38 protein-coding genes and 2 tRNA genes are annotated in these 49,558 nt (G+C 45.0%); 17 read left to right on the top strand and 23 right to left on the bottom strand.

Annotated features, from left to right (window positions below; all coding sequences use genetic code 11):
* Nucleotide 1: 1 nt before the first annotated feature.
* Nucleotides 2-75: transfer RNA gene (locus L990_RS04245), tRNA-Ala, on the top strand.
* A 241-nt stretch (nt 76-316) separates the two neighbouring features.
* Here the strand turns inward: L990_RS04245 and L990_RS04240 are convergent.
* From L990_RS04240 to L990_RS04210, 8 genes are all read right to left on the bottom strand, one after another.
* Entirely contained in the window at nt 317-1,129 is an 813-nt protein-coding gene (locus L990_RS04240; RefSeq protein ID WP_047445867.1) for a DUF4249 family protein, read from the bottom strand.
* A 13-nt stretch (nt 1,130-1,142) separates the two neighbouring features.
* Complete coding sequence (locus L990_RS19850; protein ID WP_156121338.1) at nt 1,143-1,361, bottom strand: hypothetical protein; 219 nt, start codon at nt 1,359-1,361, stop codon at nt 1,143-1,145.
* Nucleotides 1,309-3,891 carry a TonB-dependent receptor gene (locus L990_RS04235; RefSeq protein ID WP_052180721.1) on the bottom strand — a complete coding sequence of 861 codons (2,583 nt, stop codon included), beginning with the start codon at nt 3,889-3,891 and terminating at the stop codon, nt 1,309-1,311. The genes L990_RS19850 and L990_RS04235 overlap by 53 nt, the downstream gene beginning before the upstream one ends.
* Nucleotides 3,892-4,362: 471 nt before the next feature.
* Entirely contained in the window at nt 4,363-5,115 is a 753-nt protein-coding gene (locus tag L990_RS04230) for a LytR/AlgR family response regulator transcription factor (RefSeq protein WP_047445865.1), read from the bottom strand.
* 1 nt (nt 5,116) lies between these two features.
* Nucleotides 5,117-6,157 carry a sensor histidine kinase gene (locus L990_RS04225; protein WP_052180720.1) on the bottom strand — a complete coding sequence of 347 codons (1,041 nt, stop codon included), beginning with the start codon at nt 6,155-6,157 and terminating at the stop codon, nt 5,117-5,119.
* A gap of 17 nt (nt 6,158-6,174) precedes the next feature.
* Nucleotides 6,175-6,852 carry a uracil-DNA glycosylase family protein gene (locus L990_RS04220; protein ID WP_047445864.1) on the bottom strand — a complete coding sequence of 226 codons (678 nt, stop codon included), beginning with the start codon at nt 6,850-6,852 and terminating at the stop codon, nt 6,175-6,177.
* Between the two features lie 153 nt (nt 6,853-7,005).
* Complete coding sequence (locus L990_RS04215; protein WP_047445862.1) at nt 7,006-9,819, bottom strand: outer membrane beta-barrel protein; 2,814 nt, start codon at nt 9,817-9,819, stop codon at nt 7,006-7,008.
* A 94-nt stretch (nt 9,820-9,913) separates the two neighbouring features.
* Entirely contained in the window at nt 9,914-10,297 is a 384-nt protein-coding gene (locus tag L990_RS04210; RefSeq protein ID WP_156121336.1) for a hypothetical protein, read from the bottom strand.
* A 526-nt stretch (nt 10,298-10,823) separates the two neighbouring features.
* On the opposite strand from L990_RS04210, the gene L990_RS04205 reads away from it, so the two are divergent.
* Together L990_RS04205 and L990_RS04200 are read left to right on the top strand one after the other, a co-directional pair.
* Complete coding sequence (locus L990_RS04205; protein ID WP_047445858.1) at nt 10,824-14,195, top strand: SusC/RagA family TonB-linked outer membrane protein; 3,372 nt, start codon at nt 10,824-10,826, stop codon at nt 14,193-14,195.
* A 24-nt stretch (nt 14,196-14,219) separates the two neighbouring features.
* Nucleotides 14,220-16,094, top strand: coding sequence for a SusD/RagB family nutrient-binding outer membrane lipoprotein (locus tag L990_RS04200; RefSeq protein WP_047445855.1), 1,875 nt, complete (start codon nt 14,220-14,222; stop codon nt 16,092-16,094).
* Nucleotides 16,095-16,306: 212 nt separating this feature from the next.
* Here L990_RS04200 and tpiA read toward each other — a convergent pair whose 3' ends face one another.
* Together tpiA and L990_RS04190 are read right to left on the bottom strand one after the other, a co-directional pair.
* Complete coding sequence (gene tpiA, locus L990_RS04195) at nt 16,307-17,059, bottom strand: triose-phosphate isomerase (protein WP_047445854.1); 753 nt, start codon at nt 17,057-17,059, stop codon at nt 16,307-16,309.
* 32 nt (nt 17,060-17,091) lie between these two features.
* On the bottom strand, nt 17,092-18,168 hold the full coding sequence (locus tag L990_RS04190) for an ABC transporter permease (protein ID WP_047445852.1): 1,077 nt from the start codon (nt 18,166-18,168) through the stop codon (nt 17,092-17,094).
* 195 nt (nt 18,169-18,363) lie between these two features.
* Here L990_RS04190 and L990_RS04185 point away from each other — a divergent pair.
* Both L990_RS04185 and L990_RS04175 read left to right on the top strand, forming a co-directional pair.
* A tRNA-Arg gene (locus tag L990_RS04185) sits at nt 18,364-18,440 on the top strand.
* Between the two features lie 339 nt (nt 18,441-18,779).
* Entirely contained in the window at nt 18,780-19,151 is a 372-nt protein-coding gene (locus tag L990_RS04175; protein WP_047445848.1) for a VOC family protein, read from the top strand.
* Between the two features lie 66 nt (nt 19,152-19,217).
* On the opposite strand, the gene L990_RS04170 is transcribed toward L990_RS04175, so the two are convergent.
* Complete coding sequence (locus tag L990_RS04170) at nt 19,218-19,799, bottom strand: outer membrane beta-barrel protein (RefSeq protein ID WP_047445846.1); 582 nt, start codon at nt 19,797-19,799, stop codon at nt 19,218-19,220.
* Nucleotides 19,800-19,924: 125 nt separating this feature from the next.
* Nucleotides 19,925-21,862: an LTA synthase family protein gene (locus L990_RS04165; RefSeq protein ID WP_047445844.1), complete on the bottom strand. Its 1,938-nt coding sequence runs from the start codon at nt 21,860-21,862 to the stop codon at nt 19,925-19,927.
* 287 nt (nt 21,863-22,149) lie between these two features.
* On the opposite strand from L990_RS04165, the gene L990_RS04155 reads away from it, so the two are divergent.
* Together L990_RS04155 and L990_RS04150 are read left to right on the top strand one after the other, a co-directional pair.
* On the top strand, nt 22,150-23,004 hold the full coding sequence (locus L990_RS04155; protein ID WP_047445840.1) for a patatin family protein: 855 nt from the start codon (nt 22,150-22,152) through the stop codon (nt 23,002-23,004).
* Nucleotides 23,005-23,095: 91 nt separating this feature from the next.
* The gene (locus tag L990_RS04150) at nt 23,096-24,271 is read left to right on the top strand and encodes a DUF418 domain-containing protein (RefSeq protein WP_047445837.1); all 1,176 of its coding nucleotides are present in this window, start codon (nt 23,096-23,098) and stop codon (nt 24,269-24,271) included.
* Nucleotides 24,272-24,297: 26 nt separating this feature from the next.
* Here L990_RS04150 and L990_RS04145 read toward each other — a convergent pair whose 3' ends face one another.
* Nucleotides 24,298-25,380, bottom strand: a complete 1,083-nt coding sequence (locus L990_RS04145) for an EFR1 family ferrodoxin (RefSeq protein WP_047445835.1) — start codon at nt 25,378-25,380, stop codon at nt 24,298-24,300.
* 882 nt (nt 25,381-26,262) lie between these two features.
* On the opposite strand from L990_RS04145, the gene L990_RS04140 reads away from it, so the two are divergent.
* Nucleotides 26,263-27,381 carry a DEAD/DEAH box helicase gene (locus L990_RS04140; protein ID WP_047445833.1) on the top strand — a complete coding sequence of 373 codons (1,119 nt, stop codon included), beginning with the start codon at nt 26,263-26,265 and terminating at the stop codon, nt 27,379-27,381.
* Between the two features lie 67 nt (nt 27,382-27,448).
* Here L990_RS04140 and L990_RS04135 read toward each other — a convergent pair whose 3' ends face one another.
* Complete coding sequence (locus L990_RS04135; protein WP_047445830.1) at nt 27,449-27,895, bottom strand: hypothetical protein; 447 nt, start codon at nt 27,893-27,895, stop codon at nt 27,449-27,451.
* Nucleotides 27,896-27,960: 65 nt separating this feature from the next.
* Nucleotides 27,961-30,216 carry a patatin-like phospholipase family protein gene (locus L990_RS04130; RefSeq protein ID WP_047445828.1) on the bottom strand — a complete coding sequence of 752 codons (2,256 nt, stop codon included), beginning with the start codon at nt 30,214-30,216 and terminating at the stop codon, nt 27,961-27,963.
* 454 nt (nt 30,217-30,670) lie between these two features.
* Here L990_RS04130 and L990_RS04125 point away from each other — a divergent pair, with 454 nt between their 5' ends.
* From L990_RS04125 to pheT, 6 genes are all read left to right on the top strand, one after another.
* Nucleotides 30,671-31,549 carry an electron transfer flavoprotein subunit beta/FixA family protein gene (locus L990_RS04125; protein WP_047445826.1) on the top strand — a complete coding sequence of 293 codons (879 nt, stop codon included), beginning with the start codon at nt 30,671-30,673 and terminating at the stop codon, nt 31,547-31,549.
* A 36-nt stretch (nt 31,550-31,585) separates the two neighbouring features.
* A complete protein-coding gene (locus L990_RS04120; RefSeq protein ID WP_047445825.1) occupies nt 31,586-32,605 on the top strand; it encodes an electron transfer flavoprotein subunit alpha/FixB family protein in 1,020 nt (339 codons plus the stop codon).
* An 81-nt stretch (nt 32,606-32,686) separates the two neighbouring features.
* A complete protein-coding gene (locus L990_RS04115) occupies nt 32,687-34,417 on the top strand; it encodes an acyl-CoA dehydrogenase family protein (protein WP_047445823.1) in 1,731 nt (576 codons plus the stop codon).
* A 349-nt stretch (nt 34,418-34,766) separates the two neighbouring features.
* Nucleotides 34,767-35,399, top strand: coding sequence for a hypothetical protein (locus tag L990_RS04110; RefSeq protein WP_156121334.1), 633 nt, complete (start codon nt 34,767-34,769; stop codon nt 35,397-35,399).
* A 428-nt stretch (nt 35,400-35,827) separates the two neighbouring features.
* Entirely contained in the window at nt 35,828-36,559 is a 732-nt protein-coding gene (locus L990_RS04105) for a hypothetical protein (protein ID WP_156121333.1), read from the top strand.
* A gap of 891 nt (nt 36,560-37,450) precedes the next feature.
* Nucleotides 37,451-39,922 carry a phenylalanine--tRNA ligase subunit beta gene (gene pheT / locus L990_RS04090; protein WP_410488759.1) on the top strand — a complete coding sequence of 824 codons (2,472 nt, stop codon included), beginning with the start codon at nt 37,451-37,453 and terminating at the stop codon, nt 39,920-39,922.
* Nucleotides 39,923-40,039: 117 nt separating this feature from the next.
* Here pheT and L990_RS04085 read toward each other — a convergent pair whose 3' ends face one another.
* Complete coding sequence (locus tag L990_RS04085) at nt 40,040-41,395, bottom strand: MATE family efflux transporter (protein WP_047445812.1); 1,356 nt, start codon at nt 41,393-41,395, stop codon at nt 40,040-40,042.
* Nucleotides 41,396-41,724: 329 nt separating this feature from the next.
* Between L990_RS04085 and L990_RS04075 the strand changes: the two genes are divergently transcribed.
* Complete coding sequence (locus tag L990_RS04075) at nt 41,725-42,084, top strand: YbaN family protein (RefSeq protein ID WP_052180719.1); 360 nt, start codon at nt 41,725-41,727, stop codon at nt 42,082-42,084.
* A 15-nt stretch (nt 42,085-42,099) separates the two neighbouring features.
* The gene (locus L990_RS19095; RefSeq protein ID WP_052180718.1) at nt 42,100-42,732 is read left to right on the top strand and encodes a helix-turn-helix domain-containing protein; all 633 of its coding nucleotides are present in this window, start codon (nt 42,100-42,102) and stop codon (nt 42,730-42,732) included.
* On the opposite strand, the gene L990_RS04065 is transcribed toward L990_RS19095, so the two are convergent.
* The 6 genes from L990_RS04065 to L990_RS04050 form a co-directional block, all read right to left on the bottom strand.
* Nucleotides 42,729-43,064 carry a zinc ribbon domain-containing protein gene (locus L990_RS04065; RefSeq protein WP_047445808.1) on the bottom strand — a complete coding sequence of 112 codons (336 nt, stop codon included), beginning with the start codon at nt 43,062-43,064 and terminating at the stop codon, nt 42,729-42,731. The genes L990_RS19095 and L990_RS04065 overlap by 4 nt on opposite strands.
* A gap of 24 nt (nt 43,065-43,088) precedes the next feature.
* The gene (locus L990_RS19845) at nt 43,089-43,265 is read right to left on the bottom strand and encodes a hypothetical protein (RefSeq protein WP_156121332.1); all 177 of its coding nucleotides are present in this window, start codon (nt 43,263-43,265) and stop codon (nt 43,089-43,091) included.
* 23 nt (nt 43,266-43,288) lie between these two features.
* Nucleotides 43,289-43,453 (bottom strand): hypothetical protein, encoded by a 165-nt coding sequence (locus L990_RS19840; RefSeq protein ID WP_156121330.1) that lies wholly within the window; start codon nt 43,451-43,453, stop codon nt 43,289-43,291.
* Nucleotides 43,454-43,570: 117 nt separating this feature from the next.
* Complete coding sequence (gene glyA, locus L990_RS04060) at nt 43,571-44,851, bottom strand: serine hydroxymethyltransferase (RefSeq protein WP_047445806.1); 1,281 nt, start codon at nt 44,849-44,851, stop codon at nt 43,571-43,573.
* A gap of 115 nt (nt 44,852-44,966) precedes the next feature.
* A complete protein-coding gene (locus L990_RS04055; RefSeq protein WP_052180717.1) occupies nt 44,967-45,398 on the bottom strand; it encodes a DUF1801 domain-containing protein in 432 nt (143 codons plus the stop codon).
* Nucleotides 45,399-45,412: 14 nt separating this feature from the next.
* A complete protein-coding gene (locus L990_RS04050) occupies nt 45,413-47,194 on the bottom strand; it encodes a chloride channel protein (protein ID WP_047445804.1) in 1,782 nt (593 codons plus the stop codon).
* A gap of 17 nt (nt 47,195-47,211) precedes the next feature.
* Between L990_RS04050 and L990_RS19835 the strand changes: the two genes are divergently transcribed.
* Nucleotides 47,212-47,364 carry a hypothetical protein gene (locus L990_RS19835; protein ID WP_156121328.1) on the top strand — a complete coding sequence of 51 codons (153 nt, stop codon included), beginning with the start codon at nt 47,212-47,214 and terminating at the stop codon, nt 47,362-47,364.
* Between the two features lie 133 nt (nt 47,365-47,497).
* On the opposite strand, the gene L990_RS04045 is transcribed toward L990_RS19835, so the two are convergent.
* Nucleotides 47,498-48,889 carry a DUF4403 family protein gene (locus L990_RS04045; protein ID WP_047445802.1) on the bottom strand — a complete coding sequence of 464 codons (1,392 nt, stop codon included), beginning with the start codon at nt 48,887-48,889 and terminating at the stop codon, nt 47,498-47,500.
* Nucleotides 48,890-49,558: the final 669 nt, after the last annotated feature.

The following is a 49,558-nucleotide window of genomic DNA, read 5'->3' as shown; positions in this document are numbered from 1 at the left end:
CGGGGGATTAGCTCAGCTGGCTAGAGCACCTGCCTTGCACGCAGGGGGTCAACGGTTCGAATCCGTTATTCTCCACAAAGCCTCATCAATTGATGAGGCTTTTTTTTTATATAGAGAGCGTTCTATTTGTCGACTTCTCTGTCTTTATAAATGATATTTATGTAGCATTCAGCGGTTTTGCTGCACCAAAATACAACTCGTGATGTTGTCTGCAAAGCGAGTTTTTTATGTATTAGAGCTTTCAATGAAAAAAGAGGCGTTTCTGTAAAGGGAAGCCTCTTTTTGTATATGTTATTTGTCTTTTTATCTCTTAGTACTAATTTGTTACCTCTAACTTCAAGGTGTCGGAGTTGATGGCTGTAAATACCCCGAAACCATTTTTTATATTACCAGGTGGATTAGTTATATTCTGCGATGTGTTTCCTGTATCCTCATATAAATCAACGTACTCTTTATTTATAGCATATAGAATAACGTTGTGATTTCCGTAGTAGTAAAACGAGCGGCCCATTAACGATATAGTGCTTCCTTGCGTGGGTGATTGTCTAAACGCAGGAAATGCCTCGTATTGGGTGGTGTCGTTTATTGGTGTTGGTTTAGCTTCTGTGTTTTCTACAACAAGCAGGAAGTAGCCGTTATTGGGATTACTCCAACTGTATTCTGCTTTGGAATGGGAGGGTGGTCCCGATTCGCTTCCAATGGGCAGAACTTTGATTAGGCTTGTCCCATAAAAGTTTTGAGGCTTGCTCGGAACGGTAGTTGTTGCCGAAATTTCTTTTCCGTTGTAGGTAAACGTTAGCGTGTAAGTTTCGCCAGCTGCTACAATTAACTTTTCGGAAGTGTAAACACCTTTTCCTTGATAAACAAGCGGAAAAATGGCTCCATGACTATCTGAAATCGTTACATCGATATTTTCGACAGGATGTGTGGTGCTATCGGTAGAGCCGTAAATGAGCTGCTTGATTATGTTAATTGAAACGGAGTGTCCCGCAAAAAGATATCCCTTAACCACTACCCGGTCGGGGTTCGATGTTTGGAGATCTAACTTTTGGCACGACGAAAATCCTACAATAAAAAGAAGCGTGGGAAGGAATATCCCCTTCTTTATAAAATTAGCTTGTCTTTTCATTTTGGGCTATTCTCTAAAATTTAATGGAAAAGTTGATGTTTGGCGTAATGCCAAGGTAGTTTACGTTCGTTTCGATGATGCTATTTTCGACAATATCAAACTGCTTATACCACACGTTCGTTCGGTTATAGGTGTTGAAAATGGATGCTCCGAAGGTGCACGGTATTCGTCCTCCTAGCTTAAAGTTTAGCGTTGCCGATAAGTCGAGACGATGGTAATCGGGTAGGCGCATTCCGTTTTTGGTAGATACGGTAACGAAGGATTTCTTTGTTCCATCGAGTAGGGTTATGGTGTACCCCCCCTTCTGGAGCGGTATATGGCTTGCCCGAAGCGTAAATCCAGGTTCCCGAGAAATCCCAGCTGCGCCAATGGTAGGTTGCCACCGCTTTAAACTCGTGGGTAACATCGTTAGAGGCATAGTAGTCGTAGTTTCCGTAACTGTTAATGTGGTTAACGACTCTTCCTAAGGTGTAGCCAATCCATCCCGTAAAATCGCCCTGCTTTTTTTGTAGTAAAAAATCAATACCCTGTACGCGCCCTTTTCCGGTAAGAAACTGATCTTGATAGGTTACGCTGCCACTATTAGGGCCGCCATTTCCGGGTTCGAAGGAGCCAACGGCAAGCGACTTGGAAAATCGAAGCGAGTACTCTGTTAGGTTGCTGACTTTCTTGTAGTATCCTTCTACATCGAAGAGGTACATGGGATTTTCCCAAGAGGCACCAAGAATCAGCTGGTCGGAGTAGGTTATAGGGAGGTTTTTCCCATCGCTTAGCGTCCAGAAGTCTTTGCTGCCGGCCATGATATCTTCGCGCACAACCCGCTTGGCAAACTGGTAATAGCGGCCTACTGATGCCTTTAACTTCCACCTCTCGTTGAGTTGATACGACGAGGTAAGCCTTGGTTCTAGGTATATTTTGCTGGTAACGACGTAAAAATTACCTCTTAGACCTGGCGTAACCCGCAGCTTGCTATCTAAAAACGACAGCTTATCCTGCAGGTAGAGCGAGGTTAGCATTCCGCTATTTTGCCGATCTAGGAGTTTTGCAGTATCGCTTTGAGCGTAGCTGTACGTTATTTTGTTGTAGGTTATGCTGCCTCCGTACTCGAGCGTATGAAGATCGTTGAGCTTCTGCTCAAAATCGGCCTTAGCGGTATAGTCATCGAGGTGGTTGTACTCCATTACGCCACGCTTTATAGACTGTGAGGTGCCCGATGAATCGAGGTAGGAGCCGCTGCTGCTTCTATCCCTATTGCTAAAGTAGTTGGAGTAGCCAACAAGGAAGTTGCCATAGAAATTTTGGCTCCACTTTCTCGACCATTTAAGCGAAACTCCGAGATTTCCCCAGTTCGACTTGTCGATGTTGGACATGCTGAAGTTGGAAAATCCACCTCCGGCACCTCCCGGAGGGCGCATCCCCTTAAAGCCCGAAGTGATGTCGTTCGAAAGATCGTCGCTGCCGGTGTAAAAGCTTAGCCATACGATGTCTTTATCGGTGGGGCGGAAGGTTAGCTTGGTGTTGAAGTCGTAAAAGTATGAGGCGATGTCATTTCCGCCAAAACGCTTGCCCGACGGTGCCGTTGGGGCGCTGCTGCTTGACGAGTTGGAGTACTTTTTGAAGATTTTGTCGTAAAGGGGGCTCTCCCAGCTGCGGCGGCCCGCTGCAATAAAGGTAAACTTCTCTCCGATGGGGAATTCGATAAATGCGTTGGCCGACATGAGGCTCACATCGGCAAAGCCACCAAACTCCTTCTTGTTTCCCTCCTTTCCTGTAATTTCCACAACGCTTGATATGCGTCCTCCATATTTGGTATCAAATCCGCCCTTGTAGAGCTGAATATCCTTTATGGCGTTGCTGTTAAACGAGCTGAAGAAGCCAAAGAGGTGCTCTACGTTATAAACCGTAAATCCATCGTACACCACCAGCGATTGATCAGGCGTGCCGCCACGAACGTACAGCCCCGACGAGTTTTCGTTGGCAGCGCTAATGCCTGGCATCAGCTGAAACGAGCGAAAAATGTCCTTTTCGCCAAGGCTAGGCAGCGTATAGAGCTTTATGGGCGACATTTTTATCATTCCCACCTTGCTGTTGGTTTGCAGCACGTCCTTTTTATCGCCATTCACCACCACCTCCTTTAAGTTTACCGCATCTACCTCCATTTTGACAATCAGATTCTCGAGTGGAGTGCTCGGAGAGAGGTGTATCAGCTTGGGCTTGTAGCCTACGGCGCTAATTAGCAGCGCCACCGTGTCGGATGGAATGCGCGGAAAGGTAAAGTAGCCGTCGGCATTGGTGTTTGCTCCCATCGAGGTGCCCCGAATGGCGATGTTGACAAAGGGAAGGGGCTCCACCGAGGCCACGTCGATAATCCTACCCGTTAGGGAAAACTTGAACCGGGTAGGCTTTCCTTTGTACTTCTCGTTTTCGTCGAGCCGCTGCTCGTTTTGCACCGTCCAGCGGTCGATAATTACAACGGTGCCCGCGTCGGAGATGTAGTACTTAAGCTTGTTGTTTTTGCATACCACCACCTCCAAAAATTCCTTTAGCGGCTGCTTTATGGGATGATGATCCAGGTAAATCTCCTTCATCCGTTCCCTGTCGAACTCGATCTTTACGTTTGCTTCGGCCGAGATCTTATCGAGCACCTTATCCAACGTGCCCAGATACCAGCTCGAGAGCTTGTAATCCAGCGGATGCTGCGCGTTGGCTACGCTAGCCAGACAGATCAGCATCAGCAGCATTTTTATACTCTTACGTACCATGCTTCTTTGAGTGATTTGATTAAAACAATATGCAAGAAAGCGATGAATGGGGACGTTATATTGCCATTTAGCGGCGAAAGGGAATAATTGGAGGGTAAAGCGGAAATATGGCGGCTATGCGCCCTTATTTTTGGGAGTTGACAGGGGATGCAGGTTCCTCGAACATAACTTATTTTTATAGGATGGACTTCTTCTCCCTCATAAACTTGTTTTCCCCCGCTAGATGGAGGCTTTCCCCTTTGGAAAATGATTTTCCCCCACAGGATAGAAACTTTCCCCCAGCAGATAATCACTTTCCCCCATTGGACAGGAGCTTTCCCCCAACGGATAGCCTTTTCTCCCTATCGGAAATACATTTCTGCCTACCGTAAATACATTTCTAACGGCTATAATTGGCGTTTTTGCTAGCGTGGGAAGCTTTGTGCCGCACGAATGGTGCTTTGCTTCGGAAAGCGGCTAAAAAAGGGGCCGCTATCGCTTGCGCGCTATCCATCCCTTAAATTCGGCCACGCGATTTTTGCTGATGATGATCCGTTCGGGCGTTTCAACCGTAAGGTTAAGGGCTAGCCGGCTGCCAATCCACACGTCGATGTCCTTAATTTGGTGTCGAGACACGATAAACTGGCGGTTGGCGCGGTAGAAGTTGGCTTCGGAGAGCTGGCCCATAATGGTATCGAGCGATTTATCGAGCGGGTAATGCCGGCCATCGGTGGTGCCCACCTGGGTACGCTCGTTGGTGGTGTAGAAAAAGGCAACATCCTCCATCGTAATGGGAATAATCTTATCCTTAAACGGAACGAGGAGCACGGAGGTTTGTTGGGTGGGCGGAAGGAGCTTGGTGTTCCGTAGCTTTTCGATAAGCTCCTGGTTGGAAAGGCGACGGAGCTTGTTAAGCGCGTGCTCCACCTCGTTGGGCTTGATTGGTTTTAGCAAATAGTCGATGCTGTTGAGCTTAAAGGCCTCTAAGGCGTACTGATCGTAGGCGGTGGTGAAGATGACGGGCGCTTTTACCTCGATGATATCGAAGATGTGAAACGCGTGACCGTCGGAAAGGTGGATGTCCATAAAAATGATGTCGGGCTGAGCGTTATGCAGCAGCCATTCTACCGTTTCGGTTACCGATTCGGTGGTTGCTACCACCTCTATTTGCGGTGCAACCTTGGCCAAAACGGAACATAGGTTGCGTTGGGCGGCCATTTCGTCTTCAACAATCAGCGCATTCATGCTAAATCAACGGAATTTTGACGATAAATGTTTTGCCATCGTTGTCGATGGTGATGTTTTTGCCGGTAAGCAGCTGGTAGCGGTGCGAGAGGTTGCTCAGCCCAATTCCAGTGCTCTTTTCGGTGGATATTTTGCTGATGATGGGGTTGCTTACCACCAGCGTCCCATCGAGGGTGTAGATAAAGATGGCCAACGGCTGCTTGGAGCTGATGGCGTTATGCTTCACGGCATTTTCGATGAGCGGCTGCAAGCTTAGGAACGGCAGCTTCCGCTGCATATCCTCTTCGGCAATCTTGATTTCGAAAAAGAGCTTGTGCTCGTAGCGTATGTCGAGCAGGTAACGGTAGGCTTCGGTAAAGAGGATCTCCTCGTGCAGCGTAACGAGCTCGTTGCTTCTTTTTTGGAGCACGTATCGGAAGATGGAGGAGAGCTCGTTTATAAAGGTAAGCGCTTTTTCCTGCTGGCTTTCGCGTATGAGGTACGCCAGCGAGTTGAGCGAGTTGAACAGGAAGTGCGGGTTAACCTGATCCATTAACACCATGTAGCGGCTTTCGATATTGTCGGTTTTTAGCTGCTCATTCTCGAGTTCCACCTGCTGCTTTTGCCAGATTAGGCGGTAAAGCTGCCCGGCCGATATGGAGACTACCACCACAAATATCACCTTCGATAAAAGAAGGAAGTACATGCGCGAGGGACGTCTGTCGGGCATAAAGGCAAGGAAAAGCAGGAAGAAAAGCAGGAAGGCCACCACGGTACTGATGGTTATAACCAGCGGCTGGTTTAGCTTTTTCTTGGCGTTATACCATATCAGCATCCCCGAGTTGAAGATCATTATTCCAAAGCTTACCACCAGCGATAGGATGATTTCGCCAGTCAGCCGGTACTGCATCTTTATTAGCCCGTCGGGCGGACGGTGATGGTGGCGAGGTGGTCGAGGAAAATCATTCATCAGAAGACCAATTAGCTGGTTGATATTTGCCAGCAGGCAAATTATAACCGCAATTAGTACGAATACCATTATCTTCTTAGTTCGGCTGTTCATGGTTGTTTTTTGATGTTCTACCTATCGTTGTTGATGGTATTTATAAAGGTTGCTATCTCCTGCTGCATGGTTTTACGCCTATACTGCATAACAAAGCGCGGGTGGTTGATGGCTTCGACTCTTTCGAAGGGTTTTCCGAGCATTTCGTTTATGCGGGTAAGATATTGGTGGTTTTTACCCGATCCGAGGCTAAAAACAGCCTTTCTGTTGGCTCCAAATCCTATTTGCTGCTCAAATTGCTCTTTCATGTAGGGCAAGGTAGCCTTTACCATGGCAGGAGAATCGTAGTAGTTGTAGTTTTTTCCGTCTTTGGTAAAGCCGATAGGCGATAGGGCCGTAAGGTAGTAGCGTGCAAAGAACTCGGAAGCGCCTCCCATGGCGTTTACCACGTTATAAATATACTCCGACGACAGTTCGGTGGTAGGTTGTATGCTGTGCTCGATGTGGCAATCCTTTTCGAGGCGAACGGTATCGGTAAAGGCAATACCGGTAACGCCAGAGCCAAATCGGCCAGGATTAATGCCGACAATAAAGGTTCGCGGATTGTTGTCGTTGTAGTATTTATGGTAGTACTTTTCTACCGCATCCATGGTAGATGGCAGCAGGTACGGATTCATGGACTCTACGCCGTTCGGTACCTCGATATCGAAGCGAAGCGAGCGGAAGTATTCTATGATATGCTCAGAAAAAGTCATGCTAAATAAGCTTAGTGATTTCTCGAATGTAGCCAACTTTTGTAAAATGGCCTAATCTTTACGGATAAAGAGAAAAACGATCTCCACCAACCTTTGAGGGGGGATTGGGGAGATCGTAAGGTATCGAGGCGATTCCTTTTCTTCTGTTATCCGTTAGATTTTAAAGTTTCGGAGGTTGTAAACAAAGGTTGCCATAAAGTAGCGTTTAAGCACGCTGTTGTAGCTATCTTCTACGTAAACGCTGTTTACCGATCGGTTAAAACTTTGGTTCTGATCGAGCAGGTCGTATACACCCAGCTTTAGCTCGCCTTGCCTATTCTTGAACATTTTAACCCCAATATTGAGATTTACGAGCACGCTCTCCTCGTTAAAACTGCTACCGTTGTACTTCTGGTAGGTGGCGTCGGGGGTAAATGTAAAGCGATTCTTGATAATCCAGTTCAGCTTTGCTTTTGCGGTTTGGCTCCAGTAGTTTTGATCTTTAGCGGTTTTGGTGCTGTTCTTAATAAAGTTGTAAGATGCGTTGTAGGAAAGCGAAAAATCGAAATTGGGGCTAAAGTTGCTGCCAATAACTACGCTTCCGTTGGGCGAAATGTTTTTAGTTTCGTACTTCTGATTGTCTAAAAGACCAGGTAAACGGCTAAAGGTGGTTCCTGCTGATATATTTACGTTGCTTTTAATAAGAGCAAATGGAAAACCGTAAGTTATCATGCTATTAACGCTCCAGTATCCATTTAAATTCACAGGTTTGGTAAGCGTTGCACCCTTTTTGAGGATTGTTCCGTTAGGAAGAGTTGTCGCTTGGTTGGCTGTTGTAATGGAGTTGGTAATATAGCTGTCGGTATTTTGCGCGCTTAAAAACACGAAGAATGTTTTTCCCTTAGTTGCCGAGGTGTAGCTATACCTAAGGTTGATGTTATTGGTAAATGACTGGTTCAAGTCGGGATTACCAACGTATAGGTTAAGCGGATCGCTATTGTCAACAACGCTTTGCAGCTGCGATATTGATGGAGCTTGGGTTCGAGAACCAAACATCAATCGAAGGCTGTTGGATGCGTCCATTTTGTAGTTGAACATCATCATTGGTAGCAAATTCGTATAGTTTTTGTCTAGCTTATAGGAAACAGGGAAAGTCTCATCTCCCAAAAGCGAGGCGCTTTGCCCCATTACGTTTACCATTCCATTAATTTTATCGCCCTTAAGCCTAATTCCAACACCTAGACGTTGAGTTAGGTAGTCGTTTTCATATACGTTTGATAGGAGCGTGTCTAGCAGCATCTCCTGCATGTTCTTTTTGTTGATGGAGTAGGTTCTCTTATCGTTATCGCTTTTGGTATAGCCTGCGTTATAGTTTACCATTAGCTGCATTTTGCTGCCTATAGGTTCGGTGTAGATGGCAGTTCCGTTAATGCCGTAACTTTTATTGTCGGTATTGTAGTATTGGTTGATGGTATCTTTTACGCTTTTTGCAAAAAGCCTACTTCCAACTTGCTCGTTTTTACCATTTTTATTGCTGTAGTTAAGCCCAAAATCGAGAGAAAACGTTCTGCCTTGCTTATCGAACTTGTGGCGGAACAGAATGCTGTTACTAAGGTTGTAACCTTCGCTCCACGAGGTGACGTTGTTGTTTGTTTTACTTAGCAACGTGCCGTTCCCCTGCTCGGTTTGTGCAGCAGAGGATGAGCTAGATCTGGTGCTCTGAAATGTTAGGTTAGGAGTGAAGATTAGCGAGTTTTTGGGGTCGATATTGTATTCGATGCGGAGGTTTACTCGGTTGTTGTAGTTGGTTGTAGAGTAGGTGTTGGTTTGCGTGTAATGCTGCGCCGTATCGGCATCCCCAAAATATTGGCGGTTGGTTGTTTGGTCGTTGGTTGTATTGCTGTAGTTAAAAAAGTAGCTTCCGGTAAAGTTTACCTTTTCGCCCCATTTGTCGCTAAAGTTTATGCCCAAAGCGGATGTTTTTGAGATTCCACTTTGTTGCCCAACGGTAAAGTTTGATGCTCCGCCTCCGAAACCACCAGGGCCTCCTCCAAATCCTCCAGAACCGCCTCCTGGGCCACCCATCATTCTCATGCCTCCACGTCCACCACCAGAGCCTAGGGCTCCTAAAATATCTTCGGATGAGAAGTTCTGCTGGTTTACGTTATTACTCATACCTAAAATGGAGGTTCTGGAGTCGCCCTTGAATAAGTTGACATTACCACCTACGTTATACTTGTTATCGGTACCATAGCCTGCAAAAACTTTTCCGAATTGACCTGCTCTTCTATTTTGCTTAGTTACAATGTTGATGGTTTTTACGGCATTGCCATCATCAAACCCTGTAAACTCTGATTGATCGCTCATTTTATCAAAAACTTGAATCTTATCAATGACTTCTGCTGGTAAACTTTTTAGAGCAGCTGTAGGATCATCGCCAAAAAAGGGTTTGCCATCAACCAGAACCTTTTTTACGGCCTCTCCTTGGGCTGTAAGCGTTCCATTACTGGAGGTTATTCCTGGCATTTTGGTGATCAGGTTCTCAGCATCAGCATCTTTTGCAACTTTGAAGGCTTCTGCATTATATGCTGTCGTGTCGCCTTTTACGCTAGCACGAACGGCAGTTTTAACGATAGTTGCGCCTGCGAGTTGTACTGTTTCTTCTGTTAGTTTAATGGTCCCTAGCGATAGGGGCGTTTTGTTGATTACAACGTTCTTCGAGTATTTCTCGAAACCAATAAATGAAACTTCAAGGCGGTAGGCCTGCATGGGAATATTGTTGAATACAAATTCCCCTTTGGCATTAGATGCCGCAAGGTGCTTCTTTGTAGAATCTTGCTGGCTTATAAGTATGACATTAGTTCCTGGTAGGGATTGCTTGCTGGTGGTGTTAACAACAACACCAGTTACCTTTGCGGTTTGTGCTATGCTAACGACAGGTAGCATGACAAGTATTGCTAGGTAAAATTGCTTTAGCATTGGTTTCATTATGCTTGTATGTTCAATTGTGTAAATATTAAACTAAAAGAGAGCTTAATGCTCTTTCCAAATAATTAGTTTGATACTATAAAGAGATAAGATGCTAATCTTGCCTTGTAGCTTGCTGCCTCTTATTATCTCTTGGACCTCTTTGTCCTTTGGCCATCGGAGACTGCTTAAATTTTTCAAACTGTTCAGGAGTTAGAACTTCTTTAAGCGATGCGTTTCTTTTTTCTATTAGTTTTTCGTCTGGCGTCCAAGGTGTGCTTTCCGGTTGGCTTTCTCTTATTTTTTGAATTTGGATGTTAAAATCTAGCACGATATCCTGCACTTTCTGTGCCTGAGCGTCTGATAACGAAAGCATTTGTGTCAGCATTTCTACTTGACGTTGTGTTCGTTGCTCGGGGGTGCTACCTCTTTGTGCCATTACAGAGATTCCTAATGCTGTCAGAACTATAAGTAAGGCGTATTTGGTTGTTTTTACCATAGTCTTTGTTTTTGGGATTGAAGGTAACTTTTCTGTAAGACTCTTTTGTGCCATCGCTTATTGCGAGTTGCTAGGTGAAAAGGAAAAAACAAGGGGCGAAGGCGAATTGCTTCTATTTTCAATCTCGTTCGGCCAATGGATTGGTCTACTGTTGATGAATATTTGCGGAAAATCGCCTTTATGTAGAACATATTTGTGTTTTGTTCGTAGTTTATTAGCGTTTTACCCTACTTTTTTAGCTAAAAAATGAAGGTGTTTTTATTGTTAACATTAAGTATTGCTTTCAATAAGCAGATTTAGTGTTAAAATGCAAATTATTGCACAATTGTTGTTAAGTTGCTTATTATTAGTAGTATAATTGTTGTTTCTGCGCAAAAGTGGATGTTCATTTTGCGTATAAGGCATCATTTAGATATGTCTTACATTTAAAAACGTTTAATTATAGAACTCATAAAAAAAATAGACCTGCTAAAGGAAGTTAAAAGGTATATTTTTGCGACGACCATTTATCAAAAAAAATTACACTATGGGAAAACTTTTAAAGCAGGCGGTAGGACTTACTGTGCTGTTTATTCTGTTAGGTTTTTCTAACGGGATATACGCGCAGAAAGCCATCACAGGAGTGGTGAAGGATGCCGCTAATGGAGGCACGCTTCCTGGCGTTAACGTTACCGTTAAGGAAAAAGCAGGAGTTGGTACAGTAACCGACATCGATGGTAAGTTTAGCCTTAAACTACCAGAAGGGGCAAAGACCCTTGTATTTTCATTTATTGGATACACATCGCAAGATGTAGCCATTGCAGGAAAAACTTCTATCGAAGTTCAACTTCAAGCAGATGCTCGAAAGTTGGATGAGGTTGTGGTAACTGCGTTGGGTATTAAGCGTCAGACCAAGGCTCTTGGATATGCCGTTACGGAATTAAAAGGGGATGATTTGAAAACAAATAATATTAATCCCGTTTCGTCTTTACAAGGGAAAGTTGCAGGTGTTGATATTGCTAGTTCAGATGGAGGGATGTTTGGATCTACCAAAATTCAGATTCGTGGAGCCTCAACGTTGAAGGGGAATAACCAGCCGATCTATGTAGTTGATGGTATTATATTGGATAATGGAGTGTCAAAATCGGGAGATGCGGACTGGGATTCTGATTCAAAAGATTTTGGTAATGAGTTGAAGAACCTAAATCCTGACGATTTTGAATCTGTATCAGTTCTTAAAGGAGCTGCTGCAACGGCTCTTTATGGCTCTAGAGGTCTTTTTGGTGCTGTTGTTATTACAACTAAAAGCGGAAAGGCAAGAAAGGGCTTAGGTATCTCTTTAACGCAGACATTTGGTATTGACCACGTGTTTGCTGCTCCAGATATGCAAAATGAATATGGTTCTGGAAATTATTTTGGTAATGTAGGATATGGATTACCTAACCCTGCAGGCGGATATTTTAAATATGATAATGCCAACCAGTTTTATCTGAATGCTAAAGGGGATGCCTCTTTGAGAGCCGTTACTACGAATCGTCATTTTGGGCCAAGTTATGATATTTATAGCAATAAGTTGGTGGAAGACTATGATGGCGTTATGCGCCGTTATGCTGCTGTAAAGGATAATTACACTGATGCATATCAGTTAGGTTACAATTCAAATACAAATTTGGCAATAACAGGAGGTAACGATAGAACTACATTCTATTCATCTTTATCGTATAAAAAGGCGACAGGTACTCTTCCTCGAAATTCGTTCGAACGATTCGCTTTTTTAACGAAAGCATCTCAAAAAATTTCCGATAAAGTTAGATTAGATGCATCTCTTTCATTTGCTAATTCTCTCCCCAAAAACCCTCAGCCAAATCTTGGTGATTATTTTTCTCAAGGTGTTTTGGGGCGTTCATATGATACCAAGCGTTATATGAACAATTACAAAGGTGTTCATGGTGGAGTTGCAAATTCGGACTATGGTGATGCGAATGGGTATAATCCAGGTGCTGATTTGTGGTTTTCTATTTATGAAAATTCAGCACAGCAAAAAGAAACAAATGTTAGACCTACTTTATCTTTGGATGTTGATCTTTTAAGTTGGGTGAAATTTAAAACAGAAGGTAGTTTTAATTATTACTATGTTAGGGGTGAAAGTAAAATATTAGGACAAGGATATGCTAATGAAGGAGGTTCTTACTCTTTATCAGAAAGTACTAAAGAGCAAACTAATCTTAATGCATCGTTCATATTCAATAAGACTTTGGGAGATTGGACTTTTGGAGGATTCTTAAGAGGTGAGTATTTTAATACGTTTACTCAGTCTATGGACGCTAGTACTAATGGAGGCCTAATTGTACCTGGTCAGTATTTCCTAAAAAACAGTAAAAATGCGATTTCTTCAACAGGAAAGATAGAAGGTACAAAGCGAATGATGTCTGTCGCATTCCAAGCTAGCGCTAGTTGGAAGAATCAAATTTTTATGGATGTAACAGGGCGTAATGACTGGTCGTCTGCATTAGTGTATGCTAATGGCTCTGGTAATTATTCTTATTTTTATCCATCTGTGAATGGGTCATGGCTTGTTAGTGAGACATTTAAGTTGCCTGATTGGATCTCTTTTGGAAAATTTAGAGCATCATGGGCTCAAGTTGGAAACGATACAGACCCTTATGTTATTAACTCTGGCTATGAAATGAACAAGTGGTCTATTGGAGATGGTTTCGTTTATGGATTGAAACTTCCTAATATGGCTTATGATCCATCAATTAAACCAGAGCGGAAGAATGCTTGGGAAGTTGGAGCCGATTGGCGCTTTTTAGGGAGTCGCATTAACTTGGATGCAACCTACTATAAGGAGAATACAAAGAATCAAATTATGCAGGTTGACGTACCTTCTGTTTCAGGGGTTGATAAAATGTTCATTAATGCTGGGAATATCCAAAACTCTGGTGTTGAAATCGCATTAAATACAATCCCTTTTAAGAGTAAAGATTGGGAGTGGAGTCTTGATTTTACATATACTCGTAATGAGAGTAAGATAATATCTCTTCATGAGAGTGTTGCTGATTTTATCACATTGGATGGTTCTACCAATTATGGTAACTATAGAGTAGGTTCTGTTGCTAAAGTTGGAGGCTCATATGGAGTGTTGATGTCAGATATTCTTCCCAAAAAAGATGCACAAGGGCGTAATGTTTTTGTATGGAGAGATGATTTTCGTGTTGCATATCCGGCAAGAAGCGGTAAAGTTGAAGAAGTAGGCAAAATTACACCAGACTTTTTAGGATCTATGTCTACAGGTCTACGTTGGAAAGACTTAAGTGTAAGAGTTTCTTTAGATGCTCGTTTTGGAGGATACATTGCATCATTTGGATCTCGTTATGCAACAGCTTATGGTATTTCTGAAAGTTCTTTGAAATGGAGAGATCCTTCTCATGGAGGAATCACTTTTAAGAGTATTTGGGATGGAAAGACTTATAGTGATGGTATGATTCCTGATGGAGTTTTTGATGCTGGTCAGGTGATTAAAATGCCTGATGGTACTTCTAAGAATATAGGTGGAATGACTTACAAGGAGGCTTATGAGAAGGGATTTGTAGATCCAGTACATGCTTCTGCATATCATTATTGGACTAATGCTTGGTCTTCTGGAACAATCAATGACAACTGGTTCAAAAAGTTAAGTTACATTGCGCTTCGAGATATCACTCTGAATTACAATATGCCAGCAAGTATCTTTTCAAAGATTGGCGCAAAAAATTTAAGCCTAGCATTTTCTGCTCGTAACCTTGGCTACTTGTATAACACAATGCCAAATAATGAGAATCCAGAATCTGTTCGTGGTACTAGATCTTCTCAGTTTAGGGTTCGTAGTTTTAGCCCATATACCGCGAACTATATGTTTACGATAAATGTAGGTTTCTAGTTTACTTTCAAAACTTAGATAGAAATGAGATTTAAATTAATAATAGCAGGTGCAGCCATAGTTGGAACTTTTTTGACAGGTTGTAAGGATGATTTTTCTGATCTTAACCAAGATCCTGCGACCATATCAAAAGGTAACATTCCTTTTTTGTTTACGAAGGGGTTGCAAAGTTTTGAGCCTTCGGGTTATCAGTATTGGTTCTATAATGGAAAGTATATGCACCAGTGGAGCCAAGCTTTTACTCCTACAGGGGGATTTGCTGATAACTTTAATATACAAGGGGAAACCGGCGATCAAGGAAGTCAAACCTATAAGTTGATGATTTATTATCGCGAGGTTGCTAACCTTATGTCTCAAATGGATGCAAAAGAAGCGCAGAAATATGAGAGCATAAAGAGTATGTTCTACCCTTTAATGGTTTACCTTGGAATGTTTGACTCTGATATGTATGGAGATATTCCTTACACGGAAGCTTGCATGGCAAAGTATACAAAACCAATGCTGCTTACGCCAAAATATGATTCGATGGAATCATTATATGAATTGTGGTTAAGCGAATTAAATAAGGCGTTAGAAGGTTTTAAGGCTAAAGACCAGGTGTCTTTGGGTAAGCAAGATTTTGTTTATCAAGGAGATTTAGCAAAATGGGCTAAGTTTACAAACTCTTTAAAACTTAAGATTGCTGTACGTTACTTAAGTATTGATAAAGCGAAGGCTTTAAAAATAGCTGAGGAGGTTGTAAATAGTAGTGCTGGCGTCCTTGATGGTTTAACTGATGACTTTATTTACAATAGAGCAACTGCACAAGATGGTGAGGATGGGGATTCTCCATATCACTTTGGCAATTCTGTGTCATCAGGCGCAGCATCAAAACCAGTTGTTGATATGCTACTTAAAAACAAGGATCCTCGAGTTAGATTTTTCTATAGTAAGAATGACTTTAACTCAAAAGTTGTCCAAGGCTTTTTTGATGCAGGGAAACCCCTTCCTTCTTACATTGAGAGCAATGTAGAGTATACTACAGATGCAAGCGGAAAGAAAACATTTGTTGCTTGGAAGGGTGCTGGAGAACCATGGGTTCGTTATTATGGTTTACCAACTGATTATAATGCTTATAATAAGCCTGAGTATGGAGACTATTTTGATGTAAATAGATGGAAAATTACCTTAAATAAGGCGGAAAAGACTTATCGTCCATACGCAACATTCCAGGAAGAGTTAGTTCGAGGTCGTGTCGTTTATACATTTCCTGATATACCTGGAGCTTCTGTTGTTCAAGATAAAGAGCCAATGCCTTGGTATGGATTATTTTTCTCGACAGCGGAAGTTAATTTATATCTAGCAGAGTTGAAGTTACAAGGAGCAAATCTTCCTGGATCAGCAGAATCTTACTATAACAAGGGTGTTGAAATGTCTATTAAAGCTTATGATAATATTGCAAAATTGAATAAAATCCCTTATTATTTTACTAAGTACGATAGTAAAGAGGAACTTATAGGTTTGAAAAGCGGCGAAGTTGAGGCTCTAATGGCAAATTCGGATTATCAGTTATCTGGTACTGTTGCAGAAAAACTTGAAAAAGTATACATACAACAGTATTTGCATTTTATGTATCAACCAGATGATCAATTTGTTGCTGTTAGACGTTCTGGTGTTCCTAGAAAAAATAGTGCAATTCTAGCATGGGCAGATATTTCTCCTAAGGGGAATGATTTTATTCCTCGTCGTTTTGATATTGTTAGTCCAAGTCCAACGGATCTAATGTATAATATTAAAAAGGAGGCTGCTAAACGACAAGGATTTAGTTTTAGTGTTAATGAGAAACCAAATCTATTGAATACTGAAAGAGTTTGGCAGGATAAAGGAGCTCCAAATTTTGGAGAAGGTCCTAAATTGTAATAGTCTTTCTGTAAAATAAGTTAGGCACGGATTTATTCCGTGCCTATTTTTTGTTTATAGGACTTCCCTGTATTAGTTTATAGGGTGAATATTGTATTGTTTTAAGGTGATGTTTCTCTGTTGGAGCATCAAAAAAAGCCTGAGTCTAATATTAGACTCAGGCTTTTTTTATTGAGCAAATGAGGTAAGTCCTCTTTGCTCTTTACTATGTCTTAAAATGATTTTGCGATAGCAATAAAGTCGTCGGCAACAAGAGATGCTCCTCCGATAAGGCCACCATCAACATCTGGCTGAGAGAACAGCTCTGGGGCGTTTCCTGGCTTTGCGCTACCTCCGTAAAGGATGGCAACTTCTTCTGCCTGCTTTCCAAACTTAACCGCTAGTACGCTACGGATGTACGCATGCATTTCTTGCGCTTGCTCGCTAGTTGCTGTTTTTCCTGTTCCAATCGCCCAAACGGGTTCGTAGGCAAGTACGACCTTGCTTAACTCTTCAGATGAAAGTTGGCAAACAACCGCCTCAATCTGTGTCTTTACAACATCAAAATGGATGTTCGATTCGCGTTCTTCCAGCTTTTCTCCGATGCAGAAGATGGGTGCAAGTCCATTTTCTAACGCAAGCTTTGTTTTTTCTAAAAGAATGGCGTCAGTTTCTCCGTAGTACTCTCTTCTTTCGGAGTGGCCAAGAATTACGTACTGAGCACCTGTTGCTGCAACCATTTTGGCTGAAATCTCACCGGTGTAAGCTCCGCTTTCTTTATTTGCACAATTTTGAGCCGAGAGGGCTATACGGCTACCTGACAGCTGCTCAGCGGCAGGTACAAGATGGGTGAAAGGGGTCGAAACGATAACTTCAACTCCTGCTGGTACATCAGCAATTTTAGAAAGAAGTTCGCCAATAAGCGCTTTTCCTTCTGCTGGTGTGGTGTTCATTTTCCAGTTTCCAGCAACAATTTTTCTTCTCATGGTATGATTATTATAGTTGTCTCTGTGATTTACTATCCGTTTAGTCGAACTCGCGGATCTAGCAAGCCGTATGTGATGTCGGTTAAAAGATTAACGACCACAAATATAATAGAAAAGGTAACGACACACCCCATAACGATGGGTAAATCGTATCCGGATAGGGCTTGAACCATTGTAAAACCCAATCCTTTCCACCCAAAAATATACTCTACAAATACAACGCCAGCCATCATTGATGCAAACCATCCCGAAATGGCCCCAACAACTGGATTCAACGAATTTTTAAGGGCATGCCTCATAACCACCTTGCGTGTAGACAATCCTTTCGCTTTTGCAGTCCTAATGTAATCCTGACTAAAAACTTCTAGGAGCGAGTTTCTAGTTAGCTGTACTACTACCGAGAGCGGACGTACGGCTAGCGTAATTACAGGCAGCACCATATTTTGGAGCATGAGGTTGATTCCATTTCCGTACGGATCCACCTCATAGAGGTTGCCGGTTAAATTAAGGCCTGTAAAATCGCCCAAAACGTACGCGAATAGCCAGCCTATAATAACGGCTGCAAAAAAGGAAGGAACAGCCATCCCTGTTGAGCATAGGGCTAAGGTTGCCTTGTCGAGCCATGTCCCTTTTTTTAATGCCACCAAAATTCCAATTCCAATTCCTAAAATGGAGGCTAAGACCATTGAAAGAAGTGCAAGTATGAACGAGTTTGGGAGTGTTTCTGAAATAATTTCGCCAACAGGCTTTTGAGTAAGGTATGATCGTCTTAGATAGGGAGCCTTAAATGCAATGATTTTACTTCCCAGCTGGGCTGATTTAAAGTTCCCATACTTTTCCTTATCTAAGTAAAAAAAGGAGGTGCTGTCGGACGAGTGTAACGAAATTGGAGATAGATCGTTTATGTAGCTTAGGTACTGAACGCCGATAGGTTTGTCTAATCCCAAATCTTTACGGATGATTTGTAGCGACTTCTCATCCGATCGTTGGCCCATCATCATACGAGCAGGATCGCCAGGAAGCGCATTAAAGAGCATGAATATTAGAGTAACCACCCCAAGAATGATCAGAAGGCTGTATCCAATTCTCTTAAGTAAGTAATTTATCAATTTGCGTTGATTTAATTCTATCGCAAAAATAGCATTATGAGGGGGATTGTTATCCTTTCATCTTGAAAAATTGCCATTTATTCTACCTCCAGCATCTATTTGTTGAACGAAAGATGGGCTAATAACGATTTTTTATAGTCGGGCTATTGCATTATGTGGAAAAACATCTACCTTTGCAGCCGTCAAATGAGGACTGGTCTGGTAGCTCAGTTGGATAGAGCAACAGCCTTCTAAGCTGTGGGTCCTTGGTTCGAATCCAAGCCAGATCACCACCTAATTAAACATTATCAGCGTTTTAGTTGATAATGTGCAAAGAATCAAAGGCTACAGTATACCTGTAGCCTTTTCTTTTTACTGTATATTTATCAAATAATTTATACATATGGAGTAGTATTGGTTCGCTTCTTGGTTCGCTAATTTCAAACTTTTTGCTTAAGCTCGCTCCAAAACCCACCTTTTTTGGACGAATATCTAAAATCATATCGTCAAAGAATAAAAGGCTGCAGTACATCTGTAGCCTTTTTGTTTTATACCTATAAAAATGTTCATAAAATAATGCTCTAAAAAATGGAAAAAAGTTAAGGTCGCTTGTTGTATAAAAAAATGGCCTTATGAAAGCAAAATTGGACAACATCATTTTAAGGGCAAAATCGCCACGAAAGCTTCGAGATTTTTATGTAGATGTTATCGGGATTCAGGAGTTAGAGTACTTATCTCATCCACCCAAAATGTACATGCTAGACTGCAAAGGTTGTACTTTGAGCATTCAAGATGCAGAAGAGTCCGTATCAAAAAATGAAAAGGAAGGCGTTGAGCTAGGTTTTGAGGTGGAGGATGTTGATGATTTATTTCTTAAAATTAAAAACAGCGAGGGGCGAGTAATTTGCGAGGAGCAGCAAATGGGTTGGGGATTTGCATTTGCTGCAGCAGATCCAGAGGGGCATTTAATAAATGTCTACAAGTACGAAAATGCCGTAAACTAAGATACGGATATAATCAACCCCCAAAAGAATTACAATGCTTTTGGGGGTTGTTTTATGAGGAAGATATTAGAACCGATAGTTAATCCCGAATTGAAATCCATTCTCCATTAGCCTTTCATGCTGAGCTCCTCTATTAAAGAGGATTATTCCGTGCTGATTAAAATATGGGCAGAAATGTATCCCAAGCCTGCTGTTTACCATGTATTGCGCTCCGACGGCCATTCCTCCTCCGATCCCAGTTTGGTTTGAAAGAGGGCTGTTTTTGCTCGTGTCAAAAGCAAGTATTGCGTTTCCTTTAACGAAGAAGTATTTCAAGAAGGTAAATTTAACCCCTATTGGGATATAAATGAGGCTGGTGTTGCTTACCTTCGATATTCTCGGATTCTGCGATAAGTCGATATTTTCTATTTTCCCAGTTAGCCAGCTTATGCCGGTGTAGATGCTAACCGTATTTGCTAAGGATCTTGTGTAGCTTACACCATACGTGTCGAAATGTCTGGCTTCGTAGCCAGTTGCACCTATTAGGTTGCCTTTTTGAAATACGGCAGTGCTTCCAAACGCGTAGGTAATATCGATACTTCGGCGGTACTCTTGTGATTGAGCGCTAATCGATATTAGCAAGAGGGCTGCAAATAAAAATATTCTCATGGCATTTATTTATCGAAATGAAAGATGAAGTTCTACTAAAAGAAAAAATCATGGGGCATTAAAGTTCATTTCGAACCGAAGAATATTAAAACAAAAAGGATGGCCTAAACCATCCTTTTAAATTTTTATTTTACAACCAGCCTGTTTTCTATCATTCTATTGTTGTACTGCTGAAGGACCGCTTTCATTTTTGCTTCCTCCTTGCTTACGTCTATTTTGCCCAGTAGGTTCTGTTTTAGGTCTGGATCTTTCTTGTAGTTGTATACGCCGATAGTCTTTTTTCCATCAAAGTAGATGGCTATATCACCCTCCATGTATTGGTAGGCATCTCCAATGTAGTTTAGAACAAACGATTTGTCTTTAGAATTGAAAAGGTTGGTTCCAAAGGTTACAAATGGTTTGTTATAATTCAGGTGGCTAAGTATTGTTGGCATTATATCGATTTGCTGGGCAAGGCGCTCGTTAACACCTTTAAGAGAGCCATCGGGGGTGTAAAATATTAGCGGAATAGCAAAGGAGCCAATGTTTGTTTTAAATTCCTTATGAACAGGAACTGTGCAGTGATCGGCAGTAATAACGAACAGCGTATTCTTAAACCAAGGTTCATTTTTTATGCTATTGAAAAACATCTTAAGCGCATGATCGGTATAGCCAATGCACTGGTGTAGTGGTAGCGGACCTTTAGGGAATACTCCTTCATACTTTTGAGGAACCTTGAATGGATGGTGAGACGATATGGAAAAGATAGCGCTGAAGAAAGGCTTTTTCATCTTTCCGACCTCTTTGCCCCAGTATTGAAAGAAGGGTTCATCCCAGATGCCCCACATCCCGTCGAACTCCTTATCGTTGTTGAATTCTGTTTTTCCAAAATACTTTTGAAATCCAGCCAGCTTACTAAACGCCAAAAATCCCATAGAGCCGTTGGGAGCGCCATGAAAGAAGGATGTTTCGTATCCTTCTTGATCTAGTATGGTTGCTAGTGAGTTAACCTTGTTGGTTGAATAGTCGGATACAACGTAGGGTAAAACTAGCGCTGGAAGCGATGCAAGTACAGATGGCATTGCATCAATAGATTTGCGGCCATTGGCATAGGCGTTTGGAAATACCAAACTTTGCTTGGCTAACGAATCTAGAAATGGGGTATATCCTTTATACTTTCCGCCATCCAAATTCTTATTAAATACACCGAAATGCTCGCGAGCAAAGCTTTCCAGTATTATCACCATTACGTTTTTCTTTTGGAATGGCGCGGTTGTTTGAATAGTCTGAATTGGGGAGAACTCTTTAGCCAGCTCGTCTTCCGACTTGTAAAAGTTCATATGGGTAAAGGACTTATTTCCAGCCGTACGTATTACGCTAAATGGGGTGTTTACCACAATGGCAACCTGCTCGGCCGATTTTACATACTCGCCAGCGTTGCTTATCGTAATTGGGCGGGTGCTATGCTTAAAGTCTCCTCTAATACCTGCAACGGAGAACGCGCTAAATAGAAGTAGCATTGCAATCCCGAAAGGGTAGGCGTAGTACCATTTTTTTATGGGCGTAGGTCTTGGCTTGAGCAGCTTTGTAAGGTATACCAACGCAAACACAAGCGCACCCCAGATAAGGTAAACATACCAGTAGTCTATAATAAACTGGAATGCTAACGAGCCCATGTTTTGTTCGTTTTTGAGGATGTCGTAAACGCCAAGCGTTGTTCGCTTAAGTATAAACGGATAGTACTTAAAGTCTATAGCATTTAGTGCTAATCCTATAGAGTTAATGATGATAAACCACCAGCGAAGAAATTTTTGGTAGCCAACCCTAAACTTCCAAGGATGAGGGAAAATGTAGAGCAGCATGTAGGCCGCGTTAAGGTAAAGCAAGCCTGCCGTATCAAATTTTACACCTCCACGCATTATGGTAAGTAGCTCGCCCGTGCTAATATTGGGGAATAGCGCTAGATTAAACCAGTAGAAAAGTAGCCTACAAATGGCATACAAAAAGAGTAGTACCACAAATTGATAAAGGAGTACGATGTATTCATTTTCTAAAACTCCCTTGTTAAGCCATCCTTTTTTCATTTGAACCTAATTTGTTTTGTATTGGACGATAGAATTCCTCTGAATGGAAATCTTTTTATACGATGCGAAAGCCAGAGGAACGTATTTGTGCATAAAATTGTTCGGTTGCGAAATTAGCATTAATCGCCTAATTCTTCTAGAATTATGGACGAGTTTGCCAAATCCACGCAATTCTAATACAAGTTTAATACTAAAAGTGAAATGCATGAATGCTGTTTTGGAGCATAAACAGCACCTAGAGGTAGGCTAATGTGCTATATTTGGATTCCAAAATAGGGCAAATACAGATGGATAATGTTGGTTTGGTACTAGAAGGTGGTGGTTTCAGAGGGATTTATACTGCTGCAATGCTCGATGTTTTTCATAGGGAAGATCTATTTTTTAACTATGCCATTGGTGTTTCTGCGGGTGCTGCATACGGTGTGTCGTATGTTGCAAGGCAGTACCAGCGTAACCTAGCGGTTAATCCTTATGTTGCCGATAAGCGCTACTGCAGCGTACAGAATTTAATTAAGAAGGGCAACTTCTTCGACTGGGATTTTGTGTACCACTACATTCCTACCCAAATTATTCCGTTTGATTACGAGAGTTTCGCTCGCTCTAAAACCCGCATGAAGGTTGTAATAACAAACTGCCATACCGGTAATGCGGAGTACGTAGACCTAAATGGCAACGACCCTAAGGTCTTTAGAGATTTGCTCGCAGCTACCTCCTCGCTGCCTTTCCTATCGAAGGTTTGTGAATTTAGAGGACAACTTTACATGGATGGGGGGATTGCCGACTCCATTCCGGTGATGCAGGCCTTCCGCGACGGGGTAGATAGAGCCGTGGTGATACTAACCCGCGAGAAAGGCTACCAAAAAAAGCCCATAAAAGGGAAGCTGCTGCTAAAAACATTCTACCGTAAGTACCCTAAGATGGTTGAGGCGATGGTAAATCGTTGGAAGGTTTACAATAGAACATTGGAGGAGCTAGAGCGGCTGGAGCAGGAGGGAAAGGTCTTCATAATCCGTCCTAGCTTGCCCATTAGCGTTTCTAGGATAGAGAATAACCCGGAGGCGTTGGAGCGTGCCTACTATGCGGCAGAGCGTGAAGCCGAAACCGTTTTGCCAGAACTGAAGAGGTGGCTTGCTTCTAAGTAAAGGGATGGGCTATGGGAATACTTGGCTGTTTTGACCTTTTTAATCAGTAGCTATACGAGAATACAAATTTCAACCTCTTATACCTAACACAATGGAAACATCATTAGCCAAACCGCGCGTAGAGGTGGTCGATGCCCTGCGCGGGCTTGTAATTATGGCAATACTGCTGCTGCACAACCTAGAGCATTTCGATCTGTACTTCTTTCCAGAGTGGCTGCCCGATTGGCTAAAAACGTTAGACGGAGCCGTGTGGAGTACGCTGTTTTTTGTTTTTGCCGGAAAGTCGTACGCCATCTTTGCGCTTCTTTTTGGGTTTACGTTTCACATCCAATCCAGCAATCAGGCCAAAAAAGGGAAAGACTTTAGAGGTCGGTTCGCCTGGCGCCTGCTGCTACTTTTAGGCTTCGGTGCAGTAAACTCCATCTTTTTTCAGGGAGATATCTTGGCAATCTATGCCGTTATTGGGCTGGTGCTAATTCCGGTAGCGCGTCTTAAAGATTCTTGGGTTTTCGTCATTGCGGTAATCTTGCTGCTTCAGCCTCAATCGTGGGGCCACTATGTTTATGCGCTGCAGCACCCTGCTTACGAGTTGGGACCTAATGCGTGCGACAAGTATTTTGGTTTGGCGGCAGAGAATTTAAGTAACGGCTCCTTCCTCGATGTTGTAAAAAGCAACTTTACCGTTGGTAAAATGGCGGTGGTTAGCTGGTCGTGGGTGGTTGGACGTGTTTACCAAACTGCCGGATTGTTTATGCTCGGAATGCTCATCGGGCGTCGTAGCCTTTTTGTTTACTCGGAGTCTAGCATAAAGTTCTGGAAGTATGCCTTGGGCATTTCCATCGCAGCTTTCTGCTTGCTGTTTTTTACCAAGCCGTTAGTAATCGACTCTTTAAGCCGACCATCGCTAAAGGGAATTCTAGAACCGATTTTAACTTCGTATAGCAACTTTCTATTTATGGTAGTGCTTGCCTCTACGTTTATTTGCGGCTACTATCTTCTTAGCGCGTTTCAGCGAATGGCTAAGGGGCTTTCTTTTATAGGAAGGATGACCTTAACTAACTACGTATTACAGTCTATTCTTGGTACATTTATATATTATGGGTATGGACTCTCGCTTTACAAGTACACCGGTGCGACCATGAGCCTGTGTATTGCAATAGCGCTAATTGCCCTTCAAATGTTATTCTGCCGCTGGTGGCTAAAGTCTCACAAGCAAGGTCCGCTTGAGGCTTTGTGGCATAAAGCGACGTGGATTAATTTCAGATAAATAGCAGAATACTTAAAGGCGGATTTTTAATCCGCCTTTCTTTTTGGTTGCTGCTGCTTTAGTCCCCGATATCGTCCCCAAAAGCGCCATTTGGTAAACGATGTATACTCTACGAGCTGCCGAAGCAGGGGAAGCCGTTTTAGGTAGTGCAGCGCACGGTATCCTAAGGCTAGCACCACAAAAACAATGGCGCTTTCGACAATGAATCCTACTAGCTGCACCCATATATTTTCTTTGTCTACGCTAACCAGCGCAGCGAGCTCGCTCCACATCCATGCTATAACCGTTGCATAGGTCACAAAAATGAGCGCAAAAAGGTAGCCATGACCTGTTTCTATGGCCTTTTTGGGGCAGCTATTCATGCAGCGCATGCAGCTCTCGCAGCGGTACGTCCAAAAAGGTTTATGGTTCACCATCTTGATTGCTTTGATGGGGCACTTCTCCACACAGATACCGCACTCGTTGCACTGCGAGTCGGCATAAAAAGTTTTGGCCAAGATAAATCGGCCCAGAATATAGTATAGCACGCTGATGGGTGAAATCAGCAGATCGGCGGGCATATCGCGTAGCGCCCTAAAATCGGTTTTGCCCGATAAAAGCCTATCTGCAAATTTTTCTACGATGGGCCTGCAGTGCTCAAATATCGACGCTACAACTTTCTCCGATAGCGCAGGATGCAGCGAGACCCAGTTAGATGGGAGATCGATGGAGCGCATCCCGACCACCTTATAGCCTTTTATCCGTAGCGTGATAGCAGCCATAAGCAGCGCAATACCACTAAGCCCTGGCATAAATAGCTTTCCCATTTTTACCCCTCCACGTGTATTGGCAACAAAGGCGGTGCTGTTGGCACCTTTGGCCCTTGGAAAGTGTAACACAAAATTCATAAGTATAGGTGGATAGTTAAATCCATGGGTGGGACCAATAAAGCCTACGAGCTCGTTCTCCAAGGGAGGAGCAGCGTCTCTTCTGTCAATCTTATCGATACTTATGGGTGTTGCTTCAATGCCGCTGCCCGTTGCTCTTTCGGCAAACCACTCCGATACCCGGCGCGCATTTCCTGTTCCCGAAAAGTAGTAAATGGTTGCTTTTTCGATGGTGCTAATCATATATTTAGGCGAATATATCAAACAAATTTAGCAATAATTTAGGCATTGAGTATTTACCGCAGCAATTATTTCTACACGTCAGATCGAAAATGGCTGCTTTTTGAGGGAGCGGGGAGTGCTGTTCTATCTGTTTATGCTTGAGGATAGATTTTAATGCTGAAATCTGCTCCGATTTTGTTGCCTTGGGGTGATTTAATATTGAAAAATGCTTTAATATTGGTGTTTTTCAAAGAGTTGTACCATAAAATTTCTTCGATATCCTAGTTTTATTATGGTATATACCCTGAATTTTCTTCGATGTCCCAGTTTTTTTACGGGATATACCATAAAATTTCTTCGATGTCGCTGTTTTTTTAGGGGATTTACCCTGAAATTTCTTCGATATCGGTGTTCCTTTAAGGGTTGTACCATAAAATTTCTTCGATATCCCAGTTTTTTTATGGTATATACCCTAAAATTTCTTCGATGTCGCAGTCCTTCTAAGGGTCGTATCCTGAAATTTATTCGATATCAGTGTTACCAAAAGGGAATTTTCTCTTTATAGGCAGCCATCAGGTGTAGGCCATTTCAGCTATTAAGATCCTAACCGCTCTCGCCAATCGCCGCTGCCCCAAATAATTTTGCAGTTAAAGGTGCGGTGTTATCTTCATCAGGCGCATACAGCGCATCTCTACCCAAACCACGCTTACCAAAAGATGGTAGTGAAGCCGATTTCGCCTCTCAAAGCAAATTTATAAAATGCTTTTTCCCTCAATGTCTCTTGCTAAATCTTTCATCAAAACACGATAGAATGGGGGAGGTAAAATCCTTAGCCGCTCAAACCAGTCCCAATAGAGAGTCGAATAATTACGCTATCTTTGCGCCTCATTTAAATTGAGCACGTTGAGAAATTTTGCTGAACTAGGCATTGGAGAACCGTACGTAAGGGCTCTCACCGATTTAGGAATTAGTACACCTACAGATATTCAGATTAAGGCAATTCCGTTCTTGCTAGATAAAGGAACCGACTTTGTTGGGCAGGCGCAGACTGGAACTGGCAAAACAGCCGCCTTCGGACTCCCCTTGTTAGAGAAAATTGATGGCAGCAGCAGCAAGATTCAGGGGCTAATTTTAGCGCCAACCCGCGAGCTTTGTCAGCAAATAGCCAAAGGGTTATTCCGTTTTACCAAGTATTTAGATAAAAAGGTCTTTACCGAAGCCGTTTATGGTGGCGCAAAGATCGATTTGCAGATTGCCGCGCTAGAGCGACCTACCCAAATACTGGTTGCAACACCTGGGCGGCTGCTCGATCTTATCGACCGTAGGGCTGTAGACCTTTCGCAGGTACGCACCACCATCCTCGACGAAGCCGACGAGATGCTAAGCATGGGATTTAAGGATGAGCTGGACGCCATTCTTAACCAGCTGCCCTCCGATCGGGCAACGTGGCTCTTCTCGGCCACCATCCCGAAGGGAATTGAGCGGATCATCGAGCAGCACATGGGCAGCGATGCGTACCGCATTACCGCTTCGCAGGAGGATGTAATTAATCGGGATATTTCGCACCGCTACATTCTTACCACGTTGGGCGAGAAGCTTACCATGCTACGCCGCTTTTTAGATGGGCAGGGCGAGAATCGCGGGGTGATATTCTGCCGAACTAGGCAGGACGTGCAGCGCCTTGCTGAAAAGCTCGTTGAGCTGGGCTTGTCTGCCGATACTATTCACGGCGATTTAATGCAAAAGGAGCGCGAGAAGGCTTTGCGTGCCTTCAAAAAGAAAAGAGTTCAAATCCTAGTAGCCACCGATGTGGCGGCTCGGGGCATCGATGTGGATAGCCTAGCCTACGTTGTACACTACGATCTGCCCGAACAGGTAACCCAATACACCCACCGTAGCGGCCGAACCGCTCGCGCAGGGCGTAAGGGGCTTTCCGTTTCGTTTATAGGCAGCAACGAGATGTATAAGCTGCACTCTATCGAAAGGCAGCTGGATATCGAAATTGATAAAATGGAGCTGTAGCCTTTGTTTACATAGAATGAGGAAGCCCGCATTTAATGCGGGCTTCCTTAGTTTTATGCCGTTTACTTTAAAATCTTAGCGATATTCTGTTCTGAATGTTCAACGAGAAGACGTTATCCCTTTCGTCGTACTCCTCCTCGAGCTCGTAGTAGCGTTCGCGGGCTAAATTTACATTAACAACCACCTGCGGAACCCTACGGGTTACCACCCATCTGCCTCTATCGCAGTAGGCGTAACGGTCGTTGTAGTTGTCCCAATACATGTTGTATTTTGGGAAGTACACCCAACGCCTCTCCATACGGCATTCGGGATGCCATTTGGGCCTATAGTACACCACCTCTCTGTGCTTGTGGTGATGCTTTCCGTGGCGATATTCCTCATAGTGTGGTCTATGCTTCCCATGTTTTCTTCCGCGATCTTCTCTGTCGTCATCATGCCTATCGGCAAAAGCTGCTGTCGATGAGGTTACAAGTGCTGCGATCGCTACAATTTTAAAATAGTGCTTTCCTATCATGGCAAAACGTTTTGGTATAGTAAAGCAGCTGCTATGCCAAAACGTTGGGTGCGCAATGCTATGTTCTAGTAGAACGCATATCCAATAGAGAAGGCGGTGTACACTTTCCCTATTTGAGGAGAGTAGGAAACCGAAAGCTGCACTGGCCATTTCGAAACGTAGTAGCCTGCGGTAACTCCAAGTCCTAGTATTTGCTTTTTTCGGTTTGCGTTGGAGATGGAGCTATTTCCATTAATAAAGTTGTAGTAGCCGTAGTTGATGCGCGCTTGGGTGTACAGGTTGGAGAGGAGGTTGGTTTGTATGCCAAACAATCCGGCTACGTAGGAATCTGTAATTATTTGGGCATCCTTTAGTCCCACAAACTGAATTTGCTGCTTAAATAGCGGTTGCTCGCCCCCAAAGAAAAACTCGTTGAGGTATACTCCGCTATGGTTTATCAGGGCGCCAACATTAAAGCTACCCACCAGCGATGTTTTGGTCGATACGGGGATGTATCCCGTTAGAAGATATCGTAGCTTAAAGTAGGGCTTACTGCTAAGCAGCTTGGATAATGTGTCAACTCCTAACCCCGTTGCCTTATTAAAGGTGTTTCTGGCAAAAGCAATACCTCCTTCGAAGTTCGAAATGGCACCTCTTGTTGTGAAAAATCGGCGGTCGATGGAGTTGGTTAGCTGGTTTACAAAGAAGTAAAGCTGCGACTCGTGCCCTTTTATACGAATGGTTGCAGCAATGTCTGGCGAGTAGGTTTTTAGGTTGTAGCTCAGTCCTGTTCCAATACCGGTGTACTTGTTTACGTATTTCATGTACGAAGCCTCCAACGTCGAAAAGGTGGCGTTGTAAACAAATAGGCGGTTTGATCCCTCGTAAATGGGAATCTTTAAGTCGGTTACCCTAAGCTCCCCTTTTAGCTGATGCTTTGAGTTATCTCCATAAAAGAACTTGGTTTGCACAATTCCGTCAAAGTTGTCGCCAATGGCCAACTTTACCATCGAGCGGCTATTCGTTTTTCTAAAGTTTCGGAGCGTGTAGTTTAGCGAAATGCCTGCTCCCAGAAAGTTGTTGTAAAACAGGCCTAGCTTAACCCAGCTGTGGTAATCCTCTTCGGTTATCAGCCTTATTTTTGCGTGGTTAAGCTTGTCGGTAGGGTAGAGCTCGTAGTACAGGTACTTGTAGTTTAGGGTGGAGTAGGCTCGCTTTAGCGACTCGGAGAGCTTGCGAGCAGAGTATGCCCTGTTAATGTCTAGGTCCATGTTGTGGATTAGCTGCTTCTTCTTGATGCCGCTTAGCCCAGCAACCTCGATGCTGTCTATGGTAACGGAAGCTTTTCCTTTCATCCTGCTGTACGGATCGTAGGGGATGGGCTCTATCGCATTTAGCGAGTCGGCCAAATGCTTAAAGGTGGGGTACATTTGCTTACCCATCTCGTTTCCGATACGAATAATATCGCGATAGTCGCTAAAGCTGGCAGCCGTATACTCGCCAATTGGAGGCGATATGAGCAGGTTGCACATTGCTTTTTCCTCTTCGGCATCTGCAGCATCAACGTAGCTGGTAATTTGGTTAAACACGTCCAGCGCGTTGGTAATGCGGTCGCGCTTTAGCAGCCCATCCCAAAGGCTAACGCCAATAAGGTAGTCGGCACCCATCTCCTTGGCATACCGAACTGGGAAGTTGCGAACAAGTCCACCATCAACCAAATACTTACCCTGATACTCTACCGGGGTAAACACCGATGGAATTGCCATGCTGCTGCGTATGGCCTGCACAATCTCACCCGACGAAAGCACAACGGGTTTTCCTGTTTCCAAATCGGTTGCAATGCACTCGAAGGGGATATTTAGCTTGTGAAAATCTTTAACGTCGTAAACAGGATACAGGTGCTTTAAGAATTCTGCCCAAATCCCTTCTGGGTTAATTAATCCCGACGAAAGGGCAGGCTTATATCCGATAAGGGGTACTTCTAGTATGTAGCCGTTGTACTCGTCCTTTTCGCTTAAGGCGATATCCTTGTAGTTTGCTGAGTTTTTAAAGAGCTGCCCCCAATCGATGGATAGGGTAATTTCTTCAATTTGCTTTCCCGAATAGCCCGCAGCGTAAAGCGAACCGACAATGGCTCCCATGCTAGTCCCTGTAATGTAGTCTACCTTTAAGCCTGCGCTATCTATTGCTTTAAGAATACCAATATGCGCCAGCCCTTTTGCTCCGCCACCCGCCAGCGCTAAACCTATCTTGGGTCGCTGTGCCGAAAGCGGAAGAATGCTAATCCAAAACAGCAGAAAAAGTAAAAAGACAGAGGTCTTTTTTAGTTTAATGGAGAACATGGACAGAATGTTTTTGGTGGCTATCTAAACAACATTGTTTAAATATAATAGTTTGCTAGGAATATCCATAAATTTGAGAGGCTGTTGTAGTGCCTTTTGAGGCATAAAGTGAATAAATGCAGAAAAACGGGTAGCCGATAGAGGCGGCTAACACTCCGATAGCCAGCGCGTATTAACATCTGTTTTGTTAACAGTAAGGGAGCAGCGTCCGTGCTTTTAAAACCTGTTTAAAAGCAGTTTGTTGTAATTAGTAAATCTGTAAAAGTTGATTAAATCTAATCAAAATCATAATTCGGTATAAACGAACGGATAAGGGGGCTTAACCTCCTGCTGATTTCGTTTAGTTTTAAAAACTATTAACAAAGAAGAGTCTTAAAGAAGGGGATGGCGAGTTACTTCGGTTGCATTTTTTTCTATATTTGCCCGTCACAGCAAAAAATTACCCTTAATAGATATGACAAATAAAGGTTTAAAGATTGTTGTACTCGCAAAGCAAGTACCCGATACCCGCAACGTGGGTAAGGATGCTATGAAGGCAGACGGAACTGTTAACCGTGCCGCCCTTCCTGCGATCTTCAATCCCGAGGATTTGAATGCCTTAGAGCAGGCTCTAAGATTAAAAGACAGATATCCTGGAACAACTATCACCATTCTTACAATGGGTCCAGGACGTGCCGCAGACATCATCCGCGAAGGAATGTACCGTGGCGCAGACAACGGAGTCCTACTTACCGACCGCAAGTTCGCTGGTTCGGATACTTTGGCAACCTCTTATGCGCTATCAAAGGCTGTAGCTAAAATACAACCCGATTTGGTAATTGCAGGTCGTCAGGCTATCGACGGTGATACCGCTCAGGTAGGACCACAAGTTGCCGAAAAGATGGGTTGGCCTCAGGTTACCTATGCTGAGAACATCATTGCTTTCGAAGAGGGCGAATTGGTTATCAAGCGTCGTTTGGAGCATGGTGTTGAGGTGGTAGCTGGTAAACTTCCAATGGTGGTTACCGTTACGGCGTCGGCTCCAGAAGCTCGTCCACGTAACGCCAAGTACCTAATGAAGTTTAAGCACGCTCGTACGGTAACTGAGCTTCAAGAGCAAACTTCTGACTACTACATGGAGCTGCAAAACCGCGAATACCTTCGTATTCCAGAGTGGGGGGTAGCCGATGTTGAGGCTGAAGCCGAGCAATTAGGGTTATCTGGCTCGCCAACTAAGGTGAAAAAGATCGAAAACGTGGTGTTTGCCGCTAAGGAGGCAAAGCGCCTAACAAGCGAAAATGCCGATATCGAATGGTTGATGAAAGAGCTTATGGCTAATCACACCATTGGTTAATCTTAATAATTTTCTAAACTTTAAAAGACTTTTACCGTGAACAACATTTTTGTTTACTGCGAAATAGAAAATGGTAAGGTTGCCGATGTAAGCCTTGAGCTACTTACCAAAGGCCGTAACCTTGCCGATCAGCTAGGCTGCCAGCTAGAGGCGCTTGCTATTGGTCACAACCTTGCCGGAATCGAAGTAGAGCTAGGACAGTACGGTGCCGATGTGGTACATGTTGCCGACGATGCTCGCCTTTACCCTTTCCGCAACCTGCCTCACACTACCCTTGTTAACGCTATCTTCACCGAAGAGAAGCCTCAAATCGCCCTATTTGGTGCTACATCAATTGGTCGCGACTTGGCTCCACGCGTTTCTTCTGCGCTACACAGCGGGTTAACTGCCGACTGTACATCGCTAGAAATCGGCTCGCATACCGAAAACAAGAGTGGCAAGGTATACGAAAACCTTCTTTACCAAATCCGCCCAGCGTTTGGTGGTAACATCATTGCTACCATCATCAACCCCGATTGCCGCCCACAAATGGCAACCGTTCGCGAGGGGGTAATGAAGAAGGACGTTATTGCAAACGCTAAGCCTGCCGCTGTAAAAACAGTTGACGTTAACAAGTACCTTACTGATGCCGACGAGCTGGTTCGCATCATCGAGCGCGAAATCGAAGAGCGCAAGATCGACATCAAAGGGGCCCCAATTATCGTTGCTGGTGGATACGGCGTTGGCTCTAAAGAAAATTTTGCCCTTCTACACGAGCTTGCTCAGGTGCTAGGTGGCGAGGTTGGCGCATCGCGTGCCGCTGTTGACGCAGGATATGCCGAGCATGCCCGTCAAATCGGTCAAACCGGTGTTACCGTTCGCCCTAAGCTTTACATCGCTTGTGGTATCTCTGGCCAAATTCAGCACACCGCTGGTATGGAGCAATCGGCTATGGTTATCTCTATAAATAACGATCCGAATGCACCTATCAACCAAATTGCCGACTACGCAATTACCGGTGATGTGGCCGATATCATCCCTAAGATGATTAAGTACTACAAGAGCAACTCGAAGTAATAGAGTATCACGTATCACGTATCATGTATCACGATAGCACGCGCTAAAAGATACCGATGCCTGATCTAATAAACTTTGAAAATGGCAAATTTTTATACAGATAACGAAGATTTGAAATTCCACCTTGGCCACCCGCTGATGAAGAAAATCGTGGCGCTAAAGGAAAGGGGATTTGAAGATAAGAACACCTACGATTACGCTCCTATCGACTTTGAGGATGCTCTTGATAGCTACGATAAGACCTTGGAGATTGTGGGTGATATTTGCGGAAACATTCTTGGCCCTAACGCCGAGTCGGTTGACGCCGAAGGACCAGAGGTTATTAACGACCGCGTTAAGTACGCTCGTGGAACTCAAGAAAACCACGACGCACTTACCCAAGCTGGCCTTTACGGAATGTCGCTTCCACGCGAATATGGCGGATTAAACTTCGCTATGGTTCCTTATGTGGTAGCTGCCGAGCTTGTTTCTCGTGCCGATGCTGGTTTTGCCAACATCTGGGGGCTACAAGACTGCGCCGAAACCATTCACGAGTTCGGATCAAAGGAGATTAAGGACACCTTCCTTCCTCGTATCAACCAAGGACAAACGGCTGCTATGGACCTTACCGAACCAGATGCTGGATCGGACCTTCAGGCAGTACAGCTTAGAGCTACTTGGGACGAGAAGAAGGGCACTTGGTTGCTAAACGGTGTTAAGCGTTTTATCACCAACGGCGATGCCGAAATCTCGCTAGTTCTTGCCCGCTCTGAGGATGGTACCAACGACGCTCGTGGTCTTTCTCTTTTCGTGTACGACAAGAAGGATAATGCCATGAAGGTTCGTCGTATCGAGCACAAGCTGGGTATCATCGGATCTCCAACCTGCGAGCTTGTATTTACCAACGCTCCTGCAGTGCTTGTTGGCGACCGCAAGATGGGTCTTATCAAGTACGTAATGTCGTTGATGAACGGTGCTCGTCTTGGTGTAGGTGCCCAGTCGGTTGGTCTTTCCGAGGCTGCCTACCGCGAGGCGCTTAAGTACGCCAACGAGCGCGTACAGTTTGGTAAGGAAATCATCAAGTTCCCTGCCGTATACGAGCTGCTAACCAACATGAAGGCGAAGCTTCACGCTTCTCGTGCGCTTCTTTACGAAACATCTCGTTTTGTAGATGTGTACAAAGCGTACTACCACATCTCTCAAGATCGTAAGCTCGAGAAGGAAGAGCGCGACGAGCAAAAGGAGTTCAACAAGCTGGCCGACTGCTACACGCCGCTGCTTAAGCTATTCTCTTCGGAGTACAGCAACTCTATTGCCTACGACTCGCTTCAAATTCACGGCGGATCAGGCTTCATGAAGGACTACCCAATCGAGCGTATCATCCGCGACGCGCGTATCACCACCATCTACGAAGGTACTTCGCAGCTGCAGGTGGTGGCCGCTATCAAGGGCGTTACCACCGGCGTATTCCTTCAGCAAATGAAGGCCTACGCGGCTGCTCCGGTACACACCGACCACGAGTACATGAAGAAGACCCTTGCCGATATGACCGAAGAGTACGTAAAGGCATTCGAAATTGTTCATGCCGCTGGCGATACCGAATTCCTAGACTTCCACGCTCGCCGTTTGGTAGAGATGGCTGGCCACATCATCATGGGCTACCTGCTGCTAATCGACTCTCAGCGTAACGAGAAGTTCATCAACTCGGCTGATGTGTACATCAAGCTTGGTGCTGCTTGGAACAAGGAGCGCTACAACTACATTGCAAAGAGCGATGTTAAGGACCTTGGACAGTACAAGCTGGTACAAGAAGAGGTACTTAAGCTATCGTAACGATACCTTACTACAGGCTTTACGGCCTCGCCCCAGAAGACTCTTCTTCTGGGGCTTTTTTTTGCATCCCCGCATCCTGCCGCTGCCGCTTTAAGCTGCCGCTCCGCCTCGCCCCACACGGCAACCCGCAGCGCCCAATCCCACACCGCGCAGCCGGAGTATGTCAATCGCTACAAAAAGCAGCTAAACAAGGCCAAATAATCCGATATTTTCCCTCCCAATCGTAATCTTAACGCAAATGGATACGTTTAGTACTAACCAAGGCTAACGGCCTGCTTAGTGTGGATAAATATTTGCAGAGGTGAGTAAGAGCGCTACAATTCAAGTATCAACTAAATAATGTTGTGATATGAAACGAATAAACTTGTTAGTAATGGTAGCTGCTGCCATGCTTTTAGCGAGCTGCAGCAGCACGCAGCTGGTGTCGTCGTGGAAGGCTCCCGAAGCCCAGCAGGGAAGCATTGGCAACGTACTCGTACTAGGAATGATGGGACCCAAGAACCTGGAGCTCCGCGAGAACCTCGAAAGGCAGATAGCCATCGAGCTACAAAATAAAGGTATCAAGGCAACCTCCGCAACCGACGTCTTCGGGCCCAAAGGGTTTAAGGGGCTAACCGAAGAGCAGGTTAACGATAAGGTACGCAGCCTCGGCTACAGCTCCGTAATGATCGTTAGCCTCGTAGATAGGGAGAAGGAGCGCGTACATACCCCCGGAACCATGTACACCACCCCTCGGGTTGTTGGATATAGCCGCTACTACCGCCGATACATGGTGGTGTACGAGCAAACCTACACCCCCGGCTACTATACCACCAACACCAGCTACGTTCTTCAGTCCGAGCTCTACTCGGTAGGCCGCAACGACCTGCTATACTCCGGACAAACCCGCAGCTACGACCCCGGCAGCAAGGCATCGCTTGCCAAGGGCGTCGCAAAGGCCATTGTTGCCGACATACAGAAAAAAGGGCTAATTGCCATGTAGTACCACACCTTAATATAGGTCGATATCGGCAGGAGACACCACCAGCGTGTCTCCTTTTTTTTGTCCCCACCATCCCCATGCCTCCGCCTATCCATCCAAATATTTTTGGTCCGATGGCGGTACAATGCCTCTACGGCCCATTTTATGCATCATTCTAAAAGAACAGCCTTGTGCTGCCCGCAAAAATGGCGGTTACGGAGGTGGATATTCCCCTGTAGGCGGTATTTTAGCTTTTGGTTATCAGGAATGACGATAAAAACAACAAAAATTTAAACAAAAGTATAGTATTTAATGAAATTTATTATTTTTACATGCAGCTGCTATCCGTAGTGCTGGCGTGTCTAACCCTAAAATTCGCACACCCCGGTGCAAAAGGCTGGTGGCCCCAAGCTAATATTTATTCTAATTTTTTAAAGATTGATGTTGATATGGTGAAATCAAGCAACACTGGGCATGCCAACAACCTTGCTGCCTGCAACACGCTAATTAACGCCGTAAAGGAGTTTGGTGTCAAGTACAACCCCGCCGAACCCAAGCTAACCGTGGTTAATCTCGAAAAGGCATACGCAAGCGGTACCGCCGCATTGGGTAACCTGCAGGCCGCCGAAACCACCCACAGCGATACCATCGCCGCTCGCGCGCAGATGTTTGGAGAACTCAACGCCTACACCTCAAGGGTTGTAAGCATCTACTCCATTTCGGGGATAGACCATCGTTCTGTCGACACGGTACGTCTCGTACAGCGTCGTATTAGGGGCGAGGTGGGCGCAAAGTCCGACACCGCAGCAGCCGCCAACGGAACACAAACCAAGAAGAACACCACCCTGCAAATGGGATATGAAGATAGAGCTAGCAACTTTGCCCAGCTCGCCACCTACGTAGAGGCTAACCCCCACTACAAGGTAAATGAGGATGACATCAAAACCGAGGCCGTGCGCCAGTTCTCCTCCGATCTCAACGAGGCCAACAGCCGCTGCATCGAAACCGAAGCTGCATTCGATACCGCTCGTACTACTTTAACCGACATCTTCTATACCAACGAGGATTCGCTATACAACCTCTGTAAAAACGCAAAGGCGTACGTTAAGGGCGCATTTGGACCTTCGAGTAAGGAGTTTCGCCGTATATCTGGAATAGAGTTCAAGCAACTTTATAAGTAGGCTCGATATTGTCTGTATCTAGGGCTTGAGGGCGATCTTCGGATCTCCCTCTTTTTGCATCCCGCCCTCCGTAGTACGCCTCGGTGCCGGCATAGTTCCATGCCGAAAGTTTGGAGTAAGCTTTAGTGCTGGCAGAATGCGTTAACACTACTCTGTAGTAAGCGTTGGTGTCGGCAGAATTCCGTCTGGAAAGTTTGGAGTAAGCTTTAGTGTCGGCAGAGTACGTTAACACTACTCTGGAGTAAGCGTTGGTGTCGGCATAATTCGGTCTGGAGAGTTTAGAGTAAGCTTTAGTGCTGGCAGAATGCGTTAACACTACTCTGTAGTAAGCGTTGGTGTCGGCAGAATTCGATCAGGAAAGTTTAGAGTAAGCCTTAGTGCTGGCATAGCTCGGTTTGGAAAGTTTGGAGTAAGCCTTGGTGCTGGCATAATACGTTAACACTACTCTGGAGTAGGCTTTGGTGTCGGCAGAATTCGATCCGGAGAGTTTAGAGTAAGCCTTAGTGCTGGCATAGCTCAGTTTGGAAAGTTTGGAGTAAGCCTTGGTGCTCGCAGAATACGTTAACACTACTCCATAGTAAGCGATGGGGGAGGTGGAGCGGCTTGTGGGAGCGCCGTCGGCGGGTATATTCGGGATAGGCCTGCGCGATGCTGGCTTTGGTTGTGCTGCTGGTGCCACAAAATGGGGCGCGCGTTGGGCCATCCTTCATGCCGATAGGGCACGGCTGACAAAACATTTTGCCACCATCCAAAAAGGCCTCCATACATGGCCAACGAATTAAAAAACAAACTTAAAATATCCCCGAAACGGGCAAAAACTCGTACTTTTTTTGGCCCGAGGTGCATGGTATTAGCATCAAATCAGTATTTTTACGGCTTATTTGACACGAGATAAATCTTTTCAAAATGAATATTTCCTACAGTTGGTTAAAGGACTACCTGAAAACCGACCTTACACCCGAACAGATTTCTGAAATTCTTACCTCGATTGGTTTGGAGGTAGACTCGCTAGAGAAGGAAGAAGCCATTAAAGGCGGATTGGAAGGCGTAGTGGTTGGCTACGTGCTGGAGTGCGAGCGCCATCCCGATGCCGATAAGCTAAGCGTTACCAAGGTGGATGTGGGCGCTGCCGAGCCGCTACAAATCGTGTGCGGCGCGCCAAACGTAGCTGCCGGGCAAAAAGTCCCTGTGGCAACCGTGGGCACCGTGCTTTACTCGGGCGACGAGGAGTTCAAGATTAAGAAGTCTAAGATTCGTGGCGTGGAGTCGTTGGGTATGATTTGCGCCGAAGACGAGCTGGGGCTGGGTGCATCGCATGATGGTATCATGGTGCTCGATCCCCAAACACCTGTAGGAACACCTGCCAAGGAGTACTTTAAGCTAGAAGATGAGTACGTATTCGAAATAGGGCTAACCCCAAACCGTATCGATGCGGCATCGCACTACGGCGTGGCACGCGACATTGCCGCGTACCTAAAGGCGAACGGCGTGGCCTGCTCGCTCGAAAAACCATCGGTAGATGCGTTTAAGGTGGATAGCACCTCGCGCGTTATCCCCGTTGAGGTTCAAAACGTAGAGGCTTGTCCCCGCTACTCGGGCATCACCGTTTCCAACGTAAAGGTGGCCCCATCGCCAGAGTGGCTGCAGAAGAAGCTTCGCGCCATCGGTATCAACCCAAAGAATAATGTGGTCGATATCACCAACTTCATCCTTCACGAGCTGGGCCAACCCCTACATGCCTTTGATGCCGCCAAGATTAGCGGAGCAAAGGTGGTGGTGCGCACTACCCCAGAGGCTACCCCATTTACCACGCTGGACGGAGTTGAGCGCAAGCTAAACGAAAACGACCTGATGATATGCAACGCTGCCGAGCCAATGTGCATTGCAGGGGTGTTCGGCGGGCTAGACTCGGGCGTAACCGAAGCTACCACCGACATCTTTATCGAGAGCGCCTACTTTAACCCCGTATCGGTGCGCAAAACCGCCCGTCGTCATGGGCTAAACACCGACTCTTCGTTCCGCTTCGAGCGTGGCGTAGATCCAAACTTAACCATCTACGCGCTTAAGCGTGCGGCTATTTTGGTTAAGGAGCTGGCTGGTGGCGAAATATCTTCGGATATCATCGACATCTACCCAAATCCAATCGAAAACTTTACCGTGGAGGTTTCGCTAAACAGAATGCGCAAGCTAATTGGCAAGGATATCGAAACCGAAACCATCAAAAATATTCTAGCTGCGCTGGATATTGCCATCGTTAAGGAGGAGGGCGACGCGCTGCTTCTTAGCGTAGAACCATACCGCGTGGATGTACAGCGCGAGGCCGATGTGGTAGAGGAGGTGCTTCGTATCTACGGGTACAACAACATCGAGATGCCGCTGCAGGTGCGCTCTACGCTTTCGTTCGAGCCTCGTCCCGAAAAGGACAGGATCGTAAACACCGCCGCTGATCTGCTTTCGAGCAACGGCTTCAACGAAATCATGTCCAACTCGCTTACCAAGGCTGGCTACTACCAAGACCTTGCAGCCTACCCCGAGGAGAAGGCCGTTCGCATCATCAACCCGCTTAGCGGAGACCTTAGCGTGATGCGCCAAACCCTTTTCTTTAACGGTATGGAGGCAATTGGGCTTAACACCAGCCATCGTAACGCCGACCTTAAGCTCTACGAGTTTGGTAACGTGTACAGCTACAACGCCGAGAAGGCCAACGGGGAGAACCATCTTCGTGCTTACACCGAAAACTACCACGTGGCGCTATTTGTTACCGGCAACAAAAACGCCGAAAGTTGGAATACGAAGGTAGAGCAGAGCGACTACTTTACCCTACGCGCTTCGGTAGAGCAGCTGCTGCTTCGCTTTGGCATCAGTTTGTTCGATCTTAAGACCGACGAATGCTCGCTCGACTTCATCAGCGATGGCGTTACCTACCTCCTAAACGGTAAGAAGTTTGTGGAGATGGGCGTGGTGGCTAAGAAGTTCCGCAACCAGTTCGACGTAAAGAACGACGTTTTCTTTGCCGAAATCCGTTTCGACTTGCTCATTAACTTTGTTCGCAACAACAAGACTACCTACAAGGAAATTTCTAAGTTCCAGGAGGTGCGTCGCGATCTAGCGCTGCTACTCGATAAGAAGGTAACATTTGCTCAGCTGCGCGAGACTGCCTTCCAAACCGAGAAGAAGTTCCTGAAAAAGGTTGGCCTATTCGACGTTTACGAAGGAAAGAACCTTCCAGAAGGGAAGAAGTCGTACGCGCTTAGCTTCATCCTACAGGACGAAACCAAGACGCTAACCGATCAGCAAATCGACCGCATGATGGATAACCTCATCAAGGCATTTGATAGAAACTTTGGGGCACAGTTACGATAGCCACAGTGCTGTAACGATAAAAAACAAATGCGGAGCTGTAGCTCCGCATTTGTTTTTTTATTGAGGTAGCTACGCAATCGCTTTTTCTACCTGCAGTGCTGTTTGGGAAACCTCGGCCTACGCTCTGGCTAACTCCAACCTTCCCATCAGAATTCGGATACGGAAGTAGAATAGCAGCGCACAAATACCCAATCCTATGGGGAATCCCATCCAGATGCCAACTTCGCCAAAGCCCAGCTTAAAGGCGGCCAGATAGCTTATGGGGATGGATATAAGGTAGTACGAAACGAAGGTAAGCATGCTCGGAATTCGGGCGTCGGCTAAGCCTCGGAGTATACCCGAAAAGACAATTTGCCCAGCATCAAATACCTGAAATATGATGAATACAATAAGCAGCTTAGATGCAACAAGCGCCACTGCCTCGTCTTGCGTAAAGAGGTAGGGAATCTCCTTGTGGAATAATAGAAATAGCCCGCTGATGACTACCACCATCACTCCGGCAATCTGGCTCGACGCCACCGAAGCCCTACGAACGATGGAGGGAGTACCAAGCGCCGAAAGTTGGCTAACACGTATGGTGGTGCTCATCCCAATTGCCTGGTAGAGCATAAAACCTAAGCCAGAAAGGCTAATAACTACCTGGTGGGCGGCCAAACCAATCTCTCCAAGCCATCCCATCATCAGTCCTGCAAAGATAAAGGCCGAAGCCTCGGAGAAAACCTGCATCCCCATCGGAACACCTAGCTTGTAAATCCTCTTAACCTGCGAAAACGAAGCCTTAACGTCTTTTGCCAGCTGTAGCGCTTGACGAAGTATTGGCTTACGTAGCGCCACCACCATTATAGCTACCGCCATAAAGGTTCGTGCCGTAAGCGTTGACACCCCAGCGCCGTTTACGCCCAGCGTTGGCATTCCTAAGTTTCCATAAATAAGAAGGTAGTTGCCCACAATGTTGATCAGGTTGGCGATAAGGGTAATCACCATAGCCGTACGCGTGTCTCCAAGCCCCTCTAGCACCTGTTTTCCCAGCATAAAGATCATTACGGGAAACATGGAGATTGCTATAAGAATAAAGAAGGGGCGTGCGAGGGGAATAATGCTGTCGGGCTGATTCATAAACGCCATGCCGCCATACAGAATAGCGCTTATAAGAAGCAGAAGAAGTCCCACCGAAAGGTAGGATACCACGCCATTCTTCCAAAGTACGCCCACCTCGCGGTGATTGTTTGCCCCAAAGGCCTTACCAGTAAGGGGTGTTATCGAAAGGGCAAACCCCATTCCAAAGTAGAGAGGTAGCGAAACAAGCATGGTGGCAAATGCCGCTGCAGCTAGCGGTATTGCTCCTAATCGTCCAATCATCATCACGTCGACAACAGCCACAGATATTTGACCTAGCTGCGAAACCATCACAGGTAGCCCAAGACTTAGCGTGCTGCGATAGTGGGGCCTGTAAAGACGCCAAAAACGCTTCATACTATTTTTTTTAGTAAAGTGATTTTCTTGAGCGAGACCTTGCCCTCGAAGAGAACTTTTACCACTTGAACATCGTCCTGGCGGAGATGGGTTTCAAGGTGAGAAACGGCTGCTAAAAGTTCCAGAAATTCTACGAGTCGCCCGTTAAATATTACGGATTGCAAAGTAAGTGCCAATTAATGAGATTGACAAGCGGCCTGTTTTAAGAAAGGCTAAAAGGGAAGCGGGCATTTGTTGCCGTAAGCGCTTCTCTTTTGCGTTTAAAGAAGGTAAAATGCCCGGCCATTTTCGCGGTTATTGTATCTTTGCTGCCTAATATTCGAAGCTGGATGATGCGGAAGGTGCTTTTTGTTGGTTTAGGAACCATCTCTCTCGGTTGTGGCATTGTAGGTATTGTGGTACCCGGGTTACCAACAACACCATTTGTGCTGCTGGCTGCATGGTTCTACGTCAGGAGCAGCGAACGCCTGCACCAAAAGCTGATAGGCAACCCCTTCTTCGGAAGGTACATCGCCAACTACGAAAGGGGACTTAGCCGTAAATCCAAGTATCGAATTTTCATTCTTATGTGGATGATGATTATTCTCTCTACATCCTTATTTATATACAGCTGGCCTGTTCGGCTTGTTGTTGTTGCGGCTGGCGTTATAGGTACAGGCGTAGTGTGGAGAATAAAGGAACCTCAATAGTAAAAGAATTCAACCGTGGCTAGTAGCTTACTTCAACGAATATCCGAGGGCGAAGGTTTGCACCTCGACTTTAAATATGCGGTAACCGACTCCAAGAAGATTGCTCGCTCGTTGGCGGCGTTTGCCAACACTTCGGGTGGATCTTTGCTGCTTGGCGTAAAAGATAACGGACGAATAGCAGGCGTAAACAGCGACGAGGAGTACTACATGATTGAGACAGCCGCTCAGGTATTCTGTAAGCCAGAGGTTCCTTTTGATGTAAAAAGATGGGAGGTTAACGGGAAGGTTGTTTTGGAGATAATCATAGCGGAAAGCACCCGAAAACCGCACTCGGCACCCGATAAGGAGGGAAAACCAACCACCTACATTCGCATTGCCGACGAGAATATCAAGGTCGGATACCTACATGCTAAGTATCTTAGGCAGTCTTGCTCTAAGCCTCGTCCCGTCAGCTTTGGCAATCGCCATCAGCAGCTGGTCGATTTGCTAACAGCAACCGGTCCTCTGTCCTTTACAAAGATTTGGAAAAAGCAGCAGCTCTCGACAAAAGAGGCCGAGCGTTTGGTGCTCGACCTACTATCCATCAATGTAATAAAAATCGAATCTACCCACGAGCAGAGTCGCTTTAGCATTGTCGAAAGCGACTAGTCGCCAAAGCGCTTCATGGCTACCACGCGTATAATTAAAAGGTAAACCACGGTAAGGTAAAACGCGGCGGTGGCAGCAAGCATTATCAGCTGATTAGGAAGGTAGCGCTCAACCTCCATCTTTGTAAATACCACATGGTTGTATGCAAGCATAAATACCAGCGTTAGGATGATGGTGGCTATGCGGTAGTAAACGATGTTATCCGTTTTGGGAACCGAATGCGTTCCGCATTTTTGGCAAACATAGCGCTTGTTATCTGCAATCGTAAAGGCGTACCCCAACGAAACTTTGGCGCCGCACTGGGGACATGAATATTTTTTCTCTTTCTCCATAATCATAAGGGTTTATAGTAGTGGTTACCTTCTTGTTTTTCGGTAGCGGTAGTAATCGTACCCAAACACGGCAACCGATATAGCCAATAGCACCGACCACAAAAGGGTATTCCCCGAAAAGGAGGCGTCGGTAAATAGCAGCAGGTAAAGAAACAGGATGCAGCTAATACCTACCAGCGCATGCCTAACGTACTTCATCATATCAGCATTGTTTTGCTGCAAATTTACTTTTTATTTCGATGATGCCTTATATCCTTAACGTATAGATAGGCAATGCTGGCAGCAGATAGTGCCCCAATGGCGCTATTGATGTAGCCGTTTCGTCCGTTGGTAAACACGGTCCAATAAATGAGTAAAACGATAAAAAGCGCAGCCACAACCCATCTCATGACATTCATATTTTAATATTTAATTCGATGCTTACTTCAAAAGTATAAATATCAAGTAAAAGAAAAGGCCACTCCTTGCGGAGTAGCCTTTAAATTATCTAGCAATATAGGAGTTTACTACCAAGCAAAAAGTGGTAGATCCTGCATTAGCTTGTTAACTTCGGTACGTACAGCACCAATCTTAGTTTCGTTCTCGAAGTTGGCAATAACCGCATCGATATACTCAACGATAAGTGGCATGTGCTCTTCCTTTAAGCCACGAGTGGTGATTGCTGGCGCACCAACACGAATACCAGAGGTAGTAAATGGCGAGCGAGAATCGTAAGGAACCATGTTCTTGTTAATGGTGATATCAGCCTTAACAAGCGTATTCTCAACCTGCTTTCCGGTAATGTTTGGATACTTGGTGCGAAGGTCGATAAGCATAAGGTGGTTATCGGTACCGTTAGAAATCACCTTGTAGCCCATGTCTACAAAGGTTTTAGCAAGAACGGCAGCATTTCTCTTCACCTGATCTTGGTATACCTTGTATTCTGGAGTTAAAGCTTCGCCAAAAGCTACAGCCTTAGCAGCGATAACATGCTCTAGTGGTCCACCTTGAATACCAGGGAATACAGAGCTGTTAAGAACAGCAGACATCATCTTGATTTCGCCCTTAGGAGTCTTCAAACCAAATGGGTTTTCGAAGTCCTTACCCATAAGGATGATACCACCACGTGGTCCACGAAGGGTTTTGTGGGTTGTTGAGGTAACAATGTGGGCATACTTAACGGGGTTGTCAAGAAGACCAGCTGCGATAAGACCTGCAGGGTGAGCCATGTCTACCATAAAGATAGCGCCTACCTTATCTGCAATCTCGCGCATACGCTTGTAGTTCCACTCACGAGAGTAGGCTGATGCTCCACCAATAATCATCTTTGGCTTGTGCTCAAGCGCAAGGCGCTCCATCTCATCGTAGTTAACCATGCCATCCTCTTCGTTCACCTTGTAGCCAATAGGGTTGTACATAAACCCAGACATGTTTACAGGCGAACCGTGCGAAAGGTGGCCACCATGAGCTAGGTCTAATCCCATAAAGGTATCTCCTGGCTTAAGGCAAGCCATAAATACGGCCATGTTTGCCTGTGCTCCAGAGTGTGGTTGTACGTTTGCATACTCTGCTCCGTAAACCTCTTTCAGACGATCGATGGCAAGCTGCTCAACGATATCTACTACTTGGCATCCACCATAGTAGCGTGCTCCTGGGTATCCTTCTGCATATTTATTGGTAAGCACAGAGCCCATTGCCTGCATAACTTGGTCTGAAACGAAGTTTTCAGATGCAATAAGTTCAATACCGTGCGTTTGTCTTTCGCGTTCCTTAGCAATAAGGTCGAATATTTGTGTGTCGCGAACCATAATACGTTTTTTTAGTTATTTGCGGGTTAAAGATATATAAATAAGACTTCCAAAAAAGATGTAATATGGTATTTAATAGCAGGAAAATGATTGATTTCCGTAAAAGAACTGATAACTACCGCTTTTTCGCACGTTTGCTTAGGTAAAGCTGCTCGTCTACAGCTGCTGCTTCGTAGATATACGATTTTAGCAGGTCGATATCCACATCGTTTACTCCGAAAAAATCGCGGCAGTACACCTGCTTTCGTCCGTCTCTTTGCAGATATGTCCCATCATCGTTTAGTAAGTCTCCTCGCATAAAGCCAAACCGAACTCCTTCCCGTGGTACCTTTCCCCATTTTACCGCCGATGGCCAAATGAAGCAAACGCTGTAGTGTTGCTTGTACGACGGGATGTTGAACATCAGCTTTTCCGAGCAATGCGGCATGCAATCCGTAACGATACGTCTTAGCAGCTCAACCACCAGCCGTTCATTCTCAGGTATATGCTCCAGCATCTCTTCAACGCTACTAAAACTTACATTCTGATACTTGTTTTCCTTTGCCATAGTAAGCCTGTGGGTTAATCGTCCGAGAGTTCAACCAGCTTTTTTCGGTAGATAGATAAGATCTTAGAGCGGGATATGAATCCTACGTAGCGCTGATCTTCGTCAATAACGGGTAAGTTCCATGCTCCTGAGTATTCCATCTTTTCGAATACCACCTCCATTGCTTCATTGTCAACAATATAATCAGGAGGAGTAGCCATCAGCTCTCTCACAAAGACCGTCTCGTATTTCGACTGGTCAAACATAAGCTGACGAATGTCATCCAACAGCACAATACCCTGCAGCTGCTGCTTCTCGTTTAGCACGGGAAAAAGGTTCCGCTTCGATTTGGCAATGGTGACAACAAGCTCCCCTAGTGTAGCGTTAACTTCAATAGGGCAGAAGTCTCGCTCTATAACCTCGTTAAGCGTCATTACGGTTATTGCCGCCTTATCCTTATGGTGCGTAATCAAATCTCCAGTCTGCGCCAATCGTAGCGTGTAAAGCGAGTGCTTGTTTCTGCTATAAACGGTGGTATAGGCTAGTGCTGCCGTTATCATTAGCGGAATAAAGAGCTGATATCCTCCTGTAATCTCTGCAATCAGAAATATCCCCGTTAGGGGGGCATGCATAACTCCAGCAAGCACGCCTGCCATGCCTACCAGCGTAAAGTTTCCAACAGGCAGGTTTAACCCAAAGAATACGTTAAGCGATGTTGCAATAAAGAAGCCCGCAAAACCTCCAACAAAGAGGCTTGGCGCAAAAATACCTCCAACGCCACCTGCCCCAAACGTGCAGGCCATGGCCGGAATCTTAAGCGCTATAATGGCAATCGGTATTAGCAGTAGCGCCCACGTCTCATTGCGCAGCCCGTAGTATAGGGTGCGCTCAAAGAGCGAATGGTGGTCTAGCGAAAGTAGCTTGCCAATGGGTTCGTAGCCCTCTCCGTATAGCGAGGGAAAGAGCATAATCATGATACCAAGCAGCGTGCCTCCTATCAAAAGGCGCTTGGTAATGCTCTGCTGACGCTTAAAAAACGATTCTATCTTCAGAGAACCCCAGGTAAAGTAGAGTGCTATGGCTCCACAAAATATACCCAGAATGATGTAGTAGGGAATGTTGTAAACCGAAAAGTTTACGATTACTTTTTCAGGAAATACCAGAAAGGAACCGATAAAAACGTAGGTAATGCTTACCGCACTTACCGTCGAAAGGAGCAAAGGAATAACCGCAGCCATGGTAAGATCGAGCATCAGCACCTCTAGCGTAAAAATCATCCCTGCAAGCGGAGCACCAAAGGCGCCTGCAATGGCTCCCGCTGTTCCTGCTCCTAAAAGCAGCGTAATCATCCGGTAGTCTACCCTAAAAAACTGGCCAATGTTCGAGCCTATGGCCGCACCTGTCATCACAATCGGCCCCTCTGCTCCAACAGATCCTCCCATACCAATGGTAAGCGAGCTGGCAATCATCGAGGTGTACATGTTATGCCTCTTTATTTTAGAGTTTCGCCTCGATATGGCGTAGAGCACCTTGGTTACGCCATGCCCAATATCATCTTTCACAAAGTAGCGAACAAACAGAATGGTTAGCAGAATACCAACCATAGGGTAGGCAAAAAGCAGGATGCTCCCTTTCTCTATAGGAATCCAGCTCACCAGCGTTGTCTCTACAAAATGGATAAGCCACTTGATGGAAATGGCCGCAAATCCACAGATAACTCCTGTCAGGATGCTAAATATTAGCATCAGCTGCTTGTTGGATAGCTTTTTTAGTTTCAGTATTAAAAACCGCTGGTACGACGATAGCTTTTGTTGCATTACAAAAAGAGGATTATATGCCAGACCGTCATACTAAAAGGGAGATTCGAGTTACTGCTGTTTTGCTTGGCAACACAGCCTGCCCATCGCTGCTTGGTGTGCTTCATTTGCTGAAGCAGCAGGGGCTAACGCGCTTCTTTTCTCGACGGCCATTGGATTACTCCTCCTAAGATAGGGAGATTTGATTGATAATAAAAGGGGAGGAGCGAGGATTGAATGAAAGTAAAGCCCGAGTATAGCGCTAGAAAAAATAAAGGGCACCTCCTTTTTACAGGAAATGCCCTTTAAACACAGAATTATTATCTAAAAGTTAAGACCGTCTAACGAGATGTTAAGCTTGCCTTTGGCAATACCTAAAACCTTAAAAGATTTGTCGGTAAGGAAGATATCCTGAATGTCAATTTGATCAACCACTCCGTTGATGGTTACCTCTTTTACCGATTTGTTATTCTTTAAGCTGGCGTTAGCCATGTTCTTCGCAGTGTTAAAGTAGCTGGTAACAGGGAAAACCATGTTTTCTTTAAGGGCATCCTTAATGGTGCTCTTAAACAGCCACGCTGCACTCTTGAAAAGAATATTCTTAGTTTGCATCTCAAAATCAAGATCCTTCACCTCTACCGTCTTCTTCTCATGGTTGTAGAAGGGTACTCCAGCAAAGTAGATGGTACCATTAAAGCTTCCGGTAAGATCTGCGGCAACAATGGTCTTTCCGTTGCTTCCGTAAATCTTAATTCCGTTAACGGTAACTTTCTTGCTTCCAGAGCTAAAGGTTTTCCCCTTAACTTCCTTAATGGCCATCTGCTCCGCTTCGCTATAAGGGATGTCAGTCCAAAGGTTAAAGGTAAATGAGCCGTCCGACTTGGGAACAACACGGAAGTTAGGCAGCTTTGCTACTGGGGTATAGGCTGGAGATTTAGGTGATATCAAAACTTCAGTCTCTGATTTAACGCCAACAGCCGAGCTGATAATCCCGTTGCGGGTAACAAATGGGGTAGCGGTAATTTCGCTTGGCGTAACCTTTAGCCAAACGTTGTAGTCCTTATTAATAAGTATAGGCTGCTGAATTTGACGCCAAGCATCGCCCATAAGCGTCTTTACGTTAAACTGTGACTTTATCTGCCCGTCAATTTCCGAGCAAACGCGGCCCTGCATTCCGTTAACAACCTTGTCGGCAACCAGCTTAACGGGTACCTTAAAGCCTGCCATGCTTACCTCTGGGTTGGTAATCCACTCAAAACCGGTTGATACGGTCTTCGAATTGATGGTCCAATCGGGTGCAATAGCCAAAGAGGTGCGGTACTTAAGCGCAATCTGCAGCTCAACATCCTTTGCTACGGTAATTCCCAACTTGGTGAATCCGCCTTTTAGCCAAAGCTTCAACGGTATCTTATAGTCTATAGACATGCCATTAAGCGAAACTTGGATAGGCTGCGCCTTCCAAACCTTCACCATCATGTTATCATCGTTCATGTTGTTGTCTTCGTACAAAAGACCGTTGATTTCCGCGTTGATTTTTGCGTTAAGAACCTTCTCGCTTAGCGCAATAGGTACGCTAACTACAGAAGATGTTGGCTTATAGTCGAAATTGCCGTAGCCTTCGGTTGGTCTTGGAATGTGGGACGTAGACGAGCACCCTTGCACAAAGATACCTGCCGCAGAAAGAAGAAGCAGCTTAAAGTAGTTCCTTAGTTGCATTTCAATTTATTTTGAATGGTTATCGGGCAAAGTTAGCTAATACAGAAACCCGCTGTTCCCTTTTCTTCTTAAAAGGAGTTAAGAAAAATGTACGGACAAGATGATTAGCCTCTCAGCAAGTCAGAAGCCTGATTTTAATGGCAGTCAATTTCTGGTATTGTAACGTTCTTAGCACTTCAAGGGTAAGCTGCTGGTGCTGTATGCTCGCGCTTTTCTGTAGCTACTGCATTGGCGGCGGCTAAAAAAACAGGCGGAGGGCGTTATTTCGTTCTGGTGTCAGGCTATGTTGCAGGGCGGGCTGCTTGGCGTACAATGTCGTTAGTCAGCCATTACAATGCAGCTACACGGAGGTGAAATGTTATTTGTCAGCCATTACAATGTCGTTGGCAACCGTTACATAGCCGTAAACTTACGTTGCAGCACCCTTTGCTGGCATTACATGGTGGTTAATCGGGTATTACAGTATGGTTAGCGAAGCCTACATTACGATTAGCAGAACCAGCACTTAGCAGCTATTTCATTGCAGCATCGTCTGCAGCGCTTTCATCTTAGGCTAAATTGCTATTTCTGCTTCCATACTCTTAATCTACTCAATCTTGCTGGTCGTAGCTGTCAGCTAACGCCTGTTTTCTTTTTTCATTTAGTCCTTATTGGGGTGTCGAAAAAAAA

The sequence above is a fragment of the Alistipes sp. ZOR0009 genome, assembly GCF_000798815.1.
Taxonomy (GTDB): domain Bacteria; phylum Bacteroidota; class Bacteroidia; order Bacteroidales; family ZOR0009; genus Acetobacteroides.
The sequence above is the reverse complement of the archived record's forward strand: the minus strand, read 5'-3'. Positions and strand labels throughout refer to the sequence as shown.

Excerpts from the sequence above, each read along its gene's own strand:
- L990_RS04110 (WP_156121334.1), top strand. The coding sequence starts at position 34,767 with ATGAAACGAATAAACTTGTTAGTAATGGTAGCTGCTGCCATGCTTTTA.
- L990_RS04050 (WP_047445804.1), bottom strand. The coding sequence starts at position 47,194 with ATGCAACAAAAGCTATCGTCGTACCAGCGGTTTTTAATACTGAAACTA.
- L990_RS04165 (WP_047445844.1), bottom strand. The coding sequence starts at position 21,862 with ATGAAAAAAGGATGGCTTAACAAGGGAGTTTTAGAAAATGAATACATC.
- L990_RS04235 (WP_052180721.1), bottom strand. The coding sequence starts at position 3,891 with ATGGTACGTAAGAGTATAAAAATGCTGCTGATGCTGATCTGTCTGGCT.
- L990_RS04220 (WP_047445864.1), bottom strand. The coding sequence starts at position 6,852 with ATGACTTTTTCTGAGCATATCATAGAATACTTCCGCTCGCTTCGCTTC.
- L990_RS04205 (WP_047445858.1), top strand. The coding sequence starts at position 10,824 with ATGGGAAAACTTTTAAAGCAGGCGGTAGGACTTACTGTGCTGTTTATT.
- L990_RS04065 (WP_047445808.1), bottom strand. The coding sequence starts at position 43,064 with ATGGAGAAAGAGAAAAAATATTCATGTCCCCAGTGCGGCGCCAAAGTT.
- L990_RS04135 (WP_047445830.1), bottom strand. The coding sequence starts at position 27,895 with ATGATAGGAAAGCACTATTTTAAAATTGTAGCGATCGCAGCACTTGTA.
- L990_RS04240 (WP_047445867.1), bottom strand. The coding sequence starts at position 1,129 with ATGAAAAGACAAGCTAATTTTATAAAGAAGGGGATATTCCTTCCCACG.
- L990_RS04130 (WP_047445828.1), bottom strand. The coding sequence starts at position 30,216 with ATGTTCTCCATTAAACTAAAAAAGACCTCTGTCTTTTTACTTTTTCTG.
- L990_RS04105 (WP_156121333.1), top strand. The coding sequence starts at position 35,828 with ATGGTGAAATCAAGCAACACTGGGCATGCCAACAACCTTGCTGCCTGC.
- L990_RS04225 (WP_052180720.1), bottom strand. The coding sequence starts at position 6,157 with ATGAACAGCCGAACTAAGAAGATAATGGTATTCGTACTAATTGCGGTT.
- L990_RS04175 (WP_047445848.1), top strand. The coding sequence starts at position 18,780 with ATGAAAGCAAAATTGGACAACATCATTTTAAGGGCAAAATCGCCACGA.
- L990_RS04155 (WP_047445840.1), top strand. The coding sequence starts at position 22,150 with ATGGATAATGTTGGTTTGGTACTAGAAGGTGGTGGTTTCAGAGGGATT.
- L990_RS04145 (WP_047445835.1), bottom strand. The coding sequence starts at position 25,380 with ATGATTAGCACCATCGAAAAAGCAACCATTTACTACTTTTCGGGAACA.
- L990_RS04055 (WP_052180717.1), bottom strand. The coding sequence starts at position 45,398 with ATGGCAAAGGAAAACAAGTATCAGAATGTAAGTTTTAGTAGCGTTGAA.
- tpiA (WP_047445854.1), bottom strand. The coding sequence starts at position 17,059 with ATGAGAAGAAAAATTGTTGCTGGAAACTGGAAAATGAACACCACACCA.
- L990_RS04230 (WP_047445865.1), bottom strand. The coding sequence starts at position 5,115 with ATGAATGCGCTGATTGTTGAAGACGAAATGGCCGCCCAACGCAACCTA.
- L990_RS04210 (WP_156121336.1), bottom strand. The coding sequence starts at position 10,297 with ATGGTAAAAACAACCAAATACGCCTTACTTATAGTTCTGACAGCATTA.
- glyA (WP_047445806.1), bottom strand. The coding sequence starts at position 44,851 with ATGGTTCGCGACACACAAATATTCGACCTTATTGCTAAGGAACGCGAA.
- L990_RS04085 (WP_047445812.1), bottom strand. The coding sequence starts at position 41,395 with ATGAAGCGTTTTTGGCGTCTTTACAGGCCCCACTATCGCAGCACGCTA.
- L990_RS04170 (WP_047445846.1), bottom strand. The coding sequence starts at position 19,799 with ATGAGAATATTTTTATTTGCAGCCCTCTTGCTAATATCGATTAGCGCT.
- L990_RS19845 (WP_156121332.1), bottom strand. The coding sequence starts at position 43,265 with ATGATGAAGTACGTTAGGCATGCGCTGGTAGGTATTAGCTGCATCCTG.
- L990_RS19850 (WP_156121338.1), bottom strand. The coding sequence starts at position 1,361 with ATGCGCCTACCCGATTACCATCGTCTCGACTTATCGGCAACGCTAAAC.
- L990_RS19835 (WP_156121328.1), top strand. The coding sequence starts at position 47,212 with ATGCCAGACCGTCATACTAAAAGGGAGATTCGAGTTACTGCTGTTTTG.
- L990_RS04115 (WP_047445823.1), top strand. The coding sequence starts at position 32,687 with ATGGCAAATTTTTATACAGATAACGAAGATTTGAAATTCCACCTTGGC.
- L990_RS04075 (WP_052180719.1), top strand. The coding sequence starts at position 41,725 with ATGATGCGGAAGGTGCTTTTTGTTGGTTTAGGAACCATCTCTCTCGGT.
- L990_RS04045 (WP_047445802.1), bottom strand. The coding sequence starts at position 48,889 with ATGCAACTAAGGAACTACTTTAAGCTGCTTCTTCTTTCTGCGGCAGGT.
- L990_RS04150 (WP_047445837.1), top strand. The coding sequence starts at position 23,096 with ATGGAAACATCATTAGCCAAACCGCGCGTAGAGGTGGTCGATGCCCTG.
- L990_RS04215 (WP_047445862.1), bottom strand. The coding sequence starts at position 9,819 with ATGAAACCAATGCTAAAGCAATTTTACCTAGCAATACTTGTCATGCTA.
- L990_RS04125 (WP_047445826.1), top strand. The coding sequence starts at position 30,671 with ATGACAAATAAAGGTTTAAAGATTGTTGTACTCGCAAAGCAAGTACCC.
- L990_RS04200 (WP_047445855.1), top strand. The coding sequence starts at position 14,220 with ATGAGATTTAAATTAATAATAGCAGGTGCAGCCATAGTTGGAACTTTT.
- L990_RS19840 (WP_156121330.1), bottom strand. The coding sequence starts at position 43,453 with ATGAGATGGGTTGTGGCTGCGCTTTTTATCGTTTTACTCATTTATTGG.